General features: G+C 69.5%; 51 protein-coding genes, 1 tRNA gene and 1 pseudogene (2 of these 53 running past the window's edge). 31 read left to right on the top strand and 22 right to left on the bottom strand.

Annotated features, from left to right (window positions below; genetic code table 11):
• From ACN28I_RS13475 to ACN28I_RS13435, 9 genes are all read left to right on the top strand, one after another.
• Positions 1–485, top strand: partial view of a hypothetical protein gene (locus ACN28I_RS13475; protein WP_420942444.1) — the 3' portion only. It extends 142 nt beyond the left edge of the window; 485 of the gene's 627 nt are visible here — the last part of the coding sequence; the start codon falls outside the window, past its left edge; the stop codon is at positions 483–485.
• A 65-nt stretch (positions 486–550) separates the two neighbouring features.
• Positions 551–886 (top strand): hypothetical protein, encoded by a 336-nt coding sequence (locus tag ACN28I_RS13470; protein ID WP_420942443.1) that lies wholly within the window; start codon positions 551–553, stop codon positions 884–886.
• 255 nt (positions 887–1,141) lie between these two features.
• Positions 1,142–2,305, top strand: a complete 1,164-nt coding sequence (locus tag ACN28I_RS13465) for a matrixin family metalloprotease (RefSeq protein WP_420942442.1) — start codon at positions 1,142–1,144, stop codon at positions 2,303–2,305.
• 181 nt (positions 2,306–2,486) lie between these two features.
• Positions 2,487–2,864 carry a hypothetical protein gene (locus tag ACN28I_RS13460; RefSeq protein WP_420942441.1) on the top strand — a complete coding sequence of 126 codons (378 nt, stop codon included), beginning with the start codon at positions 2,487–2,489 and terminating at the stop codon, positions 2,862–2,864.
• Positions 2,865–3,010: 146 nt separating this feature from the next.
• A complete protein-coding gene (locus ACN28I_RS13455) occupies positions 3,011–3,535 on the top strand; it encodes a DUF421 domain-containing protein (RefSeq protein ID WP_420942440.1) in 525 nt (174 codons plus the stop codon).
• A 359-nt stretch (positions 3,536–3,894) separates the two neighbouring features.
• Positions 3,895–4,365: a CBS domain-containing protein gene (locus ACN28I_RS13450; RefSeq protein WP_420942439.1), complete on the top strand. Its 471-nt coding sequence runs from the start codon at positions 3,895–3,897 to the stop codon at positions 4,363–4,365.
• Positions 4,366–4,426: 61 nt separating this feature from the next.
• Positions 4,427–4,834: a nucleoside diphosphate kinase regulator gene (gene rnk / locus ACN28I_RS13445; protein WP_420942438.1), complete on the top strand. Its 408-nt coding sequence runs from the start codon at positions 4,427–4,429 to the stop codon at positions 4,832–4,834.
• Positions 4,835–4,965: 131 nt separating this feature from the next.
• The gene (locus tag ACN28I_RS13440; protein WP_420942437.1) at positions 4,966–7,644 is read left to right on the top strand and encodes a PQQ-dependent sugar dehydrogenase; all 2,679 of its coding nucleotides are present in this window, start codon (positions 4,966–4,968) and stop codon (positions 7,642–7,644) included.
• Positions 7,641–8,036 carry a GFA family protein gene (locus ACN28I_RS13435; RefSeq protein WP_420942436.1) on the top strand — a complete coding sequence of 132 codons (396 nt, stop codon included), beginning with the start codon at positions 7,641–7,643 and terminating at the stop codon, positions 8,034–8,036. The genes ACN28I_RS13440 and ACN28I_RS13435 overlap by 4 nt, the downstream gene beginning before the upstream one ends.
• A 167-nt stretch (positions 8,037–8,203) precedes the next feature.
• Here the strand turns inward: ACN28I_RS13435 and ACN28I_RS13430 are convergent, their stop codons facing one another.
• The gene (locus ACN28I_RS13430; protein WP_420942435.1) at positions 8,204–9,277 is read right to left on the bottom strand and encodes a hypothetical protein; all 1,074 of its coding nucleotides are present in this window, start codon (positions 9,275–9,277) and stop codon (positions 8,204–8,206) included.
• Positions 9,274–10,515 carry a zinc-dependent alcohol dehydrogenase gene (locus ACN28I_RS13425; RefSeq protein WP_420942434.1) on the bottom strand — a complete coding sequence of 414 codons (1,242 nt, stop codon included), beginning with the start codon at positions 10,513–10,515 and terminating at the stop codon, positions 9,274–9,276. The genes ACN28I_RS13430 and ACN28I_RS13425 overlap by 4 nt, the downstream gene beginning before the upstream one ends.
• Before the next feature lie 114 nt (positions 10,516–10,629).
• On the opposite strand from ACN28I_RS13425, the gene ruvB reads away from it, so the two are divergent.
• The 8 genes from ruvB to ACN28I_RS13385 all read left to right on the top strand — a co-directional run bounded on the left by ruvB (position 10,630) and on the right by ACN28I_RS13385 (position 18,369).
• Positions 10,630–11,670, top strand: coding sequence for a Holliday junction branch migration DNA helicase RuvB (gene ruvB, locus ACN28I_RS13420; RefSeq protein WP_047856636.1), 1,041 nt, complete (start codon positions 10,630–10,632; stop codon positions 11,668–11,670).
• Complete coding sequence (locus tag ACN28I_RS13415) at positions 11,667–12,086, top strand: hypothetical protein (RefSeq protein WP_420942433.1); 420 nt, start codon at positions 11,667–11,669, stop codon at positions 12,084–12,086. The genes ruvB and ACN28I_RS13415 overlap by 4 nt, the downstream gene beginning before the upstream one ends.
• Positions 11,998–13,158 carry a hypothetical protein gene (locus tag ACN28I_RS13410; RefSeq protein ID WP_420942432.1) on the top strand — a complete coding sequence of 387 codons (1,161 nt, stop codon included), beginning with the start codon at positions 11,998–12,000 and terminating at the stop codon, positions 13,156–13,158. Before ACN28I_RS13415 ends, ACN28I_RS13410 begins: the two co-directional genes overlap by 89 nt.
• Before the next feature lie 422 nt (positions 13,159–13,580).
• Positions 13,581–14,510 (top strand): UDP-3-O-acyl-N-acetylglucosamine deacetylase, encoded by a 930-nt coding sequence (gene lpxC, locus ACN28I_RS13405; RefSeq protein ID WP_420942431.1) that lies wholly within the window; start codon positions 13,581–13,583, stop codon positions 14,508–14,510.
• A 74-nt stretch (positions 14,511–14,584) separates the two neighbouring features.
• Positions 14,585–15,670 (top strand): thioredoxin domain-containing protein, encoded by a 1,086-nt coding sequence (locus ACN28I_RS13400; RefSeq protein ID WP_420942430.1) that lies wholly within the window; start codon positions 14,585–14,587, stop codon positions 15,668–15,670.
• A gap of 13 nt (positions 15,671–15,683) precedes the next feature.
• Complete coding sequence (locus ACN28I_RS13395) at positions 15,684–16,946, top strand: DUF4388 domain-containing protein (RefSeq protein ID WP_420942429.1); 1,263 nt, start codon at positions 15,684–15,686, stop codon at positions 16,944–16,946.
• The gene (gene pyrF / locus ACN28I_RS13390; RefSeq protein WP_420942428.1) at positions 16,943–17,668 is read left to right on the top strand and encodes an orotidine-5'-phosphate decarboxylase; all 726 of its coding nucleotides are present in this window, start codon (positions 16,943–16,945) and stop codon (positions 17,666–17,668) included. The genes ACN28I_RS13395 and pyrF overlap by 4 nt, the downstream gene beginning before the upstream one ends.
• 92 nt (positions 17,669–17,760) lie before the next feature.
• On the top strand, positions 17,761–18,369 hold the full coding sequence (locus ACN28I_RS13385; protein ID WP_420942427.1) for a hypothetical protein: 609 nt from the start codon (positions 17,761–17,763) through the stop codon (positions 18,367–18,369).
• 6 nt (positions 18,370–18,375) lie between these two features.
• Here ACN28I_RS13385 and ACN28I_RS13380 read toward each other — a convergent pair whose 3' ends face one another.
• On the bottom strand, positions 18,376–19,959 hold the full coding sequence (locus ACN28I_RS13380; RefSeq protein ID WP_420942426.1) for a leucyl aminopeptidase: 1,584 nt from the start codon (positions 19,957–19,959) through the stop codon (positions 18,376–18,378).
• Between the two features lie 120 nt (positions 19,960–20,079).
• Between ACN28I_RS13380 and ACN28I_RS13375 the strand changes: the two genes are divergently transcribed.
• The 3 genes from ACN28I_RS13375 (at position 20,080) to ACN28I_RS13365 (ending at position 22,301) form a co-directional block, all read left to right on the top strand.
• Positions 20,080–20,973, top strand: coding sequence for a zinc dependent phospholipase C family protein (locus tag ACN28I_RS13375; RefSeq protein WP_420948632.1), 894 nt, complete (start codon positions 20,080–20,082; stop codon positions 20,971–20,973).
• Between the two features lie 99 nt (positions 20,974–21,072).
• Positions 21,073–21,849: a sulfite exporter TauE/SafE family protein gene (locus ACN28I_RS13370; protein WP_420942425.1), complete on the top strand. Its 777-nt coding sequence runs from the start codon at positions 21,073–21,075 to the stop codon at positions 21,847–21,849.
• Positions 21,846–22,301 (top strand): hypothetical protein, encoded by a 456-nt coding sequence (locus tag ACN28I_RS13365; RefSeq protein WP_420942424.1) that lies wholly within the window; start codon positions 21,846–21,848, stop codon positions 22,299–22,301. Before ACN28I_RS13370 ends, ACN28I_RS13365 begins: the two co-directional genes overlap by 4 nt.
• 42 nt (positions 22,302–22,343) lie before the next feature.
• Here ACN28I_RS13365 and ACN28I_RS13360 read toward each other — a convergent pair whose 3' ends face one another.
• From ACN28I_RS13360 to ACN28I_RS13350, 3 genes are all read right to left on the bottom strand, one after another.
• A complete protein-coding gene (locus ACN28I_RS13360; protein WP_420942423.1) occupies positions 22,344–23,339 on the bottom strand; it encodes an alpha/beta hydrolase in 996 nt (331 codons plus the stop codon).
• Between the two features lie 121 nt (positions 23,340–23,460).
• Positions 23,461–24,330, bottom strand: a complete 870-nt coding sequence (locus tag ACN28I_RS13355) for a tetratricopeptide repeat protein (RefSeq protein WP_420942422.1) — start codon at positions 24,328–24,330, stop codon at positions 23,461–23,463.
• A 7-nt stretch (positions 24,331–24,337) separates the two neighbouring features.
• Entirely contained in the window at positions 24,338–25,888 is a 1,551-nt protein-coding gene (locus ACN28I_RS13350) for a helix-turn-helix domain-containing protein (RefSeq protein ID WP_420942421.1), read from the bottom strand.
• A gap of 352 nt (positions 25,889–26,240) precedes the next feature.
• Between ACN28I_RS13350 and ACN28I_RS13345 the strand changes: the two genes are divergently transcribed.
• The 4 genes from ACN28I_RS13345 to ACN28I_RS13330 all read left to right on the top strand — a co-directional run bounded on the left by ACN28I_RS13345 (position 26,241) and on the right by ACN28I_RS13330 (position 29,672).
• Positions 26,241–27,668: a hypothetical protein gene (locus tag ACN28I_RS13345; RefSeq protein WP_420942420.1), complete on the top strand. Its 1,428-nt coding sequence runs from the start codon at positions 26,241–26,243 to the stop codon at positions 27,666–27,668.
• A gap of 87 nt (positions 27,669–27,755) precedes the next feature.
• The gene (locus ACN28I_RS13340) at positions 27,756–28,013 is read left to right on the top strand and encodes a hypothetical protein (RefSeq protein WP_420942419.1); all 258 of its coding nucleotides are present in this window, start codon (positions 27,756–27,758) and stop codon (positions 28,011–28,013) included.
• Positions 28,014–28,110: 97 nt separating this feature from the next.
• On the top strand, positions 28,111–28,959 hold the full coding sequence (locus ACN28I_RS13335; protein ID WP_420942418.1) for a DUF692 domain-containing protein: 849 nt from the start codon (positions 28,111–28,113) through the stop codon (positions 28,957–28,959).
• On the top strand, positions 28,956–29,672 hold the full coding sequence (locus ACN28I_RS13330) for a DNA-binding domain-containing protein (protein ID WP_420942417.1): 717 nt from the start codon (positions 28,956–28,958) through the stop codon (positions 29,670–29,672). The genes ACN28I_RS13335 and ACN28I_RS13330 overlap by 4 nt, the downstream gene beginning before the upstream one ends.
• Before the next feature lie 69 nt (positions 29,673–29,741).
• Here ACN28I_RS13330 and ACN28I_RS13325 read toward each other — a convergent pair whose 3' ends face one another.
• The gene (locus tag ACN28I_RS13325) at positions 29,742–31,667 is read right to left on the bottom strand and encodes a hypothetical protein (RefSeq protein WP_420942416.1); all 1,926 of its coding nucleotides are present in this window, start codon (positions 31,665–31,667) and stop codon (positions 29,742–29,744) included.
• 23 nt (positions 31,668–31,690) lie between these two features.
• Between ACN28I_RS13325 and ACN28I_RS13320 the strand changes: the two genes are divergently transcribed.
• Positions 31,691–31,837, top strand: coding sequence for a hypothetical protein (locus tag ACN28I_RS13320; RefSeq protein WP_420942415.1), 147 nt, complete (start codon positions 31,691–31,693; stop codon positions 31,835–31,837).
• A 424-nt stretch (positions 31,838–32,261) separates the two neighbouring features.
• Here ACN28I_RS13320 and ACN28I_RS13315 read toward each other — a convergent pair whose 3' ends face one another.
• The 5 genes from ACN28I_RS13315 to ACN28I_RS13295 are packed head-to-tail and all read right to left on the bottom strand — an operon-like array spanning position 32,262 to position 36,019.
• Positions 32,262–32,972, bottom strand: coding sequence for a hypothetical protein (locus ACN28I_RS13315; RefSeq protein WP_420942414.1), 711 nt, complete (start codon positions 32,970–32,972; stop codon positions 32,262–32,264).
• The gene (locus ACN28I_RS13310) at positions 32,972–34,261 is read right to left on the bottom strand and encodes a caspase family protein (protein ID WP_420942413.1); all 1,290 of its coding nucleotides are present in this window, start codon (positions 34,259–34,261) and stop codon (positions 32,972–32,974) included. The genes ACN28I_RS13315 and ACN28I_RS13310 overlap by 1 nt, the downstream gene beginning before the upstream one ends.
• A gap of 1 nt (position 34,262) precedes the next feature.
• Positions 34,263–34,622: a hypothetical protein gene (locus ACN28I_RS13305; RefSeq protein ID WP_420942412.1), complete on the bottom strand. Its 360-nt coding sequence runs from the start codon at positions 34,620–34,622 to the stop codon at positions 34,263–34,265.
• Between the two features lie 20 nt (positions 34,623–34,642).
• Positions 34,643–35,431, bottom strand: a complete 789-nt coding sequence (locus tag ACN28I_RS13300) for a hypothetical protein (protein WP_420942411.1) — start codon at positions 35,429–35,431, stop codon at positions 34,643–34,645.
• A gap of 3 nt (positions 35,432–35,434) precedes the next feature.
• On the bottom strand, positions 35,435–36,019 hold the full coding sequence (locus ACN28I_RS13295) for an RNA polymerase sigma factor (protein ID WP_420942410.1): 585 nt from the start codon (positions 36,017–36,019) through the stop codon (positions 35,435–35,437).
• Between the two features lie 125 nt (positions 36,020–36,144).
• Here ACN28I_RS13295 and serC point away from each other — a divergent pair.
• The 3 genes and pseudogenes from serC to ACN28I_RS13280 all read left to right on the top strand — a co-directional run bounded on the left by serC (position 36,145) and on the right by ACN28I_RS13280 (position 40,167).
• Positions 36,145–37,234, top strand: a pseudogene (serC, locus tag ACN28I_RS13290) (3-phosphoserine/phosphohydroxythreonine transaminase).
• Between the two features lie 91 nt (positions 37,235–37,325).
• On the top strand, positions 37,326–37,883 hold the full coding sequence (locus ACN28I_RS13285; protein WP_420942409.1) for a chalcone isomerase family protein: 558 nt from the start codon (positions 37,326–37,328) through the stop codon (positions 37,881–37,883).
• Between the two features lie 190 nt (positions 37,884–38,073).
• On the top strand, positions 38,074–40,167 hold the full coding sequence (locus ACN28I_RS13280) for a M13 family metallopeptidase (RefSeq protein WP_420942408.1): 2,094 nt from the start codon (positions 38,074–38,076) through the stop codon (positions 40,165–40,167).
• A 3-nt stretch (positions 40,168–40,170) separates the two neighbouring features.
• Here the strand turns inward: ACN28I_RS13280 and ACN28I_RS13275 are convergent, their stop codons facing one another.
• On the bottom strand, positions 40,171–41,205 hold the full coding sequence (locus ACN28I_RS13275) for a PA0069 family radical SAM protein (protein WP_420942407.1): 1,035 nt from the start codon (positions 41,203–41,205) through the stop codon (positions 40,171–40,173).
• 135 nt (positions 41,206–41,340) lie between these two features.
• Between ACN28I_RS13275 and ACN28I_RS13270 the strand changes: the two genes are divergently transcribed.
• Entirely contained in the window at positions 41,341–43,098 is a 1,758-nt protein-coding gene (locus tag ACN28I_RS13270; RefSeq protein WP_420942406.1) for a L,D-transpeptidase family protein, read from the top strand.
• On the opposite strand, the gene ACN28I_RS13265 is transcribed toward ACN28I_RS13270, so the two are convergent.
• From ACN28I_RS13265 to prfA, 8 genes are all read right to left on the bottom strand, one after another.
• A complete protein-coding gene (locus ACN28I_RS13265; protein ID WP_420942405.1) occupies positions 43,095–44,081 on the bottom strand; it encodes a hypothetical protein in 987 nt (328 codons plus the stop codon). The genes ACN28I_RS13270 and ACN28I_RS13265 overlap by 4 nt on opposite strands.
• 171 nt (positions 44,082–44,252) lie before the next feature.
• Positions 44,253–46,163: a TolB family protein gene (locus ACN28I_RS13260; protein ID WP_420942404.1), complete on the bottom strand. Its 1,911-nt coding sequence runs from the start codon at positions 46,161–46,163 to the stop codon at positions 44,253–44,255.
• Between the two features lie 75 nt (positions 46,164–46,238).
• A tRNA-Gly gene (locus ACN28I_RS13255) sits at positions 46,239–46,311 on the bottom strand.
• Positions 46,312–46,373: 62 nt separating this feature from the next.
• The gene (locus ACN28I_RS13250; protein ID WP_420942403.1) at positions 46,374–48,305 is read right to left on the bottom strand and encodes an ABC transporter substrate-binding protein; all 1,932 of its coding nucleotides are present in this window, start codon (positions 48,303–48,305) and stop codon (positions 46,374–46,376) included.
• Between the two features lie 188 nt (positions 48,306–48,493).
• Positions 48,494–48,883 (bottom strand): zf-TFIIB domain-containing protein, encoded by a 390-nt coding sequence (locus ACN28I_RS13245; RefSeq protein WP_420942402.1) that lies wholly within the window; start codon positions 48,881–48,883, stop codon positions 48,494–48,496.
• 173 nt (positions 48,884–49,056) lie between these two features.
• Complete coding sequence (gene murA, locus ACN28I_RS13240; RefSeq protein ID WP_420942401.1) at positions 49,057–50,322, bottom strand: UDP-N-acetylglucosamine 1-carboxyvinyltransferase; 1,266 nt, start codon at positions 50,320–50,322, stop codon at positions 49,057–49,059.
• A gap of 10 nt (positions 50,323–50,332) precedes the next feature.
• Positions 50,333–51,214 carry a peptide chain release factor N(5)-glutamine methyltransferase gene (gene prmC, locus ACN28I_RS13235; RefSeq protein ID WP_420942400.1) on the bottom strand — a complete coding sequence of 294 codons (882 nt, stop codon included), beginning with the start codon at positions 51,212–51,214 and terminating at the stop codon, positions 50,333–50,335.
• On the bottom strand, positions 51,211–52,299 hold the full coding sequence (gene prfA, locus ACN28I_RS13230) for a peptide chain release factor 1 (RefSeq protein WP_420942399.1): 1,089 nt from the start codon (positions 52,297–52,299) through the stop codon (positions 51,211–51,213). The genes prmC and prfA overlap by 4 nt, the downstream gene beginning before the upstream one ends.
• Positions 52,300–52,704: 405 nt before the next feature.
• Here prfA and ACN28I_RS13225 point away from each other — a divergent pair, with 405 nt between their 5' ends.
• Entirely contained in the window at positions 52,705–53,520 is an 816-nt protein-coding gene (locus tag ACN28I_RS13225; protein ID WP_420942398.1) for a tetratricopeptide repeat protein, read from the top strand.
• 15 nt (positions 53,521–53,535) lie between these two features.
• Positions 53,536–54,879: a hemolysin family protein gene (locus ACN28I_RS13220; protein ID WP_420942397.1), complete on the top strand. Its 1,344-nt coding sequence runs from the start codon at positions 53,536–53,538 to the stop codon at positions 54,877–54,879.
• Positions 54,880–54,904: 25 nt separating this feature from the next.
• On the opposite strand, the gene ACN28I_RS13215 is transcribed toward ACN28I_RS13220, so the two are convergent.
• On the bottom strand, positions 54,905–55,791 hold the 3' portion of the coding sequence (locus ACN28I_RS13215) for a hypothetical protein (RefSeq protein WP_420942396.1). Its footprint extends 85 nt past the window's final position; only the last 887 of its 972 coding nucleotides appear in the window; its start codon lies beyond the right edge, outside the window; it ends in the stop codon at positions 54,905–54,907.

Below are 55,791 nucleotides of genomic sequence, written 5' to 3'. Positions count from 1 at the left end.
TGGTGCGGCACGCGCGCATCCCGCACACACTGGACATCGACTTCCAGTGGGATGCGACCTTCGCGCAGCACGTGGCGGGCGTGGCCTACGTGCACCTCTCACAGATCCGTCTGCCGATGTCGATGCTGGGACACAGCGAGCGCTGTGCATACGCGCTGGCCCATGAGGTGGCGCACCATGTGCTGGGGCTGCATGACAGGGCGGTGGGCGCGCGGATCCTCCCTCGGTATGGCGACACCCCGGCTGGGGTGAAGGCTCTGGAGCGCCTGACGGACCTCACCGTCTTCCAGCTCGGATTGGGGGCGCTCCTCATGTCGGGTGCGTACTGGCAGGAGGCGGAGGGTGGCATCACGCGTGCCGGCTATCTCAGTGACGACGAGCTGCGCCAGGCCCTGCTCGAGTACGCGCAACAGGAGCGGCTGACGGGCGCGGACCTCGAGTCCCAGCTCTCGCCCAACGGCCGCAGGGTGATGCTCGGCCGCTGAACCCTGGCGGGCGGGACGCGCTGGCATACTCCGAAAGACCCCACCAGGACCTGCCAGGGCCTGCCGTGGTGGTGGTGCCTACCTTCGGGCACACACCGGGCAGCGTGGCGACGTTCGTGAACGTGTCACCGGCCCAGCGCTTCGTCCATGTGGGGGACCTCATCAACCTGAGGGAATCCATCGAGCGCAACGTGGGGAAGTCGTGGCTGATGCGGCGGTTCACCGACGAAGACTCCGCGCGCACCCAGGCGGAGGTGGCGAAGTTGGTGCAACTCCACGCGGGGGATCCGGAGCTGATCATCCTGCCTGCGCACGACCGCCGGGCTTTCGTGGAGCTCTTCGGCGCCGACAACGGTGCGGTTCCGCCGTGCATTGGCACGCCGGATGGCTTGAAACCATAGTGATTTCAATGGTTTGGAAGGAGGCTCAAGACTTTCTTTGGTTTCGAGTGGGACGCGCGTCGCGTTTTCTCGTCCTTTAAGGGAACCCACGCTGGCGCTGGATTCCGGCGTTCACCCGCGGAGATGTACATGACGATGAAAATGACGCGTTCCTGGGTCGTTCCATTCGCTCTTCTGGGCCTGGCTGGATGCTCCAAGCCCGGTTCCAACGAAGCGCCTCCTGCCGCTGCCGAGGACACTCAGGCGACGGCGTGGGTGCCCGGGACGCCGGTGCCCGCCCAGGCGCACGCCGAGGGAACGGCGCACACGATGGAGATGGACTGGATCCGCCGGGACGGTTCGGTGGATGGCCTGACCGACCACTCGGCGTTGATCGTCAGCGGCCAGGTGGAGTCCACGCGCTACGACGTCATCCGCGCCTGGGCGCAGTCCAAGGTGGAGGGGCAGCCCACCGGACCGGAGAGCGGCATCTACTCCGACTTTCCGGTGACCATCGCGACCGTGCGGATCGGCGACATCGCGCGCTCCTCGCAGGAGCTCAAGACCGCCTCGGGCGGCACGGTGGCGCAGGGCTCCACCGTGGAGATCATGTTCCCCGGCGGTCTGCTCGCCGACGGATGCACGATGGCGCCGCAGGACAGCGCGCTGCCGGTGGTGGGCTCGCAGGCGGTCTTCTTCCTCGTCCCGCAGGGGGGCACCGCGCCCCTGGCCAAGCGCTCCGTGGAGGGCCTCTACTCCGTGGCCGGCGGCCCGCTGGGCCAGTTCCAGGTGAAGGACGGCCTCATCCAGGCCGCGGGCGCGGAGCGTCACGCCGCCGCGACCGAGGGATACGCCGGCAAGCCGGTCAGCGCGCTGCTCGAGCGGGCCGCGTCCCGCGCGAAGGCCGTCCAGTACATGGGCCCCGACCTGCCCAAGCTGGCCATGTTGGATGAGAGCCCCTCGCAGGGGCCGTCCGCCCAGAGCTGGTGCGGGGTTCCGTTCTTCGCCCACAAGTGGTGCCGCAAGCCCACGAACATCACCTTCACGGACTACTCCAGCACGAAGTGGCCCGTCGGCGACGGCATGAACGAGTGGATGTACAACAACTACAACAACAGCCTGTACCTCCACTGGCGCGGCAGCGGCACGTCCGACGTCATGGTGTACGAGGCCAACTACGGCGCCAATGGCTGGTACGGGTACGCGACCTACAACGCCGCCAGCGCTAGCTGCATCGCGAACGCCAAGATCCAGTTGAACACCTACTACTACTCGGGCGCGCACTACGGGAAGACGGTCGCGACCCACGAGATCGGGCACGTCCTCGGCCTCAACCACCACCGGGACTGCAACTCGATCATGTATTCCAACCCCACCGCGTGTGGAGCCAAGATCACGACCTGCGACATGCAGGCGGTGTCGGAGCGCTATCCGTACTGAGCGCGGTCTGAAGACAAGCTGAACCCAGCGCGCCTCCCGGCTCCTCGCCGCGGAGGCGCGCGCACGTTTGGGGGCCCGCCGTCCTCAGTGCCGGAACATCACATCGGTGCGCAGCACGTACTTGCACCCATGGAGCACCGTCCGCTCGGGGAGGGGCATTCCGTTCCACGCATCCCTTCCTGTGCGACCACTTCCAGTCGCTCCTGGACGTTGCCCCCGAGCGCATCCACGCGCCGGAGCGGGAGCGGCCCGCCGCGCGCTCTGGCAGGCGGAGCATGAGCTCGCCCTGGGCCGCCGCGAGCCCGCGCGCGAGGCGACGAGGCGCAACCTGGAGCAGTGCCAGCGGTTGGGCTGGCGGGGCCACGTCGCGCACTGCCACGCCGTGCTGGGGCTGCTCGCGGTGGACGAGCACCTGCTGGAGGAGGGGAGAGCGCACCTCGTGCACGCCCGTGCCTGGTCTCGCGCCTCGAACGAGAAGGCGCTGGAGACCACGGGGCAACAGGAGCGGGCTCGTGAGCTGCGGCGGGAGCTGCGCTCCCCGGTGCCCGCGGCAACGTGAGCGCTGAGATTCCCGCGGCGACGAGGTGAGCGTGTCCGTTGTTGAAAGCGAGACAGGGCCACGTGCCTGATTCGGGGGCCGCTTCACAGCAGCCGGAAGGGCCTCTACATCCGTCTGGCGCACTCGTCGAGAGCGGGGAGTGAGACATGGCGGCCTGGGCAGAGTTCTTCCGTTTCAGCGTGCCGGTAGGAGAGACCCTCCTGCGCGGCACGGTGATGTTCCTGGCGATCTACGCCATCTCGCGCGTGGCCGGGAAGCGGGAGGCCGGTGTGCACTCGCTCACCGACCTGCTCGTCGTCGTGCTCGTGGCAGAGGCCGCCGCACCCGGCCTCGTGGGGGAGTCGAAGGGGCTGCTCGATGGCCTGTTGCTGATCGCGACCATCTTCGCCTGGAGCGTGGCGATTGACGCGGTGGCCTACCGTTGGCCGGCTCTTGCGCCGTTGCTCAAGTCCCGGCCCGTGCCGCTGATCCGTGACGGGCAGATCAACCAGCGCGCGCTGCGTCGTGAGTTCATGAGCCGTGACGAGCTGATGGTGGAGCTGCGGATGCACGGGATCACGGACGTGAAGGACGTCGCCCGCGCCTACCTCGAGCCGAGCGGGATGGTCAGCATCCTCCGCGCGGATCGGGCGGAGCCCGACCAGCCAACGAAGCCGCCCGCGGTGGTCTGACGCTCAGGCCGTGGCCTCCGGGCGCGCCAGCAGCCGGGGTTGGGAACAACCCACTGCCTTCAGCGGTTGTAAGAAGAGGGGAAGTGGGACTACCCCATTCCCTGGGAGCCGCCGGCTCCCTCCTCACAGGAGCTTCGACGTGCGCACGTGTCCACCCCTCAGCCCGTTCAGCATTCGCTTGGACGGGCGGGGTCCGCGTGCGCCTCGCTCCGTGATGCACAGGGCAGCCGCCTGGCTTGGGGCCCTGGCTGTCGCTTCCCGCTAGCCGGGAGCTGCTGGCAGCCGGACCCCGCCTGATGACCCCAGTCCCGCGTGCGCGGTCCGCGCCACGCTTCCACACCATTCCATAGGAGATTCCCATGTCCACGTTCGTTCAAGAGATCATGCTCAACGGCATTGCCGTGCTCGCCCCCCGGACCACGCTGCGCGAGGCCGCGGCGCGAATGTCCCGCTCGGGCCAAGGTCTCCTCGTCATCGCGGACGCGGAGCGGGTCCACGGACTGGTGACGATGCGCCGGCTCATCCTGGGCGCGGAGGCCGCGGCCCAGGGGTACCCCATCCATGGCATTGGTGACCTGGCCAGCAGCCGCTTCGTCCTCGCACGTGAGGACGAGCACCTCACGCAACTCACCCCGCGCATGGTGCGCGCCGGCGTCCGCCGTGCCGTTGTCCTCGACGAGGACGGGCAGGTGTCGGGCGTCGTCACGACCCTGGAGCTCGCGCGCGCGGAGCGGCGCCGCTGGAAACGTCTGCATGCCGTGGAGCTCTCGTCCGAGGGCTCGTTCCCGGCCAGTGATCCCCCCTCGTGGACCGGCTCCGTGGCCGGTTGAACCACCCCTGACGCCTCCACCACTTCTTCCAGAAGCAAGACCTACGAAGAGAGGACGAACCATGACCCGGAACCCGCGAATCCTCATCAGCCGTTCGGACTTCGACAGCCTCCAGCGCCTCCTCGAGCACCAGGCGAATGGGCGGGACGTGCTCCTCATCGAGCGTCTCGACCAGGAGCTCGCCCGCGCGGAGGTGGTGGAGCAGGTGCCACCCGGCGTCGTGGCGATGAACAGCACCGTGGTCTTCGAGGAGGAGGAGACGGGCACGCGCCGCCAGATCAAGCTCTGCTACCCGCAGGAGGCGCGCGCCGAGGCGGGCTGCATTTCCGTCCTCGCGCCCATCGGCAGCGCGCTGATCGGACTCTCCGAGGGGCAGCGCATCGAATGGGAGGTCCCTGGTGGCCACCGGCGGCTGCGCATCGTCGCGGTGCTCGAGCAGCCCTGGGCCCTCGAACAGCCTGCCGCATGAGGACTCGACGGGAGGCGGGAGGTAGATCCTCTGCGGCCGTGCTGGAAAAAGCGGGCCTGGGTGCGGCCTGATGCCGCGGCGTGCAGATGAGGGACCGATGCCGCACTCCATGTGCGTTAGCGTCCCGAGTCATGCGTGCCCCCCTCCTGTTCTCCTTGTTCGTGCTGCTGTTGTGCTCACCTGCGTGGGCCTCGGTGCCCGCCGGCTTCTCCGAGACGAGCTACTCCTCCACCTCGCTGACTCCCGCCACGGGCATGGCCTGGGCGCCGGATGGCTCGGGCCGCCTGTTCATCACCCTCAAGAACGGTCGGGTGCAGGTGGTGACGATGAAGGACGGCGTCCTGGAGACGCAGCCAGGGTCCAGCACGCTGGTGACGCGCCTGTTCGCGACGGAGCCCCAGGTCCACACCAACAGCGAGTGTGGCGTCATCGGCATCGCGTTCGATCCGAACTACGTGGTCAACCGCTACGTCTACCTCTTCGTCACCGTCTCCGCCTCCGAGCAGCGCATCGTCCGCTACACCGACGCCAACGGGATGGGCACCGCGCGCACGGAGGTCATCACCCGGCTGCCCACCAGGGGCAACAACCATAACGGTGGAGGAATCGGCTTCGGTCCGGACGGGATGCTCTACTGGGCCATTGGCGACCTGGGCAACAGCACCGGCGTGGACGCGGATCTGACGTCGCTCGCGTCCAAGGTGGGCCGCGCCAACCTGGACGGCACGCCCCCCAGCGACAACCCGTTCAACGACGGCGTGGGCCCCAACAACGAGTACATCTGGGCGAGAGGCTTTCGCAACCCGTTCACCCTCACGTTCCAGCCGGCCACCGGGAAGCTGTGGATCAACAGCGTGGGCACCGGCTACGAGCAGGTCTTCGTCGTGAGCAAGCGCGACCATGCCGGCTACGACGACTACGAGAACAACCAGCCCGCGGGCTACCTCCCGCCCGTCATCAAGTACCTCACCAACGGCACCGATACGCGCAACCTCCTCACGGTGGACGGGGCGGTGCGCAGCGGCGGCGTCACCACCTTCAACACCAGCGGGCGGCATGGCTTCCGCAAGGGCGAGCGGCTCACCCTCGGAGGTGTGAGGGACGCGAGCTTCAACGGCGAGCACTTCGTCACCAGCGTTCCCAACGACCCCAACGCCGCCACCTTCACCGTGGCCCAGCCGGGGCTTCCCGATACGCGCAGCGGCGGGGGCACCGCGACGACGAAGGCCCTGGGAGGCTCCATCACCGGCGGCACCTTCTACGACGCCACGCTCTTCCCGCCCGAGTTCCGCGGCAACTACTTCTTCGGGGACTTCAACTCCGGCCAGGTGACCCGTGCCACGCTGGCCACGGACAACTCGGTGGAGACGGTGGCCGGGTGGGGCACCGGCTTCTCCTCGCAAGTCGACATGGCCGTGGGGCCTGACGGCGCGCTGTACACGCTGGGGTTCACCACGGGCACCCTGCGCCGCATCACCCCGTCGGAGCCCGGGCAGAAGCTGGTCGTGTCCGGACTCCACCTGCGCGTGGTGGAGGGCGGACGCACGGTCTTCACCGTGCGGCTGGCCGAGGCGCCCACCGCACCCGTCACGGTGCAGGTGACGCGGGCCCTGGGCGGCTCCGAGGAGCTGAGCATCGCCAGCGACGCCACGCTCACGTTCTCCCCGGAGGACTGGATCGTGCCCCGGGTGGTGACGATCGCGGCGGCGGAGGACGCGGACGTGGACGCGGACACCGCTACCTTCACGGTGACGTCCGCGGGCCTGGCGGACGAGGCGGTGGTGGTCACCACCATCGACAACAACGCCCCCCGGCTGGTGCTGTCCTCCACGCAGGTGGTCATTCCGGAGAACAGCACCGCGACCTTCGACGTGTCGCTGTCCAAGCGGCCCTCCGGGAATGTCACCGTCAACGTGGCGCGCACGCAGGGCGACGGCGACATCACCGTGCAGGGCGGGGCGACGCTCGCGTTCACTCCCTCCAACTGGAATCTCCCGAAGACCGTCACGCTGCGGGCCGACCCGGACCCGGACAACCTGGGGGGGGTCTCCACCATTACCGTGGCCGCGCCGGGCCTGGATGCGCGCTCGGTGGAGGCGCTCGAGCTGGATGACGAGTCGCTGGCTCTCATCATCACCTCCACGCCTGTCACCACCGCCGTGGTGGGCAGGCCCTACCGCTATGACGTGCAGGTGATGGCCCGGCCGGAGCCGGTGTACTCGCTGGTGGGCACGGTGCCGGAAGGGATGACCATCGACATGAGCTCCGGCCTCATTTCCTGGACGCCCACGACGGCGGGGGCCGTGGAGGTGACGGTGCGGGTGAGCAACGGCGTGGCTCCGGACACGGAGCAGTCCTTGACCATCACCGTGAAGGCGGATGAGGCGCCGCGCGCCATCCTCACGAGGCCCGTGGAGGGAGAGCGCGTGTCCGGCGGCATGGCGGAGTTCTTTGGTGACTGCGTGGACGACGTGGGCTGCACACACGCCGAGTTCTACGTGGACGGCGAGCTGCGCTTCACGGACACGCGCACGGACAACCCCTTCCACTTTGGCGGCGAACCCAACCGCTGGGACACCACGGGGCTGGCTCCAGGTGGGCACCTGGTGCGCTTCGTCGTGGTGGACACCGCGGGGATGCGGGGCCAGGCCGAGGTGAAGGTGTGCGTGGGTGACGGGAGTTGCACGCTGCCGGGCGAGCCTTCGCCCGAGGTCGAGGTGGGGGGCTGCGGCTGCGGTGCGGCGCCGGTGGCTCCGCTCGCCTGGCTGGCGCTGGGCGCGCTGGCGCTCCGGCGGAGGCGGGCGCCATGATGAAGACCGGCGGATGTGCATGTGGCGCAGTGCGGTACGGCATCACCCTCGAGCTCACGCCGGTGACGTTCTGCCACTGCTCGAAGTGCCGTCGATGGCACGGGCACGTCGGCGCCTACACCGCCGTCGACCGGCCCGGGTTCGAATTGACCGAACAGCGTGGGCTGAAGTGGTACGCGGCGTCTGCCACGGTGCGGAGGGGCTTCTGTGGTGAGTGCGGGTCGAGCTTGTTCTGGGACGAGGAGGGCGCGCAGAAGATGTCGATCTGCGCGGGGACATTCGACGCCCCGACCGGTCTGACGCCGAAGGCGCACATCTACCTGGGCAGTAAGGGTGACTATTACGAAGTGCCCGACGATGGGCTCATTCGGAGAGAGGAATTCACCCGCTGAAGCGACGAGACCCCGGAGCGCGTCCAGTTCCCCGGGGTCTTTCACGAATCTTCGTGGACCCTCCAGGATTCGAACCTGGGACTCGTGGCACCCTCACCCCGTCCCTCTCCCGGAGGGCGAGGGGTTGTGACGCGGACGGGAGAAGAGTGCCTCGGATGGTGAGGGACTCAGGCCGCGCGGCGGGCGGCGGCCGTCGGGCGGATGTCCCCGTGGTTCGGCGCGGGCAGGGTGATCGTCGGTGACAGGCCCGGTGCCACCAGCGAGCCCGTCAGCAGCGATGACGGGTGGAAGTTCACGAAGGCCCCCTCCACTCGCGACGGGCCCGCGAACAGCTTCTCCACGACCATCGACGAGTATTGCTCCAGGGAGCTTTCACGCGTGTTGCCGTTGAGCACCACCTCCCAGCCCATCTGCTCGGCGAAGGCGCGCACCCCCGGAATCCTCGACTGCAGCGGCGTGTAGCACTCCGAGGCCACGCCGTTCTCGCTCACCACGAACACCTCCTTGTCCGTGGCCACCGCCAGCGACATGTTCCCCATCGTGTGCCCCGGCGTCGACAGGATGGCCGCGCCCCGGCCCAGCCACGTGTCTCCGTCCAGCAGGACCACGCGCTCCTCCGGCACTCCGTCCGTCCCGCCCGGCACGTACCAGACCTTCTCCAGCGGGTGCAGGTTCTTCACCGACTCCCACTCGGCCCGCTGCACCAGCAGCTTCGCCCTCGGGAAATACGCCGGCTCTCCATCCCCGCCCAGCCACCGCCGCACGTCCTGCACGTGCAGGTGATCGAACGCGAGGTAGTCCACGTCCTCGGGCTTCAACCCCAGTGCCGTCAGGTGGCTCTGCACCGTGCCGTGCCGCCGCGTCATCACCTTGTCCGAGACGAAGTCCCCGTACTTCTCCTTCAGCGACTTGAAGAAGGGCGCCGCCTGGCCGCGCTCGTAGTCGCTCGGGTTGAAGAGCAGGGTGCGCGTCACCCCGTCCTCCAGGTACTGCACCACCTGCATCCGGTTCGTCATCATCACGTAGGGCGCCGGAGACAGCGCCGCCCCGCTGAAGGCGAACAGCGATGGGAAGGGGAAGGTGACCAGGTCGCACGTGGCCACCGCCGCCACCGGGCCACCGGCCGTGAAGGCCTCGCGGGCCTCCAGTGCCGCCCGGCGGAGCTTCTGCAGGCGCACTCCGGACACCGGCTCGGCACGGGCCTCGTTGAGGAAGGGGAGGGGACGGAAGGACGTGGTCATGGATTCACCGTGAGCTCGAAAACGGTCTTCACCGACTGGTAGCGGGCGCGGGCCAGGTTGGCCTCGATGGCCTCCTGGTAACGCGCGAGCGGAAAGGTATGTGTCACCAGCATGCTCGGGTCCGGGCCTTCCCGGCGGGCGAGCAGTTCCAGCACCAGATCGAAGGTGTGCTGGCGAACGCCCCGGAAGCTCTCCGGCCCGTACACGTAGGAGCCGAGCAGCGTCAGCTCGTTGCGCCACACCGTCGTCCAGTCCACACGCTCGAGAATCCCCGCCGCCCCCACCAGCACCACCTTTCCCAGCGAGCGCGTGTACCGCAGCGAGTCCTGCACCGAGGCCGCGCTGCCGATGCAGTCGAACGTCACCTCGTAGCCGCCCATGAGCGCCGGCGGGCCGATGATGGGGCGGTACACCTTCGCCCCCGTGCGCCGCGCCACCTCCTCGGCCTCGGCGGTGTCGTCCCGCATCACCCGGAAGGCCTCGTCCGCCCCCAATTGCTTCGCCAACTTCAGTTGGTAGTCCTCGGCCGCCAGCAGCGTCACGTGGCAGCGCGAGCCCACCGCCCGGAGGGCCCACAGGCACGCGAAGGCCACCGGCCCCCCGCCAATCACCAGCACCCGGTCCTCGTCCTTCAGCGGCACCTTCAGCACCGCGTGCAGGCTCACCGCCAGCGGCTCCGCCAGCACCCCCGCCTTGTCTCCCACCCCCTCCGGCAGCGGGTGGAGCTGCGAGGGGTGCGCCACCATCTCCGTCCCCATGCCCCCGGGCAGGTCCTTCTGGAAGCCCAGCATCTGCCCCGCGGCCAGGCAGCCCTCGGCCGTGTGCTCGCAGCCGTTCTCCTGGCCGGCCGCACACGGCTTGCACGGCGGTTGGATGCCCCGCAGGCGGCAGGGCAGCAGCGGATTCACCACCACCTTCTGGCCCACCTCCACGCCCCGCGCCTGGGGCCCCAGCTCCGTCACCTCGGCGAGCACCTCGTGGCCCAGCACCGCCGGAAAGCTGTTGAAGGGCTCCATCTGGGGGCTCATCTTGAAGAAGATGGTCCCCATGTCCGAGCCGCACAGCCCCGCCAGCAGGGGCCGCAGCCGCACCCACTCCGGCCCGGGCAGGGTGGGGGAGGCCAGGTCACGCAGGGAGAGGCAACTCCCGCGCCCATAGTGCAGCTTCGGGTACATCCCTCCGACCCCCTTGGCGAGGACGTACCGGGGGATGGAGAGTTCGAAAACGAGTCCCTTCACGGGGCAAGCTCCCTGGGCAGGCGGGCTGACGGCGGGGGCGCGAAGTCTAGCCCCGCGAGAGGAGCCGCGACACCGGGGCCGTTCTGGTAGGGTGACGGCAGAGGAACGAGGGGTATGGCGAAGGCGAAGCGGAAATCCGACGACACACTCTCCGAGGAGGCACTCAACGACGAGGTCCGCGTCGAGGCCTCCCTCCGTCCGCGCTCGTTCGACGAGTACGTGGGCCAGAGCGCCGTCGTCGAGAAGCTCAAGGTGTACGTCCAGGCGGCCAAGAGCCGCGGCGAGGCGCTCGACCACTGTCTCTTCTCCGGCCCCCCGGGTCTGGGCAAGACGTCGCTGGCCTACATCATGGCCAACGAGCTGGGCGTGGGCATCCACGTCACCAGCGGCCCCGCCCTCGAGCGCAAGGGCGACCTGGCCGGCCTCCTCACCAACCTCAACGAGCGCGACATCCTCTTCATCGACGAGGTCCACCGCCTCAACGCCGCCATCGAGGAGTACCTCTACCCGGCCATGGAGGACTTCCGGCTGGACATCACCATCGACACCGGCCCCGCCGCCCGGGCGATGAAGATCGATCTGCCGCCCTTCACCCTCATCGGCGCCACCACCCGCACCGGCCTCCTCACCTCGCCGCTGCGCGACCGCTTCCAGATTCAGGAGCGGCTCGAGTACTACGAGCCCAAGCACCTGGAGCTCATCCTCAACCGCTCGGCGCGCATCCTCGGGGTGAAGCTGGACCGGGACGGCTCCCGGGAGATCGCCACCCGCGCCCGCGGCACGCCCCGCATCGCCAACCGGCTGCTGCGCCGCCTGCGCGACTTCGCCCAGGTCGAGGGCGATGGCAGCATCACCCAGGAGCTGGCCTCCACGGCCCTCACCCGCCTGGGCGTGGACGCCTCCGGCCTGGACGCGATGGACCGCAAAATCCTCCTCACCATCCTCGAGAAGTTCGGTGGGGGCCCGGTGGGCGTGGAGACCATCGCCGCCGCCGTGGGCGAGCAGCGCGATACCATCGAGGACGTGTACGAGCCCTTCCTCCTCCAGGAAGGCTTCCTCCAGCGCACGCCGCGCGGCCGCACCGCCACGCACCACGCGTACAGCTATTTCAACAAGAAGGCGCCCACCTCGGGTGGGCAGGGGTCCCTCTGGTGAGCACCACCGCCACCGCCGTCCCGCCGCCTCCCATGTCCCGCGTTCCCCGTGACTTCTACGAGGATCTCGTCCGCGCCTCGCAAGGCAACCGCGCCGGTTTCCTCACCGAGCGCGAGCGCTGGCTGCGTGCCCTGCCCGTGGAGGCCCGCGAGGAGCTGCTCTTCGAGTTCGAGATGCTCCTGCGCGGCATGGAGCGCTACGTCCAGCTCCACGACAACGGTGTCATCGATCCCCAGGACAAGCCGCTCGTCTCCCGCGACTTCCGCGAGGAGGCTCAAGGACGTCCGCGCCACCCTCAGCCAGGCCATCCGCCTCGCCCGGCACCTGTTGGACCCGGACTCGGACCAGAAGCTCCAGTTCCGCCGCTACGTCGAGACGCAGCTCGCCGACGACAACACGCGCCGCTCGCGGATTGAAGGCGAGCTGGACCAGGAGACGCCCCAGGAGAGCCTCTTCGTCCTGCGCCAGTCCTTCGAGTCGCTGCGCAACCTCATCGATCACCTGCTGCAGCTTCCGGTGTGCGGGCTGAGCCTCTTCAACGACGTGGGCAACCTCGTCCTGCGGGAAATCGTCCTCAACCGCTACTTCCGGCCCTTCCGTCTCAATGAATTCCGCCTGGAGTATGACCGGCTGCGCTCGGTGCGCCTGCTGTCGCTGCTCTCCACGGTGCCGGCGGAGACGCGGCCCCTCTTCACCACCGCCTACCTGGGCCTGTTCCGCCTGCTGCACTGTCTGGCCTACGTGAGCCAGGACACGCAGGGCCCCATCCCCCGCCGGGTGCGCGTGCTGCTCGCCCTGGTGCGCAGCGAGGCGCTCAGCCTCGTGGGCTTCCTGAAGAACGAGCTGGCCCCCAAGGCCGGCCCCAAGCCCCTCCAGGCCGCGTGCCTGCGCGCCGCCCGTGACATCGCCCGCGAGACGGAGCGCATCGCCAAGGACGTGCTCGTGGAGCTGGACCGGGACCGCGCCGCCGCCGCCCGCGCCTCCTACTCCTTCACCCAGCTCTTCCAGACCCAGGTGGTGGCCCTCACCGAGGCCCTTTCTCCTGGCGCCGCCGCGGGCGAGGCCCCCTTCGAGCAGCTCGCCTCGCCCATGGAGGCCGCCGAGCGCCTGCGCAAGGACCTGTGGGTCTTCTCCCAGCTCTGCCGCGCCGCGGAGGGGCACCTGCGCAACGACGACGTCACCTCCGCCGAGGCCGTCATCTCCAGCATCGTGGCCTTCCTCGGCTACTTCCAGGACGGCAGCTACCAGTTGCTGCGCTACGTGGATTACGAGGCCTTCGACCGGTTCAGCGCGCTCCTCACCGAGCTGCCCTGGCCCCCCGAGGGCCCCGCCGTCCGCACCCGCCTCATCGAGGATCTCCGCGCCTTCTCCATGGTGCTGGAGAACACCTTCGCCGCCGTCAGCCGCCGCGCCCAGCTCCGGGGTTTCAACTTCGACCGGGCCGAGGCGGAGCTGCTGCGCGACCGCTTCCTCGCCGCCACCCGGTGACGCCGCTGTCGTGAATCCGTCACCGTAAGTACTCCTGGCGTCACGGATTCGTTCGTCAACCGTTTGATTCCAGGCATCCGCTTGCGTTATTGGGTCGCGTCAATGACGCGCCCTGACGGAGCGCGGCCTGTGGAAGTTCGGACACATTTGTCACGGTGACGGGGTAGGTGCACAGCGAGTCGAGGGGGGAAGGGTGGCTGGTGGTTTCGGTCCCCCTGGCGAACCAGCCAAAAACTCCAGTGGATTCCAACACTTGGGGCTCCCAGGGGACCCCGTCGGTCTTCCTCCCGGGTGTGGGTTCAGTGGCGTGTGGTTTGCATCGATACGCGGCGCGTCAGATGGGCAGTGAACATTGGACGGGCCCGTCCCCGAGAGGGGCGGGGCAGAGCAGCACCCGCATCGATTCAGAGGCGACACCGATCATGGCTTACACCTCGTACAACCAGCGCACCCTTTCGCACCCCGTCCGTTGCCAGGGCGTGGGGCTCCACTCCGGCGCGCCGGTGAACCTCTCGTTGCTGCCGGCGCCGGTGAACCACGGCATCATGTTCGTGCGGACGGACATGCCGCGCCCGGTCTCCATCCCCGCCCTCACCGAGTACGTGGTGGACACGTCGCTGGCCACCACCCTGGGCAAGGACGGCGTGAAGGTGAGCACGGTGGAGCACCTGATGTCGGCGCTGGCCGGCATGGGGCTGGACAACGTGCGCGTGGAGCTGGACGGGCCCGAGGTGCCCATCATGGACGGCAGCGCCGCGCCCTTCGCCGCCCTCATCGCCGAGGCCGGCGTGCGCGAGCAGGAGGAGCCCCGCCGCCTGCTCGTCATCAAGAAGACGGTCTCCGTGGTGGACGGTGACAAGGAGGCGAGCTTCTCGCCGTCCAACCGCTTCCGCATCTCCTGCACCGTCGACTTCAAGCACCCGCTCATCACCGAGCAGTCCTACGACATGGAGTTCTCCGACCGGTGCTTCCACCGGGAGATCTCCCGCGCGCGCACCTTCGGCTTCCTCCGGGACGTGGAGATGCTCAAGAAGATGGGCCTGGCCCGCGGCGGCTCGCTGGACAACGCCATCGTGGTGGACGAGTTCTCCATCCTCAACCCGGACGGCCTGCGCTTCCCGGACGAGTTCGTGCGCCACAAGATCCTGGACGCCGTGGGGGACATCTCCCTGTTCGGCCGCCCGGTGGTGGGCCACCTCAAGGCCTTCAAGACGGGCCATGCGCTCAACCAGAAGCTGGTGAAGGCCGTGCTGGCGGACCCCTCCAGCTACGAGATCGTCCCGGCGCGCAAGCACCTGGAACTGCCCGAGCTGCGCCTGCCGGAGCTCAGCCTCGAACCGCTGGTGGCCTGACAAGAAGCGGCCCCCGGAGGGCATGAGAAATTTCTTTGCGAGTCCGGGGTTTTCTCGATTAAGGACCCGTACCCATGCTCATGCGCTCCACTTCCACCCTTCTGGCCGCTCTCGTGGCGGCCACCCTCTTCTCCGGCTGCAACAAGGAGAAGGCTCCGGCCGCGGCCGCCACGGCGACCTCGCCCACCACCTCTGCCGAGCCCACGCCGGACACCGTGGTGGCCACCTTCGGTGACGGTCAGAAGATCACCTTCGGCGAGCTCAACGAACGCATCAAGGAGCCGCTGGCCAACCTCGAGAAGCAGAAGTTCCAGCTTCGCAAGCAGGGCATCGAAGGCTTCGTGGTGGAGCGGCTGGTTCAGGCCGAGGCCAAGAAGCGCAACCTGACCGAGGAGCAGCTCATCAAGGCGGAGGTCGACGACAAGATCCCGCAGCCGCCCGAGGCGGAGATCAAGAAGCTGTACGACGAGGCCAAGGATCGGCTGCCCCCGGGCACCCCCTATGAGCAGGTGAAGCCGCAGATCGTCGACTTCCTCACGGGCTCCAAGAAGCAGGAGCGCGCGCGCGAGTACTTCAACGAGCTGAAGAAGACGGCCAACGTGCAGATCACCCTGCCCGAGCCGCCCAAGCCGCCGGTGGAGCGCAAGACGGTGGCCGCCACGGGCGCCTCCAAGGGCCCCGAGGGCGCGCCCATCACCATCGTGGAGTTCAGCGACTTCCAGTGCCCGTTCTGCAGCCGCGCCAACGAGACGGTGGATCAGGTCATGAAGGCCTACCCCAACCAGGTCCGGCTGGTGTTCCGCCACTTCCCGCTGGATTTCCACCAGCAGGCGCCCAAGGCCTCCGAGGCCGCGCTGTGCGCCGGGGACCAGGGCAAGTTCTGGGAGATGCACGACACGCTCTTCGCCAACCAGAAGGCGCTCGAGGTGCCCGCGCTCAAGGGCTACGCGAAGCAGATCGGCCTGGACACCGGCAAGTTCGACAAGTGCCTGGACTCCGGTGAGAAGGCCTCCATCGTCCAGGCCGACCTGGCGGACGGCAAGAAGGTGGGCGTGAGCGGTACCCCGGCCTTCTTCATCAACGGCATCCTGCTCTCCGGCGCCCAGCCCTTCGAGGAGTTCAAGAGCGTCATCGACGCCGAACTCCAGCCGCAGAAGTAAGGGACCGTTCCGCGTGGCACCACGCCCCAAGGCCACGCCTCGCGTCGGGGTGAGCGGTGAGCCGGGGGCGCTCGAGCTGGAGCGCCCCCTCGCCGCCAACCTCTCCCCCGGCCGTCCCCTCGTGGCGCACTTCCATTCGCCCGAGGGGATGGTGCTGTTGCGGGAGCCCGCCGCGCTCACCGGCTTCTTCGCAGGCAGCCTCAGCTCGCTGTCCGTGGAGGATGTGCTCGGCCACGTGCTGTCGGGCATCCGCAGCGGCCAGCTCATCCTCCAGCACGGCCTGGTGCAGCGCACCGTCAGCTTCCGCGACGGGCAGCCCATCTTCGCCGTCTCCAGCGTGCACCATGAGCGGCTCGGCGCCGTGGTGGTGCAGCTCGGCCTCGTCACCCCGGAGCAGTTGCACCAGGCGCTCGGCAAGGTGACGCCCACCCTGCGCATCGGCGCGGTGCTCACCCGCGAGGGGTACCTCTCCGAGGCCAACCTCTACAGCGCCATGACGTACCTGGTGCGCGAGGTGATGCTCAACCTCTTCGAGATGTCCGAGGGCAGCTTCCTCTTCCTCGAGGGGCGTCCGCCCGAGGGCGACTCGGTGAAGTTGCAGGAGCGCACCCGGGATCTCGTCCTGCAGGGGATGAAGCGCGGCGAGGTGGTGGCCCGGCTGCGCAAGCACTTCCCGGACGACACGCACGTGGTGGCCGGCCCCGAATCGCCCCCTCCCGGCGAGGAGGCCCTCTTCGCCACCGCGGCGAATGGCACCACGCTGGGCGCGCTGCGCTCCGTCTGGGAGGGCAGCCTCTTCTCCTTCCTCACCTGGGTGGAGGAGCGCACGCGGGATGGAGCGCTCCTGCTCCAGCAGACGAGCACCTCGGCGCCCATGCCCCGGCGGGCCTCCGGCACCTTCCTGGCGGTGCCCCCGCCGCCCGTGGCGCCGCTCGGCCCCGAGGATCGCTTCAACACGCTGCTCGCGCAGATCCACACCGCGCTGCGGCTGGCGGGCGCCAACCCGGACCTGATGCGCGACTTCCTCGAGTCGCCCCAGCAGGGCCTGGAGTCCGCCTATGAGGGCGTGTCGCTCGCCCCGGACGGCCGGGTGGACGTGGCGCGCATCCGCCAGAACGTCGCCGGTGGCGGCGAGGCGCTGGCTCGCGCCATGACGCTCGAGGCGCTCGACGCCTTCGTCTCCTACGCGCTCTTCTCCGCGCGCAACGTGCTGCCGGGCGAGATGTCCGAGCGGCTCTACCGCAGCTACCGCGAGCTCCAGGAGGGACTCTCGTGACGGACGCTTCCCAGGCGCGGAACAAGCTCGCGCTCGCCGCGGATCTCCCGCTGGATGACGGCCTGCGCCTCTACCAGCAGGTGGCGCCCCACGTGGGCTACGCCAAGGTGGGCCTGTCCCTCTTCGTCGAGCACGGCCCTCCCGCCGTGGCCGCCTTCCAGAAGCTGGGCGCGAAGATCTTCCTCGACCTGAAGCTGCACGACATTCCCAACACCGTGGAGCTGGCGGCCGCGCGCGCCGGGGCCCTGGGCGTGTCCCTGCTCACCGTGCACGCCGCCGGGGGCGAGGCCATGCTGAAGGCCGCCGTGAAGGGCGCTCGCGAGGGCGCCCGGGCCAGGGGCCACGAGGCGCCCCGGGTGCTCGCGGTGACGGTGCTCACCTCCATGTCCGCCGAGGACGTGACGGCGGTGGGCCTCTCCGGCGCTCCGGACGCGGCGGCGCTGCGGCTGGCGAAGCTGGCCGTGGGCGCGGGCGTGGACGGGCTGGTGTGCTCGCCCCGGGAGGCCGAGGCCTTCCGCCGCGAGCTCGGCCCCGCGCCCTTCCTCTGCACCCCCGGCATCCGCCCCGCGGGCGCGGCCAGGGGGGACCAGAACCGCGCGGAGACGCCCGCCTTCGCGGTGCGTGCGGGCGCGGATCTGCTCGTGGTGGGACGTCCCATCCACACCGCGGCTGATCCGTTGAGCGCCGCGCGTTCCATCGCCGAGGAAGTTTCCACCGCCTGACATCGGCCGTTTCGGGTTTTGACTGCCCCCCTGGCCGCCCCTCGCCCCCGTCCCCAGGTTGCTCCCAAGGTCATCTGGTCGGGGGAGCACAAATGAACGCAAGGCGGTTGTTGGGGTGGGGCTTGCTCGCGCTGTGCACGGCGTGCAGCGGGGCGAAGCAGGCGGTGCGTGAGCCCTCCGAGCTGGGGACGGGTGGTTCCGGTGTGTCGGCCCGGGAGCAGTCCATGGCCTCCGAGGAGCTGGACTCCCGGCGCTACGTGCACCAGGCGATGGGCTTCGAGCTCATCCAGCCTGGGGGCGACTGGCAGTTGGATGAGACGGACGAGCAGACGCCCGAGGGGCTCGCCATTCCCGTCGTCCTGCGCCACCGCACCAGCGGCGCGCAGGTGGTGCTGCAGGTGGCGCCCGCGGTGGCCACGCCCGCCCAGTTCGCCGAGCGCCTGACGCTGGGCCTGCGCAGCCAGCCCGGCTTCGTCACCAGCGAGCCCGAGCCGCTGCCCATGTCCGACAGCGCCGTGGGCTTCCACTTCAGCGTGGGCGACAACGTGCGCGGCCGGGTGGTGGTGCGCGATGGCAGCGCCGGCCACGTCTTCATGATGCTCGCCACGTGGCCGGCCACCGCGCCGGACGAGGTGCCGCAGACGGTGAACGCCCTCTTCGAGAGCGTCCGCCCGCTGCCCATCGCGCCCGAGCAGGTCTGAGCCCGCTCAGGCCTTCGACTTACCGCCGCGCGCCGGCTTGGAGGCGGGGGCCTCGGTGGCCTCGCTCGCCTCCTGCTGGCTGGCGCGGCGCCGCACGTACTCCACCAGCGTGCGCACGCCCACGCCCGTGCCGCCCTTGCCCAGGTAGCCCCGCTCCTTGGGGCTCACCGACGGGCCGGCGATGTCCAGGTGCACCCACGGCGTGTCTCCGACGAACTCCTTGAGGAAGAGCGCGGCGTTGATGGCTCCGCCCCAGCGCTCGCCGGAGTTCTTCATGTCCGCCACCTCCGAGCGCAGCACGTCCTTCTGCAGCTCGGTCACCGGCAGGCGCCACATCTCCTCGCCCGCCGTGCGCGCCGCCTCCAGCACGTCGTTCACCGCGCCGTCGTGCTCGCCGAAGGCGCCCACGATGTAGTTGCCCAGGGCGATGACGCACGCGCCGGTGAGCGTGGCCAGGTCGATGAGCACCGCCGGCTTGTGCTCGGTGGCCCACGTCATCACGTCACCGAGCACCAGGCGGCCCTCGGCGTCCGTGTTGGTGATCTCCACCGTCTTGCCCAGGCGCGAGGTGAGGATGTCGCTGGGCCGGTACGAGGTGCCCGAGGGCATGTTCTCGCAGGCGCCGATGAAGGCGTGCACGGGGAAGGGCGGCTTGAGGGAGGCGATGACCTTCATGGCGCCCAGCACCGCGGCCGAGCCGGCCATGTCCGTCTTCATCTCCACCATGGAGTCGGTGGGCTTGAGCGACAGGCCTCCCGAGTCGAAGGTGATGGCCTTGCCCACCAGCGCCACCGGGGCGTTCTTCGCCTGCTTCGCGTTCTTCGGCGTGTACTCGATGTGGATGAGCTTGGGCTCGTTGATGCTGCCCTGCGCCACCCCGAGGAACATCCCCATCTTCAGCCGCTCGATCTCCTTGCGGCCGCCCACGGTGACCTTGATGCCCGCCTCGCGCGCCATGTCCTGCGCGGCCCGGGCGAGCGCCTCGGGGTTGACGACGTTGGGGGGCTCGTTGACCAGGTCGCGCGCCCAGTTGGTGGCCTCACCCACGCGCTGCGCGAGCGCCACCGCCTGCTCGTGCTCCTTCGTCTTGTCCACGCCGCCGGGCAGCGCCAGCCGCACCGTGGTCAGCCTGGGCGCGTTCTTCTCTTCCTTGGCCGAGGACTTGTAGCGCTCGAAGCGGTAGGCGCCCAGCTCCAGGCCCTCCACCACGGCGCGCAGGGCGGCGAGGGTGTCCTGCGTCTCGGGCACGGAGAAGACGAGCGTGCGCACCTTGAGGCGCTGGGCCGTCTTCGCGGCACGGCCCGCGGCCAGGCGCAGCACCTCGGGGTTGTACTTGTTGCGCGAGCCCAGGCCCAGCAGCAGCACGCGCTCGGCCTCGAGCTTGCCGTGCACGTGCATCACGAAGGTCTGCTCGGCCTTGCCCTTGAAGCCCTCCTGGGTGGCGGCGGTGAGCAGCCGGCCCCCCAGCGCGGTGTCGGCACCGGCCACCAGCGCGGCCGGCTTGTCCCCGGTCTCGCCTTCGAAGAGGGGAATCACGAGCAGCTCACCGCTCGCGCGGGCGGCCTCGCCGGAGATGAAACTGAAGTTCATGAGGGACACGGGCTCCTGAGAAATGAGGGGTCGCGACTGTAGCGCCGCGAATGTTTCAGGCAAGAACGCTCGACCGTTCCGTCATTGCATGGACGCCTCGAGATGACTACGTCCGTGGCCATGCCCTCGTTGCTGCTGCACCTCACGGCGATCGAACGATTGGCGGCCAACCCGGGAGACCTGCCCGAGGACTTCGTCCGCGCCCTGTCCGAGGATCTGGCCTATGCGCGCTTCGGCGCGGCGCTGCCGGATCTCCCCCTGTGTGAAGGCGTCCGGGGCGGGCTGAGCGCCTGCTACTCGGGGCAGGACTGGCCCCACTTCGCGCGGCTGTACCATGAGAAGGCGCCCGTGGGCATGGGCCTGAAGATGGCCGAGCTGGTGGCCGCCGGAGCCCTGGTGGGCACCGAGGCCGGGCTGGCGCTGCTGGCCGGCTACTTCACGCACCTGTCCCTGGACCGGACGCTCCATCCACGGGTGGACAACCTGGTGATCCGTCACCGGCGCCAGGGCGAGCACGCGCTCGCGGCGCACCGGCAGATTGAATGGACGCAGACGCTCTTCTACCTGCGCGAGCTGCACGGGGTGGATCTGGTGGGCAGCCCGCGTCTGCGCGCGAAGTTCGAGGTGACCAAGAGCGCCGGCTTCCCGGTGAAGGGCATCGGCCGCGGCATCTACGAGCTGGTGCGGCTGGCCTCGCAGGAGACGCTGCAGGAAGCGCCCACCAAACAACAGCTCGACGGGTGGGCGCGCGGCCTCTACCTGGCGGGGTTGTACCTCTCCAGTCCCCTGGGGCGGATGCGGGCGCTGCCTGCCTGGTCGCAGCTCAGTTTCCAGGAGCTGTACCGCAACGACGGATTCGACTTCGCCGCCGAGGTGGAGTCCTCGGTGGAACAGGCCCGCGCGGTGTTGCGGCGTCTGCTGGCGTACATGGCACGCGGCATCTTCACGCCGCGGGCCCGCGCGCGGTTCCTCGAGGAGTTCCCCGAGGGCACCATTGGTGCATGCGCCGCATAAGCGTTCCCTGCACGAAGAGCAACCGGCCGATCGAGCCTCGGCGGTCAAGGGGAATGCCGCTATCCGATCGGCAAGGCGGCCCCTATCCTCTTCGTGGGTATGACGCTTCTCCTCTTGATATCCGCCGGTGTCCTCGCGGGACTCACGGGCGCACTGCTGGGTGTAGGTGGAGGGGTCATCCTCGTCCCCACGCTGGTCCTGGGCTTCCACGTGCCGCTGGAGGATGCCGTCCCCGCGAGCCTCATGTGCGTGGTGGCCAGCTCCTGCGGGGCGGCGGCCAGCTACGTGGAGCGCCGGCTCAGTGACATCCGCCTGGGGCTGACGCTGGAGCTGGCCACGGTGATGGGGGCCATCGTCGGAGGGCTGGTGGCGGGCCTGCTGGCGCCGGCGTGGGTGGCCCTGGTCTTCGGGCTCTTCACCCTCTACGTGTCGGCGCAGATGCTGCTGGCGAGCCCGCCGCCGGAGCAGCACGTGGAGGACTACGTGCCCACCAACTTCCCGCTGGGCATCTCCGGCTCATTCGTGGCCGGGAGCCTGTCGGCGCTGCTGGGGGTGGGTGGCGGTCCGCTCAAGGTGCCCCTGATGAGCTACGGCATGGGGGTGCCCTTCAAGGTGGCCAGCGCCACCAGCAACCTCATGATCGGCGTGACGGGGGCGGCGAGCGTGGCCGCCTATGCCTGGCGCGGGCACGTGAAGCTCGACCTGGTGGCGCCGCTGGTGGTGGGAGTGCTGGCGGGCGCGTCCGTGGGGTGCCGGTTGATGCCGCGCGTCCCCACCTCGGTGCTGAGGCGGTTGTTCGCTCTGGTGTTGCTGGTGGTGGCAACGCAGATGCTGTGGAAGGGAGGGGAGGGACTGTGGCCGAGCATGCCGAAATGACGACGAGTGCATCCTCCGTGGTGACGGGGGCCATTCCCGTGAATCTGGAGAACGCCGTCCGGGCGAAGGTGCCGCCTCCACTGCCTCGAAGGGTCTCCGCGGCCTCCGCGGCCCCCGTGGTGCCAGGAGTGGAGCTCACCCCGGCCCACGTCAAGCGCGCGGAGGCGGGCGAGCAGTGGATCTCCCGGCTGCTCCGGGTCGGCGCCACGTGCAGCGGAGGGCTCTTCCTCGCCTCACTGGCGCTGGAGTTCCTGCCCCAATCCGAGACCGTGCACGTGGCCATCGACGTGCTGCGCAAGGGCGCGGCCTCGGCCCTGCTGGTGACCCCCGTGGTGCGCCTGGTGGTGGCGGGCACCACCCTGGGCATCCGCGGCGAGTGGAAGTACGCCCTCTACGCCGCGGGGGTGCTGGGACTGCTCGCGGTGGCGGTGGGCGCGGGACTCCACGCCTGAAGAAGGCGCTGGACAGGGATGACGGCGCCGCGCCGCGAACCCTCAGCCCGCGCGGCGCAGCCGCCCGAGCATCCCGTTGAGATCCTGGGTGAAGACATACTGCCGGAAGAAATGGCCGCCCGGCTCCTCGCGCCACTCGTGCGGGATGCCGGCCCCGGCCAGCGCCGCCCGGAACTCCCGCTGGCCGGCCAGCACCTGGGTTTCGTTGACGGTGTCGAACCAGTTGACCGGATCGGGCGACGTCCCCGCGACCAGGAAGATGCGCTTGTTCCGGTAGCTCTCGATGCGCTGCATCGGGTTGTCGGCGCTGACCCGCGCCTCGTCCCAGAGCGGGGCTCCGTAGACCGTACCGCCGCCCAGCTCCACGGCCGAGGAGCTGGCGTTGGCCCAGTGCACGACCAGGCCGAAATCACGGCGCAGGCTGGCCGGGCCGGAGTGGGCGCTCACCGAGCAGAAGTGACCGTAGTACTTGGCGGTGTACTTCAACGCGCCGAAGCCGCCCATGGAGAACCCGGCGACAGCGCGGCCGTTGTACTCGGGGAAGGTGCGGAAGTTCGCGTCGATCCAGGGAAGCAACTGGGCCATGTGGAAGGTCTCCCAGTTGCGCGCCCCGGCGTTGCTGCTGACCGGGTTCGAGTACCAGCCCGTGGCCGCGTCCGGCATGACCACGATGAGGTCCCGGCCGGCGGTCAGGCCGATGATGTTGTGGTGCATGTGGAACGTCCGGAAGTCCTCCGCCCCGCCGTGGAGCAGGTAGAGCACCGGGTAGCGCTTGCCGCTCGTGTGGTAGCCGTCTGGCAGCAGGACGTTGACGGCCGGATTCCAGCCGATGGCACTGGTGGCGAAGCGGTAGTACTGGAGCCGCCCGCCGTTCTCGTTCCGCTCGACGATCCGCAGCCCGTACCCATCCCACGCGGCGCTCGCCGTCGAGGGGGCGGTGAGCATGCCGCCGAACGCGCTGGCGGAGGCGGCTCCGGCGGTACCCGCGAGGAAATGGCGACGGCTCAGCTTCCGGCTTCCGGTCGATGTGGTGTCCATATGGAGGTCTCTTCCCCGTACGCCGCCCGTGGGCCATCCCTCGTGGATGGTGCGGCGTGACCCCTGGGAGGATACCTCAATGAACGCCAGATTTCCGCGTTTTGTTTGATTTCACGGGCTCTCACACCCCGCGCGAGTCGAAGTGGGCCAGGACCTTCCGGGCCTTGGCCACGTCGTCGGCGCGTCCCTGCTCCTCGAAGAGGGGAATCACCGCCTTGAGCGCGGCGCGCGCGGCCTTCCAGTCCTGCACGAAGGTGCACGCGATGCTCAGGTCCCACCGGGCCCGCGCCTCGTAGGCATGATCGTGGAGCTGCTCGTACAGCTCCGCGGCTTCCACGAGGTGGGGACGCGCGGCGTCATGGTTGCCCAGCAGGCCCTCGGCCTCGCCCAGCAGCAGCCGGCACAGCGCCAGGGGCTCCGGGTCGCCTTCCTTCTCCAGCAGGGGGAGCGCCTCGGAGAAGCGCTTGCGCGCCGCCTCGTACTCGCCCACCTCCATGCGGATGTCGCCGATGTCCAGCAGCAACTGGGCGATGCGCGGCCCGTTCTTCGCCTGCCGGTACAGCAGCAGCGCCTCCTGGTACTTCTCCTCGGCGCCCTTGGCCTGCCCCATCGAGCGCAGCGACTCGCCGATGGCCGCCCGGCACAGCGCCTCGTTCTCCTGATCCTTCAGCTCGTTGAAGAGCGCCGTGGCCCCGGCGATGTGCTCGATGGCGCGCCGGTGATCCTCGAAGTTGGCGCTCACCACGCCCAGGCCGAAGAGCACCTGCGCCTGGCCGTGCTTGTCCCCGGCCGTCTCGAAGTAGCCCAGCGCCTCCTCGTAGTGGCGGCGGCTCTCCGCATGATCCTCGAGCATGCCGTGCAGCTCGGCCAGGTGCACCAGCCCCTTGCCGATCTCCGCCGGGTCTCCGGTGATGCGCGTCACGGCGAGCGCGTTGCGCTGGTTCTGCAGGGCTTCCTGGATGTGGGCGCGTTCGGAATCGGTCAGGCTCATGGGGGGCTCAGTGCTCCTCGCCCTTGTTGCGTCGACGCGGCGGCTTGTCCAGCGAATCCGCACCATTGCGCCCGGCCTCGTGCACCAGCAGGGGCGAGAAGAAGCAATCCTTCTTGGTGTATTCGTCGAAGGAGAAGGCGAAGCGGTAGCTGGCGGCCGCGCGCTGGTTGCAGTCGGTGCGCTCGCAGAAGCGGCAGGAGATGCCGCTGGGCACCGCGTCCTTGCGCAGATCCGTGGTGGGCAGCCCGTACGCCAGGTACTTGGCGTTCTCCGCGTGCGTGCCCAGGCCGATGGAGTAGGCCGTGCCGCGCACGATGGAGCCCTCAATGGGCTGGAGCTGCACCTTGGCGAAGCAGAAGTACGAGGTGCCGTCCGGCATCATCGAGTACTGCCGGGTGATTTGAGACGGGTTGAGGAAGGCCAGGTGCACGGCCCACTTGCCGCACGAGCCGCCGCCCGTGGCGAACTTGATGCCGGTGCCGCTGTAGCGCTTGGAGATGTTGCCGGCGATGTCCGAGCGCAGGAAGTGGAAGGGCAGGCCCTTGCGCTTGGGGTCCGAGAGGTTGCACAGCCGGTGGGCCACCGTCTCGTACGTGGTGCCGAAGAGGTTGGAGAGCAGCTCCACGTCGTAGCGCGTGCGCTCCACCTCCTTGAAGAAGTCCCCGTAGGGCAGCATCAGCGCCCCGGCGAAGTAGTTGGCCAGGTTCACCTTGATGAGCCGCTGCGTCTCCGCGTGCCGCGTGCGCATCGCGCCGACAATGCGCTCCACCAGCTTCTCCTTGTCCAACACCATGAGGCCGATGGACGCGGCGAGCTGGAACTTGAGCGGCTGCTCGGTGAGATCCGGCGAGAGGATGAGCTCCTGGGTCTCCGGATCGAACCGGCGCACCACCGAGGAGCCGCTGGCCGCGGACTCGAAGCGCACGCGGTAGCCGAAGCGCTCCTCGATCAGCGGCACCAACTGCTGGCTGGTGAGCAGGCGGCCCATCTTGAAGTCGCGCCGCAGCGCCTCGGCCTGCTCCTCCAGCTCGGGGAAGTAGTTGTGGTGCGTCTGGAGGAAGTCGCTCACCTCGTCGAAGGGCGAGTAGTCGAAGCGCAGGCCCGGTCCGGACGCGCTGCCCGGAGCGGCCTGCGTGCGCGCCCGCTCCTCGGCGTTGAGCTGCGCCAGCACGTTCTCCAGTTGCGTGCGCGTGTTCTTGTAGAGGTTGAAGAGCGCCGCCACCGTGCCCGCCAGCTTCGGCTCGGCCGACAGGCTCTGCAGGGACTCCGGATCGATGTCGAGGCTCTTGAGGAGCGGCTCGTCCAGGAGCTTCGCGAGCGCCTCGTCCACCCGGCCCTCGCCGAGCGTGGACATGAACTGCTCGGGGTCCTGATCGAAGTAGCGCAGGGCCTTCCAGAGCAGCGGGAAGGGCATCACCCGTTTGCCCTTCTCGATGAGGTTCAGGTACGCCGGGGAGACCCCCAGGTCCTTGGCCGCGTCCGTCTGCTTGATGTTCCGCGCGAGCCTCAGACTGCGCAGCTTCAGGCCCACGTTCGCGTTGAGTGCGTTCTCGTTCATCTCTGCGTGTCCTGGAGGGGTGGTGTCACTCCCAGTACCCGGTCCCTCCGACACGGCCACTGTGCGGAGGCGTTTACCGATTTGCAATAAACGTTTTCGGGAGCAACCGGCCTTGTCTTCAAGGGAACCCTGGGGGGCCCCGGAGGACGTCCCGGCGTGTTCTGCACTGGGTAAAGCGTTGATTTTACAGGGTTTGGTAGGTCGATCTGCGACCTGTACTGTAGGACAACACGCTCATAGTCAAAATTTTACCCGCACGGTTTACTGACGCTGGGAATGGCCGGAGGGTTGGGTGTGGGGCAGGAGACCCGAGCGCTGGCCGGGCGCCCCCGTGGCATGGGAGACGTACGCCATGTCTCCGTCCCGGCCGGGTTTCCCCCTCGTGGCACTGGCCGCCCTGTGCTGGGCGCTGTGCTCCTGTGTCCCGTCAGCAGGCGTGCGCCCGCTGCCTTCCCGCGAGGAGCCGCGGGCCCTGCGCTACCACGTCACCTATGTCCGAGCGCCCCAGCATGCGCTGGAGGTGGGAGTCCTCCTGGGAGGGGAGGGGGCGCCGCGTGACTTCCTCTTCACCCAGCCCGGCGGAGTCGATCGGGTGCTCGCCTTCGGGGAGGATGGCTCGGAGCGGGAGCTGCCGGTGCGCTCCGATGGCGGCGTCCTCGTCCCGCCGCGGACGCGCTCGGTGCGCTACCGCTACCCGTTGGAGGCGAGTCCCCGCGGGAGGCACGCGGGCTTCTTCACCGGCATGGGCGAGGGCGACGCGTGGCATGTCGCGGGCCGGGCCTGGCTGGTGCGCCCGCGCACGGTGACGCCGGAGCTGCGCGCGGAGCTCGTGGTGGACGGGGTGGAGGCGCTGCTGCCCTGGGAGCCGGACGCGCGCGGGGTCTACCGGCTGCGGGGCGATGACCTGGTGAACTCGGGCTTCCACGGCTTCGGCGGACGGCGGTGCACGGTGCGCCTGCCGGGCGGGGAGGTGGAGGTGGCGGTGCTCGGCCGCATGTCCCTCATGGACGACGCGGCCCTCTGTGCGTGGCTGGAGCAGTCCGCCCGTGAGGTGCTGACGGTGCGGCGCTCCTTCCCGTACCCCCGCGTCACCGTGCGCCTCGTCGCGGTGCCGGGAAGCGAGGAGCCCGTGCCCTTCGGCATGGTGCTGTGGAGCTCTCCGCCGAGCATCTCGCTGCTGGTGGGCCAGGACGCCGCGCCGGCCTCCTTCACGCGCGACTGGGTGGCCGTGCACGAGCTGCTCCACCTGGCGCACCCGCCCATCCTCCCGCGCGTCGCGTGGCTGTCCGAGGGGCTCGCCACCTACTACACGGAGCTGGCGCGGGCGCGCTCGGGCAGGCAGACGCCGGAGCGCGCGTGGATGGAGTTGGTGGCCGGCTTCGCGCGGGCGCGCCGCGCCGTGGGCTCGCGGACGATGCATGACGTCGTCACCCGGGGCGATTCCTACCTGGGCACCTATTGGACGGGCGCGCTCGTCGCCCTGCACCTGGACGTGGCGCTGCGCCGCGCCACCGGCAACACGCGCTGCCTCGATGATGTGCTCGAGCGGCTCGCCGAGTCCGGCCCGGTTGCGACTTTCGACGACTTCGGAGCGGCGGTGGACGCCATCGCTGGCCGGCCCCTCTTCTGGAAAGTGCTGTGGCGCCACCTGGACCGGCCCGCTCTGGCCGCGCAGGCGCCTCTGTTGGAAGCGCTCGGTGTGGAGTCCTCGCCGGACGGAGTCAGGTTGGGCGACGGCCATGACAACCCGCTGCGGGATTCCCTGATGGCTCCGCGATGAGAGGTCTGTAACGGCTCCTTTCGTCGTGCGTATAACAGGGCGCGAGCTCCTCGCGGACGTTCAACCCACGCAGTGAAAGGACACACCATGAACATCAAGACCATGGCCGCCATCGTTGGAACCCTGTCCCTCGGCACGCTCGCCACCGGCTGTGCGACCGCGAAGCCCGCGGCCGCCGCCTCCGAGGAGAAGGGCGCCGAGGCGTCCTGCAAGGGCACCGCGGCCACCACCGAGGAGAAGGGCGCCGAGTCCCAGTGCAGTGGCCAGAAGGCCACCACCACCGAGGAGAAGGGTGGCGAGCACAAGTGCGGCGCCGGCGGCTGCGGTGGCGCCAAGCCCCAGTAACGAATAGCCCCCGGGGTACCGGGGGTTGTCTTCCGGGCGGCTGGGGAGCCTCTTCCCGCCGCCCGTGTCTTTTCCGGGCCGTGTTTCTTCTGGAGGGTTGCTGGTGAGCTACGCGCGCAGACATGGGCTGAAGCCGCTCGGGGCGGGCATCGGGTTGCGGCGCGAGTTCTATTCGCGGCTCCCGGAGACCTCCCGCGCCCTGGACTGGGTGGAGATCATCCCCGAGAACTTCCTCACCCTCGGAGGCCGTTCGCAGCGCGCGCTGGATGCGTGTGTGGATCGCTGGCCGGTGCTGCCGCACGGGGTGGCGCTGAACATCGGCGGGCCGGAGCCGCTCGACGAGGACTACCTCTCGCGGCTGAAGGCGCTGGTGGAGCGGGTGGACGCGCCCTTCTTCTCGGACCACCTCTGCTTCTCGCGGTTGGGCGGGGCGTACCTGCATGATCTGCTGCCGCTGCCCTTCTCGGAGGAGGCGGTGGAGCACGTGGTGCCGCGGGTGCGCGAGGTGAAGGAGCGGGTGGGCCGGCCCTTCCTGCTGGAGAACCCGAGCTACTACGCGCGCATGCCGGGGGGCACCCTGGACGAGGCGGCCTTCCTGCGGCACGTGGCCGAGGAGGCGGACTGCGGCCTGCTGCTGGACGTGAACAACGTGTACGTGAACGCGCGCAACCACGGCTATGACCCGAGGGCCTTCGTGGACGCGTTGCCCCTGGAGCGGGTGGTGCAGATCCACCTGGCGGGCCACGAGGAGCGGCCGGACGTGCTCATCGACACGCACGGGGCGCCGGTTTGCGACGAGGTGTGGTCGCTGTACCGCTACGTGCTCGAGCGCACGGGGCCGGTGTCGACGCTGCTGGAGTGGGACCAGGACATCCCCTCGCTGGAGGCGGTGCTGGACGAAGCGGACCGGGCACGCGCGGTGCTGGCGCAGGCGGTGGCGCGATGAAACCGGGGCTGCGCGGCTTCTTCGACTCGATGGAGCAGTACCTCACCCGGCCGGGCGAGGACGCGCTGGAGCGGCTGTACACGGCGCACCCGGGCTGGGACGCGCCACGCTCGCGGGTGGCGCTCTACGGGCAGATGGTGCGCCACCACGTGACGTCCACGTTGGAGAAGCTCTACCCGCTGACGCGCGCGGGCGTGGACGAGGCGGTGTGGGCGGAGCTGGTGCGGGCGTACGAGGCCTCGCGTCCCTCGCGGCCCTTCGAGATGAACGGGCTGGGCGAGGGCTTCCCCGGCTTCCTCGCGGACGAGGCGGCACGGCGCGGGCTGCCGGACTTCCTGCCGGCGCTGGCGCGCTTCGAGTGGACGGACTTCGCGGTGTACGCGTCGATGGAGCCGGTGCCGGAGCGGGTGGAGCGGCTGACGGTGAACCCGACGCTGGCGGTGCTGGAGCACCCCTTCCAGCTCTGCGCGTACGTGCGGCGGCAGGGGAGGGGAGTGCCGGAGCCGGGGCAGGAGATGGCGCTGCTGTGGCGTCACCCGGAGCGGCTGGTGACGATGTTCCTGGCCGCGAACGACCGCTCGCTGCTGGCGTTGAAGATGGCGGTGGAGGGACTGACGCCGCCGCGGGTCTCGGCGGCCACCGGCGTGGCCGAGGCCGACATCCGCGCCGCGGTGGACTCCTGCGTGGCGGACGGCCTCGTCCTGTCGCCGTGAAGCCCCACCGGGCGGCGGCTACCGCCCGGCGGGTTGAAGCGGCTCCGGCATTCACCGGAGCCGGTACGACTACCGGATGTCGACCTGGCAGGTGCTGCCGCTCGTACCGGTCACGCACTTCAGACCATCGCAGCAGGCGGAGGCGCCGCCGCAGGCCTGACCGATGCCGGAGCACGGCGGGGTGCAGGTGCAGCTTCCGCCCGAGCAGTCGGCGCCGGTGGCGTTGTCCAGGCAGCGCAGCCCTTCGCAGCAGGGCGCCGCGGCCGAGCACTCCTCGAAGGACGGCGCGCACTGGGGAATCGCCTGGCACACGCAGGCGCCCGCCACGTCACAGGGGATGGGCGGATCCTGGTTGAGCTGCACGCACTGCAGGCCGTTGCAGCAGGTGGCGCCGTTCGCACCGCACCCGCCCTCGCTCTCGGTGAGGCACCCGTTGCTCACGAAGTAGCTGGCCCACTGGGCGATGTGGTTGGAGGTGTTGATGTCCTGGAAGGGCAGCGCGAAGGCCGCGTAGGACGGATCTCCCGAGCCCACCTTGTCCGGGTCCACCGCCGCCATCCACAGCAGGGTGCCCCAGGGGTTCTCGCCCGTGGCCGTGACGGGCTGACGCAGGCCGTACTTGCGCGAGGAGGAGAACGTCACCCACATGAGCCGGCTGGTGTCGCCGGCGTTGCCGCGCGTCACGAAGGGGCTCCACTTCGGGTAGCTGTTGGTCAGCTTCGTCTCGCCCTTGTCCATCACGCCGCCCTTGTTGGCATTGGCCAGCTCCACCGGCGTCGCGTTGGCCTCCAGCTTCGCGGCCCACAGCTTCGCGGACGGGTCGGTGTCCCCGTTGCAGTCGATGTTCGTCTCGGTGGTGGGCGTGGGGCAGTTGGACTCGTTGTAGACGAGGAAGGTGCTGTCGGGCGCGATGGCCGGGTAGTAGCGGTTCACGCCCGTCTGCGACGGAACGATCGTCACCGGCTCGTTCCAGCCGCCCGTCTTCTCCGTCACCATCTTGATGGCGCCCTTGTAGCTGCGCTGGTTCGTCCCGGCGCGCCCCATGGACATGAAGGCGATCGTCTTGCCGTCCGCGCTCCAGTCAGGGTGGTTGGCCGGGTTGGTGTTGCTGCCGGTGTTGGGGATGTCCCCCTCGTAGGCCGCGTCCGTGCCGCTGAAGAGCTTCAGGTTGTAGGTGGTGGCGCCGCTGTCGGCGTAGGCGCCGACGAACTTCGTGCCGTCCGGGTTCCAGGACTCGAAGTTGCTCAGCTTCGTGCCACTCTGCGCCAGGTTCACCTTGTCCGTGGCGGAGTTGAAGCTGGCCAGGTCCACCAGGGCGAGCCGGCCGTCGTTCTGGCCGTTGACCTCGGCCACCAGCTTCTTGCCGTTGCGGCTCAGCGCATGGCAACCCACGCAGGCGACGCTGGTGTTGACGTTGCTGGCCCGGAGCACGGGCGTGGCGGTCGCGGCGCCGGTCCCGGCGAAGTCATAGCGCATCACGCCGGTGCCACCGGACGTCGTCCAGTAGTAGAGGGCGCCCTTGATCTCGGCGCGGGCGAACTGGAGGGAGATGGGATCGGAGACGCCCACCTTGCCCGAGCCCGAGTCGTCCGTGGCGCGCACGATGAGGCGCACCGGCTGGCCACCGCGGTTGCTCTCGGCCAGGAACTTCCACACCTTCTCCTCGGGCGTGTAGATGCAGCCACTCTGTCCCGCCGGCACCGCGCCCGTGGGCGGCGTGAAGCCGCTGGGCAGGTAGCAGCGCAGGTAGACGCGCACGTCGGTGATGGTGTTGGAGAACTGCAGCTCGAAGAGCGTGTTGGTGCTGGCCCCCGAGAGGAAGTGGATCTCCAACTGCCCCAGGTTGGGCGGCACCATGACGCCGTGGTTGGGGTAGACGATCTGCGGCTTGATGGTGGCATCCACCGCCCCGCCGAAGCGGCCGTCCGGGTTGGGGGGCACGGGGGAGCCGCCGCTGGGCACCGTGGGGTCCGACACCTTCTGATTCAGCTTCACCGTGCGGCTCGGTGGAGACGGACGTGGTGCCAATGCGGGCGCGCACGAAGCTGGTGCCGCCCACGGTGGCGCTCGAGGTGAAGTTCGCGCCGAGGAAGGTGCCCAGCCGCGTGTCGTCGATGCTGAAGGTGGCCCGGCTCGTCACGTCCTCCGTGTGTCCGTCGGAGTAGGTGCCGATGACGGTGAAGCCCTGCGACACCCCGGTGCTGCCCGTGACGGTGAGCAGCGGCTTGATGGGGGTGATGGCCAGCGCGCCAATCGTGGGGCTGCCATCGCCACCGTCGGTGTCGCCTCCATCCGCTCCGCCGCCTCCATCCCCTCCGCCACTGAGCCCGCCGTCCGCCGTGTTACCGGCGTCGGGTCCACCGGGGGTGGGGCCGCCGCAGGAGGAACAGCCGAACAGCGCGGTCGCTGCCATCAAGATGCCGAGGAGCCAGGTTTTCTTCCACATGGCCCGCTAGCGTAACTCCGTTTCTGACGTCTGGCGCGGGCTTCCTGGCGCGCTGCCCTGGAGGGCATCCATCCACAACACAAGCTTGAAACGCGGCCGCAACGGGGTTGCGGACGTCACGGGGTTTCCCAATTTTCGAGAAGTCAGGGCGCGCCGGGGGCCTGGCACCGCTCGTCCCGGCAGGAGAGGCCCGGGGCGCACTGGTTGCTCGAGACGCAATGGTTGCCGCGCCCACAGCCGGTGGAGACACAGCCGCGCATCAGGCGGTCCACGTCCTCGCCCGTCCCGGGGAGCTGGATCTTCACTTCCGTGGTCTCGTTCTCCACGACGCAGGCTTGCGTCTTCTTCACGGGGAAGCCGTTGACGGAGGTCTCCAGGGTGTAGCAGCCCTCGGGAAGGGGACCCACCCGCAGGCGTCCCTCCTCGTCGAGCCGCTGCTGCTGGAAGGGGGTGCCCGTCACGGACACCTGCCCGTTCTCCACCGGCTGGCGCGCGGGTCCCCGCACCCGCAGCTCCAGGAAGCCGGCCGCGCGGGGCACCACGTTCTGCACGCTCGCCGAGCCGCCTCCGGGCACCACCACCGGCAGGCGCACCGCCGTGTCCGCGGAGGCCACGATGAAGAGCTCCACGGGGCCGGCCGGCACCCCCTCCAGCACGAAGGTGCCGTTCGCGGCCACGGGGCTCCGCACGTCCGGGTCGCCCACCAGCGACACCAGGGCCACCGCGGGGTCGGCCTCGGTGAGGTGGCCCCGGACGGTGCCCGTCCGGAAGGGAGTGTTGTCGAATCCCCCGCATGCGCCCGCGATGAGGGCGAAAGCGAGGGCCATCATCACGTTGTAGGTGCTCTGGCGCATCAGAAGCGGTACCCCACTCCGGCCCATCCGCCGGAGAAACCCACGGCCTGTCCCTGCCCATCCACCACCACGTACGTCACCATGAGCTGCGTCTGCGCGGCCAACTCCAGCCGCTCGCCCAGCCGCCACACCACGCCACCCACCACGCCGGGGCTGAAGGTGAAGTAATGCTGCCCTCCGGTGAAGGCCTCCGTCTGGAAGGACCGCTGGAGGTACAGAGCGGCCACACGCGGGCCCGCGTAGAGCGAGAGCCGCTCCCACCGCCACGTGTAGGGCACCGCGGCCCCCAGTGACAGCGAGGTGTAGGTGAAGGGCACGGAGGCGCCGGGCGCCAGGCGGAGGCTCCGCCGGCCCCGGCCGCCACTCAGGTCGAAGACGAGGCTCAGGTCCGGCAGCGGGCGCTCCTCCAGCCGCAGCACCAGCGCCAGCTCCGGCGAGGCGGGCAGCAGCTCGTCGCGGCTGCGCGCATCGACGAAGGAGAACATGCCGCCCATCAGCGCCAGCGAGCGCCGGGGGACGGTCCCCGCCAGCAGACGCTCCAGCGGCAGCCGCTCGCCCGCGGCGATGTCCACCACCTCGCGGATCAGGACGTCGTGGCCCTTGGTGAGCTCCACGGTGCGCCGGCCCGGCGGCACCGCGGCGCCTCCGGGCAGCTCCGTGCGCGTCTCTCCATCCACCTTCAGCGTGAAGCCGTCCAACCGGGGGTGGTACGAGAGAAGCTCCGGGCGGCCCGTCCGGTTGATGTGGCCGGAGAGCACCACCGGATCCGCTCCCACCTCGAGGATCTCCGCCGAGGGCCGCTGCCGCCCCTCGGTGAAGGCGTAGGTGTGGCGGCGCGCATGGTCATGCGCCTCGGTGGCGGTGACGGCGCCGTCGAAGTTGCGGTCCGCCGCGCCATTGAGCCCGTCGATGAGGAAGTGCGTGTAGATGTCGTTGCGCAGCCCCTCGTCCTCGCGGGCCGTCTCGCCCCAGTCGCAGGCGGCGAACACCATGGAGGCGCGGCTCGACTCCTCGAGGGGGCGCGCGTAGAAGCCGGACTTGATGCCGGCCAGCTCGGCCTCCAGCTCCTTGGGCAGCAGGGACTTGCCGCTGCCGCTGTGGCAGGTGGCCAGCACCATGAGCCGGCGGCGCGAGGGCAGCAGATCGAACTCGGACTTCAGCTCGTCCATGGGCAGCGCCGTCTGGGGAATCGCCCGGAACGAGGCGTCCGTGGTGACGAGGTACCGCTTGAGCTCGCCCTTGCCGTCGCGGGCCAGCGTGCCGTGCGCGGAGAAGTACACCACCACCACGTCATCCGGCCGGGTGGCCTGCCGCCGGAGCTTCCCGGAGCGCGGCGAGGATGGTGGCCCGGGTCGTCTCCTCGGGCCGCGAGAGGACGCGCACCTGATCGAAATGGCCGCGGGTGGGATCCCTCAGCGCCGCCGCCAGGTCCTCCGCGTCCTTGGAGGCGTAGCGCAGGTCCCTCCATTGCTCGTCCCGGAACTGCGACACGCCCACCAGCAGGGCCAGCCTCCGGGGCGCATAGGCCTGGGACAGGGCGCGCTCGTCCACCTTCACGGACACGAGCCCGCCCTTCCCGCCCTTGTCGAGCGAGGCCGGACTCGCGCAGGCCGCGAGCACCGCCAGGAGCGTGAAGACGAGTCCTCTCACCGTGGGACGGGATTGTGCCCTCAATGGCCTCGCACGTGGAGATCGAACCGGTTGATGGCCAATACGGAGCGCTCTTCCATGTCGCCACGGGTGAGTGCTTCACGCACCTCTTCCGGAGGAGGCACCTGTCCCGAGGCGAAGCCGAGCAGCCAGAAGGTGAGGGGACCGGACTCGCCCTCGAGGCTGATGCCCACCATGCCCTGGGGGCCTTCCAGCTCATGGGTACCGGCGAGCAGGGGGAAGCGGCCGAGCAGCTCGGGCGCCGCGTCCGCGCGTTGCTGGAAGAGGAGGGCCTCGCCCGCCTCGGTGGCGTGGTAGCGCAGCATCAGCACGTCCTCGTCCGAGGCGGTGGCGCCCGGATCCATCCGGCGCAGCGCTCCGCCCGGCTCCCGGGCCACCATGGACGCCTCCAGGGCGAGGTGGCCCACGCCCTTCACCCCGTCCCAGGCGCCCTTCTCGCCCCCGGGCAGCCTCACCTGGGGACGGGTGAGGACGACGAGCCCCGCGACGCCCGCCGCCACGGCCAGGGCCGCGGCCACCTTGCGCCAGGGCTGGGGGGAGGGGCCGCGCAGGCCCCGGCGGACGCGGGCGAAACCCACCTCGTCCAGCGGGGGCTCTTCCTGGCGGGCGGGCGCCAGGTGGAGCAGCAGGGAGTCCACCCGTCCATCGAGCAGCCCGGGGCCGGGCGTCTTCGCCAGGTAGGCGATGCAGTCCTCGCAGGGGTGCGCCAGGTGTTCACGGAAGTACGCCACCGCTTCCGGCTCACCGGCGCTCAGGGCCCGCAAGGCTTCGGTATCCAGGTGTCTCATGCGCTACTCCCACCGTCCGGCGAGCACGCGCCGGAGCAGCTCCTGCTTGATTCGGGCCCGGAACCGCTCCAGGCGCATCGTCACGGCGCTCTTTCCCACCCCGAGCTTCTCGGCGATCTCCCGGGCGGACAGCTCGCCCTCGACATAGAAGAGGTAGACCGTCTTCTTCTCCTCGCCCTCGGGCAGCTCGTCGATGAGCTGGCGCACCACGGCCATGTCCCGCTCGAGCTGGAGGGCCTCGGGCACCACGGAGACGGTCTCCGGCTGGGGATCGGAGATCTCCTCGTCCATGCGGCGGTTCTGGCCCTTGCGCTCCAGGCGGGTGCGGGCGCGGTTGCGGGCGATGGACAGGAGCCAGGCCTCGAAGGCCGCCGGCTCCTTGAGCCGGGGGAGCGCCTTGAAGGCGCGCACATAGGTCTCCTGAATCACGTCTTCCACCTCATCCGCGTCCAAAGGGGCGAAGCTGGCCGTCAACCGGGCCACCAGGGGCCGGGTCCGCCGGTACAGCTCGCTGAAGGCAGGCATCTCCCCTCGTGCGGCCCGCACCACCCACTCCATCAGCTCCCGAGAGGAACCCACCCGGCTCATGGACCCCCCACTGCAGCCAGCGGCCACACGCTGGCCGGTGGACGGATGCCGCGCTTCCCGCTTCCCCTGGGGGGGGCGTGGGGCAGAATGGCCGCGCGGTTGTTCACTTTCATGAGGACACGACCATGCGCGTCATCAACTTCAACGCCGGCCCCGCCGGGTTGCCTCTGCCCGCCCTGGAGCGCGCGCGGGACGAGCTGCTCGATTTCCACGGTTCTGGGATGTCCATCATGGAGCACAGCCACCGGGGCAAGGAGTACGAGGCCGTGCACGGTGAGGCCATCTCCCTGCTCACCGGGCTGCTGGGCATCCCGGACACCCACCAGGTGCTCTTCCTCACGGGCGGGGCCTCGCAGCAGTTCGCCCAGGTGCCGATGAACTTCCTGCCCCCGGGCGCGAGCGCGGACTACCTGATGACGGGGGTGTGGAGCGAGAAGGCCTACGACGAGGCGAAGCTGGTGGGCCAGGCGCGCATCGCCGCCACCACGGTGCTGCCGGACAAGCGCTACGCGCGGGTTCCCCGGCAGGACGAGCTGCGGTTGGATTCGAAGGCGGCCTACGTCCACCTGACGAGCAACAACACCATCTACGGCACGCAGTGGCACCGCTGGCCCGAGGTGGGGGACGTCCCGCTGGTGGCGGACATGCAGCTCGGACTTCCTGTGGAAGCCGATGGACGTGAGCCGCTTCGCCTTCATCTACGCGGGGGCGCAGAAGAACCTGGGCCCCTCGGGCGTGCTGATCGCCGTGGCGCGCAAGGACTTCATCGCCCGCGGCCGCAAGGACATCCCGAAGATTTTCCGCTACTCGACACACGCGGAAAACAACTCGCTCTACAACACGCCGCCGACCTTGGCCATCTACCTGTGCCGCAACGTGCTGGCGTGGGTGAAGCAGGTGGGAGGGCTGGAGCAGTTGGAGAAGTGGAACCGCGAGAAGGGCGAGCTGCTCTACGGGGCGCTCGACAAGCACGCGGGCTTCTACCATGCACCGGTGGAGCGGGAGTCGCGCTCGTACATGAATGTGGTCTTCAAGCTGCCCACGCCGGAACTGGACGACCGGTTCGTGGCCGAGGCGAAGCAGGCGGGAATGGTGGGCCTCAAGGGCTACCGCACGATGGGCGGCATCCGGGCGTCCACCTACAACGCGGTGACGGTGGACCACGTGCGGACGCTGGTGTCCTTCATGGAGGAGTTCGTCCGGAAGAACGGATAGGGCGCGCCTGACGCGGGGCGCCATCGAGCCTGTTATCGACGGCGGGGCGTTCTGTGACTACACCTGGGGGCCGCAACCTTCAGGAGGGGTCATGAAGAACGCCACGCTGTTCGCTGTCGTGATGGCCGTTGTGCTCGCGCTGCCCGCCGCCGCCAAGGAGGTCGCGGGTGTGCAGTTCCCCGAGACGCTCAAGGCCGAGGGGAAGGAGCTGAAGCTGAACGGTGCGGGCCTGCGCAAGAAGCTCGTCTTCAACGTGTACGCGGCCGGCCTGTACGCGGAGAGCCCGTCGCAGAGCGCGCAGCAGGTCATCGAGACGGACCAGGTGAAGCGGGTGCGCCTGGCGATGCTGCGCGACCTGGACAAGAAGACGATCACCGAGGCGATCGTCGACGGCTTCAAGAAGAACGCGAAGGACAAGCTGCCGGCGCTGCAGCAGCGGCTGGACACGTTCACCGCGGCGATTCCGGACCTGAAGAAGGGGGACGAGCTGCTGCTGACGTACGTGCCGGGCAAGGGCACGACGATCGAGAGCAAGGGCGGGCAGAAGATCTCGGTGGAGGGCAAGGACTTCTCGGACGCGCTCTTCTCGGTGTGGCTGGGGAAGAGCCCGGTCGACGAGAGCCTCCGGGACGGGATGCTGGGCAAGTAGCAGTCCCGCAGCGGTAACCCCGAGGTCCCCCCTCACCACCGTGGCAAGAACCCCTCGCCCTCCGGGAGAGGGACGGGGTGAGGGTGCCGGACATCCCGGGTTGGAATGTCCATGTCATCCAGACGTTGCAGCGGGCCGCGCGCCGGGTAGGGTGCGGCCCGCTTCGACTTCCCACATGGAGAAACACTGGATGAGAAAGGCATTGCTCGCCGCCTGTTGTCTCGTGGTGTCCGCCTGCAAGACGGCGGAGCCCGCGCCCACGCCTCCGGCCCCGCGGCCCCCCCAGGAGCAGCCCGCGCCCGAGGCGAAGCCGCTGCCGCCCGGACTGGAGGGCGCGGCGATCAACGAGCAGGCGAACCCGTGCGAGGACTTCTACGAGTACGCGTGCGGCAACTGGGTGAAGAACACGGAGATCCCCGCGGATCGCCCGCGCTGGTCGCGGGGCTTCGACTCCATCGCGGCGCGCAACGAGGAGGTGCTCCGGGAGATCCTCGAGGCCGCGTCCACGGGCAAGTCCCCCGAGGGGACGCCCTACGCGCAGAAGCTCGGTGACTTCTACGGCGCCTGCATGGACGAGGCGCAGATGGAGGCCTCGCTGCCCGCGCTGAAGGCGGAGCTGGCGAAGCTGACGGCGGTGAAGAGCGCGAAGGACCTGGCCCAGGTGGTGGGCACGATGCACGCGCGCAGCGTGTTCCCGCTCTTCCGGTTCGGCTCCAACAACGATCTGAAGGACGCCAGCCAGGTGATTGGCGAGCTGGATCAGGGAGGGCTCGGGCTGCCGGACCGGGACTACTACCTGAAGGATGACGAGAAATCGAAGGGCCTGCGCGCCGCCTACGTGGAGCACATGAAGAACACCTTCGTGCTGCTGGGCGAGACGCCGGAGCAGGCGGCGAAGAGCGCGGCGGCGGTGATGGAGCTGGAGACGGCGCTGGCCAAGGCGTCCATGACGCGCGTGGAGCGCCGCGAGCCGAAGAACCTCTATCACCGGCTGGAGCGCAAGGGGCTGAAGACGGAGGCGGCGGGCATCCCGTGGGACGTGTACTTCACGGCCACGGGAGCGAAGGATGTGCAGGCGCTCAACGTCACCCACCCCCCGTTCTTCAAGGAGGTGGAGCGGCTGGTGAAGACGGTGAAGCCGGAGGCGTGGCGGCCGTACCTGACGTGGCACTACGTATCGAGCGTCGTGCCGGCGCTGCCCAAGAGCTTCCAGGAGGAGCGCTTCCGCTTCACCTCGCAGAACCTGACGGGCGCGAAGGAGGACGTGGCGCGCTGGAAGAAGTGCGTGCGCTTCGCCAACGGAGCGCTGGGCGAGGCGCTGGCGCAGCCCTTCATCACCAAGACGTTCGGCGTGGAGGGGAAGACGACCACGCAGCAGATGGTGGTGGAGATCGAGAAGGCCTTCGAGCGCAACCTGGACACGCTGGCGTGGATGGACGCGCCCACGCGCGAGCAGGCGCTGGTGAAGGCGCGGAAGATCGTCAACAAGATTGGCTACCCGGACCGGTGGCGCAACTACGATGGGCTGAAGGTGGATCGCGGCTCATTCCTGGGCTCGTGGGTGAGCGCGTCGGCGTTCGAGCAGGCGCGGCAGCTCGCGAAGATTGGCAAGCCGGTGGACAAGGACGAGTGGCTGATGTCGCCGCCCACGGTGAACGCCTACTACAACCCGCCCTTCAACGAGATCGTCTTCCCGGCGGGCATCCTGCAGCCTCCGTTCTTCAACCGCGAGGCGACGGCGGCGGTGAACTTCGGGGCGATGGGAATGGTGGTGGGGCATGAGATCACCCACGGCTTCGACGACGAGGGCCGCCAGTACGACGCCGAGGGCAACCTGCGCGACTGGTGGACGCCGGCCTCGGACAAGGCCTTCCGCGAGCGCGTGGCGTGCGTGAAGGAGCAGTACGACGGCTACACGGCGATCGACGAGCTGAAGGTGAACGGAGCGCTGACGCTCGGCGAGAACGTGGCGGACCTGGGCGGCCTGAAGCTGGCGCACGCGGCGATGGAGGCGTGGCTGGCGAAGGACGCCGAGGCGGCGAAGCGGGCGGATGGCTACCGCTACACGCCGAGCCAGCAGTTCTTCCTGGGCTACGCGCAGTCGTGGTGCTCGAAGTACCGGGATCCGTTCGCGCGGCAGATGGCGCAGGTGGATCCGCACTCGCCGCCGTACTGGCGGGTGAACGGGCCGGTGGTGAACCTGCCGGAGTTCCGCAAGGCCTTCCAGTGCCAGGAGGGCGCGAAGATGGTGCGCCCGGCCGCCCAGCGCTGCGAGGTCTGGTAGCCCTCAGAAGAAGCTGAGCTGCGTGCCCGGCTTCATGGGGCGGCGGAAGGGGCTCTCCTTCTCCGCCCCATCCGAGGGCCACGCGGTGTTCAGCCCCAGGCGGCGCGCGGTGGTGTCGAAGAGCTTGCGGATGGTGTCCGCATAGAGCCCTTCACCACTCATGCGCACGCGGAAGCGCGGATCATTCAGCGCTCCTCCGCGCGTCTCGCGGATGCGGTGCAGCACCCGCTCGGCGCGCAGGGGGAGCTTCTCGCGCAGGCGCTCCTCGAAGACGGACTGCACCGGGCCCGGCAGCCGCAGCAGCGTGTAGAAGGCGCGGGTGGCTCCGGCCTCCTTCGCCGCGGTGAGGACCCGCACCATGTCCTCGTCGTTGAGTCCGGGGATGACGGGCGCCACCGCCACGCCCACCGGAATGCCCGCCGCCGCCAGCCGCTCCATCGTCTGCAGGCGCCGCTTGGGCGTGGCCACGTACGGCTCCATGGCGCGAGCCACCTGCTCGTCGTGGAAGGGCAGGGTGATGCACACCGACACCCGGGCCTCCTGCGCGAGCGTCTTCAGCACGTCCAGGTCCCGCTCGATGAGCGGCCCCTTGGTGATGATGCCCACCGGGTTGCGGTACTCGGCGCACACCTCCAGGCAGGCGCGGGTGAGTCGCAGCGAGGCCTCGAGGGGCTGGTAGCAGTCGGTGACACCGCTGAAGGCGACCGTCTCTCCCTTCCAGCTCTTGCGCTCGAAGGCCGCGCGCAGCAGCTCCGCGGCCTGGGGCTTCACCACCAGCTTCGTCTCGAAATCCGTGCCGGCGCCGAAGCCGAGGTACTCGTGGTAGGGCCGGGCGTAGCAGTACGCGCACGCGTGGAGGCAGCCCCGGTACGGATTGACGCTCCACGTGAAGCCGACGTCCGGGCTGTCGTTGCGCCCGAGCACCTCGCGGCTGTGGTCCTCCAGCACCTCCAGCTTCGCGGGAGGTATCTCCTCCAGGTACTCCACCGCGGTGGTGTCCCAGGGGTTGGTCGGGTTGGAGATGGGACGAGGCTTCACACTCCCAGGGTGAAGCTGAAAGGACGTTCAGTCAAGGTTTGGTTGGCCGGGTGGCCGCCTACGTGGGCAGTCAGGAGAGCGGGCGGGCGAGCCTGCTCGCCTGCCTCGTACCGTGGGGGTGCCTACCGTCGTCCCATGCGTTTCTGGACTGCCCTCCTGTGCTGCCTGCTCCTCGGGACGCCCGCTCTGGCCTCGGAGGCTCCCGCGCCCTTCGAGTCCGCGGTGCGGGCCCAGGTGCCGCGGGAGCCGAGGGACGTCTCCAAGGCCCTGCTCCACTTCTACGAGACGCGGGGCTTCCAGCCCGCGTGGTTCTCCTATGACGGGACGGTGCGGCCCCAGGTGGGCCAGTACCTCGCGGCGCTCTGCGAGGCGGAGGCGGAGGGGCTGTGGCCGGAGCGCTACCGGCGCGCGGAGCTCGACGAGGCCCTGCGCCAGTTGACGCTGAACGGAGAGCCCGGGGACGCGTGGGTGGCGGTGGAGCTGGGGCTGACGTCGAGCTTCCTCACCTATGCCTCGCATCTGCTGACGGGGCAGGTGTCCTCGCGCGGCCTCAAGTGGAGCACGAAGCCGCCGGGGGCGGTGGTGCTCGCGGCGGTGCTGGAGGGCTCGCTCGCGAGTGGAGATCTGGCCACCACGCTGCGCAGCCTCTCCCCGAGCCACGAGGGCTACGTCCGGCTGCGGGAGGCACTCGCGCGCTACCGGGCCATCGCCTCCGCGGGGGGCTGGCCGCTGGTGCCGGATGGCAAACCGCTCGAGCGGGGCATGAAGGAGCCGCGGGTGGCGGTGCTGCGCGAGCGGCTGCGCGCCACGGGAGATCTGCCTTCGGCCGCGGAGGAGCGGCTGCTCTATCCGGGAGCGCCCGGGGTGGGCGTGGCGGCGCTGGTGGGGGAGCTCGTCCGGGCGGCGATGGAGGAGCCGGCCCCGGAGTCCCCCACGAAGCCCGTTCCCGAGGACCTCTACGACGCCGGGCTGGAGGAGGGGGTGAAGGCCTTCCAACGGCGGCACGGCCTGGCGGCGGACGGGAAGGTGGGCCGGGAGACGCTCGAGGCGCTGCGGGTACCGGTGGAGGAGCGCATCGCGCAGTTGCTGGTGAACCTGGAGCGCTGGCGCTGGGCGCCGAGGGACCTGGGGACGCGGCACCTGATGGTGAACCTGCCGGCCTTCGAGTTGGAGGCGGTGGAGCAGGGCGAGACGGTGCTGCGGATGCCGGTCATCATCGGGGAACCGGACTGGAGCACGCCCATCATCCAGGACGAGGTGGAGTACCTGGTGCTCCATCCGACGTGGTACGTGCCGAGCAAGATCACCGCGGAGGAGGTGCTGCCGAAGCTCCAGGAGGATCCGGGGGCGGCGGCGCGGATGGGGCTGACGACGTACGACCGGGCCACGGGGGCGCCGGTGGATCCGGGAACGGTGGACTGGAGCGGGCTGGAGGCGGGCTCGCTGCCCTACCGCTTCGCGCAGGATCCGGGGGACTCGAACCCGCTGGGGCAGGTGAAGTTCATGCTGCCCAACCGCTTCTCCATCTACCTGCACGACACGCCGAACCCGAAGCTCTTCGCGGAGGCGCACCGGGCCTTCAGCCACGGCTGCATCCGGGTGTCCGAGCCGGCGAAGCTCGCGGACTTCCTGCTGAGGGGCCACGAGGGCTGGACGGAGGAGTCCCTGGCGGCGGAGATGGAGCAGGCCAAGGGGAAGCAGCGGCGGGTGGACCTGCCGGCCCCGGTGCCGGTGTACCTGCTCTACTGGACGAGCTTCGTGGGGACGGACGGCCGGGTGCAGTTCCGGCCGGACGTGTACCGCCAGGATGCGGCGGTGCTGCGGGCGCTGGAGGTGAATCCAGTGCACGTGGCGGGCGAGTCTCCCGCCGCGTGCGGAGGGGCGCGCGGTTAGCGCTTGCTCCAGCGGGCCGGGGTGCCGCGCACGTCGATGTGCACGAAGGGCCCGTGGACGCGGTTGGCGCGGTAGACGCCGTAGCCGCCAATGAGCTCGGGCACGCGTTGCTCCACGCGGTCGACGGCGCTGGCGAGCACCTCGGCGTCCTTCACGTCGACGCGCCCGTTGCCATCGAGATCATCCATCTGCCCGTCGCCGTCGTCGTCGAGCCAGACGTCGGCCGCGTCCCCGTAGGTGTGGCGGCTGAACTTCGCGCGGCCCTTCTGGCCAGGCCCGTTGTACTGGGGCGTGCGGAAGCCGCTCATCACGTGGAGCCCCCTGGCCGGGTAGCCCATGGTGCGCAGCTCCTGGATGACGAGCTCCAGCTTGTCCACCAGCAGCAGGTCGAGCACGAGGTACTTGGGCCAGACGTTGGCCTGGTCCTTGGTGAGGAAGTTCCGCAGACGGAAGTGCTCGGAGACGGCGAAGTCCTGGTTCTCGCGCGTCACCTCGATGAGGAGCTCCGGAGGGGCGTAGCGGCCGGTGCGGCCAGCGCCGCGGGCGGGCCAGCGGCCGATGCGGTACCCGTTGAGCTGCGTCTTCGAACCATCGAAGTGGACGGGGGTGATGACGGCGTGCGGGCCGGCCTCCGCGCCCGGGGTGGAGGGAGCGAGCTGCCAGACGCCGGGCTGGGCCGGGGCCGTCCATCCCTCGTTGGTGACGGAGGCGGGGGCCTGGGTGTCCGAGCCCAGCGCCAACCAGCGGGCCTCCTTCACATCCTGACGGACGGAGAAGTGCGGTTGGAGGGACTCGCCCGGAGGCACGACGACGGCGCGCAGGGCGCCACTGTGGCCGCGGGAGACCAGCTCCACGGGGGTGGACGGCGTTGCTCCCTGCTCGGGGGGGGCGGCCATGGCGTACTGAGCCACGAGGAGCAGGGCGGCGACGAGGAAGAGGATGGCTGAACGGCTGAGGGGCAGGCGGCTACGGGATGAATTCACGCGGATTCTGCACAATCGGCCGCGCGGGAAAATTCCTCCGCATTCCCCGGCGGGACTCCAGGGCCAGGCAGGTACTCGAAAGGACACGGGACACGACATGGCCGGCAACCCCTCCTCTGGAGAGAGAGGGGCCGCCGGCCGGCTGTGACGGGTTCCCGGGAGCCGCGGTCCTCAGCGGATGACGGGGACGATCACCTTCGTCCACTGGGCGATGTGGTTGGACGTGGTGATGTCCTGGATGGGCAGCACGAGCGCGGGGTAGCTCGGGTCCTGGCCGAGCGCCACCTTGTCCGGGTCGACGGCGGAGATCCACAGCAGGGTGCCGTTGGGGTTCTCACCGCTCCCGGGGAGCGGGTTGCGCAGCCCGTACCGGCGGCTGGAGGAGAAGGTGAACCACTGCAGCTTCGAGCCCGGCTCCCGGGTGCGCTGGTAGAGGAAGGGCGCCCACTTGGGGAAGGAGCTGGTGAGGTTCACTCCGGTGTCGCGCTTGCCGGGCGCGTTGGCGCGGGCGAGCTCGATGAGCGTGGCGCCCGCCTCCGCCTTCACGGCGAAGAGCCGCGCCGAGGGATCGCTGTCCGCGTTGCAGTCCATTCCGGAGGTGGTGCCGCTCGGGCAGGTGGACTCGTTGAAGAGGAGGAACGTGTTGTCGGGCGAGAAGGCAGGGTAGTAGCGGTTCTTGCCGTCCACGGCGGGCGCGAGCGTCACCGGCGCGCTCCAGCCGGAGTCGGTGCGGCTGACCATCTGGATGGCGCCCTTGCCGAAGCGCTGGTTGGTGCCCTTCACGCCCATCTTCACGAAGGCGATCTTCTGCCCATCCGCGGACCAGTCGGGGTGGCTGGTGGGGTTGGTGCTGGTGCCGGTGCCCGCGAGGCTCTGCGTCTTCTTTCCGGTGTTGCCATCGAAGAGCATCAGGTTGAAGTCGGTGGCGCCCATGTCGCCGTAGACGCCCACGTACTGCGAGCCGTCCGGGTTCCACGACTCGAAGATGCTCTTGTCCGGAGAGCTGGCGCCCGCGTTGTAGGGCGCGAGGAGCGTCTTGCTGGCCACGTCCATCAGCACGATGCGCCCGGAATTCTGGCCGCTGGCCTCGGCGACCATCTTCTTTCCGTCGCGCGACAGGGCGTGGCAGCCGATGCACTCGCCCGCGGCCACCTCCGGGCCGGCGAACTTCTCGCCCGTGAGCTGCGAGGCGCTCGAGAAGTCGAAGCGCATGATGGCGGAGCCGTTGGAGGTGGTCCAATAGTAGAGGCCGCCGGTGAGGTCATCGCGCGCGAAGGAGACGGAGAGCGGCGTGGACGTGCCCACCGCCGCGCCCGCGTCATTGGTGCCGCGCAGGGTGACGGAGACGGGCTCGCCGCCGCGGTTGGTCTGGGTGAGCCACAGCCAGGTGGTGTCGTCCGGGCGGTAGATGCAGCCGCCATTCGTCGGCTGGGTGCAGCGCAGGTAGACCTTGAGGTCGGTGACGGCGTTCTGGAGTGACAGTTCGAAGAGGGTGTTGCCCGTGCCCGGCAGGAAGTGGAGCTCCGCTCCGCGCATGTTGGGAGGCATGAGCACGCCGTCGTTGGGGTAGACGAGGTCCGGCTTGCGCGTGTCGCTGGGCGGGCCCGCGAAGGGGGCCGCCGCGTCCTCGGGCAGGGAGGTGGAGCCCGGATCCTTCACGCTCGCCTGGAGCTTCACGGACACCTGCGTCGTCCCGCGCACGCCGCCCGCCAGCGCCGAGACCGTCGTTACACCGCCCTGGTTCTTGTAGGTGGTGAAGGTGCTGCCCGAGAAGCCACCGATGAAGCCGTTGTCCACCGAGAAGCGGACCTGCGCGGTGATGTCGCGCGGCGGGCTGTTGTCGAAGACGCCCATGGCCCGGTAGGTGAGCGAGGCGGGCGTCTTCCCGGCCTCGAGCAGCAACACCTGGTCCGCGGGCTCGACGGTGATGGATTGCAGCCCGGGGAGCGGCACGTCGCCACCGCTGTTCCCGCCACCGTTCTGCGGGCCACCCGGACCGTTGCCTTCTCCGTCCTCGCATCCGGTGGAGGCCAGGAGGAGCACCGCGAACATCGTGGAAAAGAGAAGAGCGGGAATGCGCATGCGGCGCATTCTCGCGCAGAAAAACAAGAGGCCGGCAATCCCTCGGACGTCCGAGAAATTGCCGGCCTCACAGAGAGCGGCGGACCGGGTTCGAACCGGCGACCCCGAGCTTGGGAAGCTCGTGCTCTACCAGCTGAGCTACCACCGCGTCGCAAGCAGTCTCAAAGTAGGGGCCAGGACGCGGCTTGTCAACGAGAAGTAGCGAGGGGGTTATTCGCCCTCCTCAATGGTGAGCTGGTAGGCATCCTGGAAGTTGGACTCGCGGTTGCGCGCGTCGCGGACCTCCAAAATGTAGACGCCGGGCTCGGCGCTGTAGCGGATGACCTCGGGCTGGTCTCCCCGGGCGCGATCGGACGTCTGCACGAGGGACAGCTTTCCGTCCTCGCCCACGCGGTGCAGGTAGAGCCCCACGTCCACCTTGAGGATGCCCAGCAGCGTCACCTTCATGGGCGTGCGCACCGGCCGGTCCGACAAGTCCAACCGGTAGTAATCCACGTCCTTCAGTGGATAGACGGTGCCGCGCACGGCCCGGCCCGGCGTGAGCTCCATGGCGCGGTCCTGGGTGTTGTTGGGCTCGCGCTCCTGGCTGCCATCGTCCGGCACGGTGGTGACGGAGATGCGGTAGGGCTGGTCCGCGTTCTCGTAGTCGCGCACCCATTTGTTGTCCACCTTGCGCGAGGCGCTCTGCACCCGGAAGTAGCAGGTGCCGTGGCACGCCACGTTGTTGAGGCGCTCGGGCTCCTTGATGGCGCCGTCGTTGGCGCGCTGGAGCACCGTCTCCTTCTGGCCCTCGCCCTCGGGAGGCGCCACCGCGGACAGCTCCAGGTCCATGCGCTCCACACCGGACAGCTCCACCTTGGCGAGCACCGGCTCGGCCGTCTTCAGGACGAAGTTGTCCACGTCGCCCTTGGGCGAGAGGAAGCCCTCCTTGTAGCCGTACACCGGCAGGGTGGTGGCCTTGTACAGCTCGTCGTTGGGCTCCAGCTCCGCGTTCGCCCCGGCCTCCTCCTGCGTCACCGTGAGCGTGTAGGCCTTCTCCGAGTTGAAGCCCCGCTTCGCTTCCTTCCCCGTCCCCACCCAGCCGCTCTTCACCACCACGTACACGACGCGATCGCTCGCCCTCACGCCGATGTTGCGCAACGAGAAGCCCTCGCCCTCCTTGCCCCTGGGCGTGACGAAGAGGGGCGCTTCCGCCGCCGAGAGCACCGACAGCTCCGCGCGGACACCCTCGATGGCGGTGAGCTCGATCTTCAGCGCCACCGCGGGAGCCTCCTCCTGCACGGGCTGCAGGCCTCCCTGGCCGGGGACGGGCACGGGCACCTGGAAGCCTCCGGGCCGCGGCGCCGGCGTACCGGTCGCGGCCGGGTCCCCCTCGGCCGTGGGCGCGTTGGCCTCCCCTTCGGGAGGGGCGGCCGTCTCCGGAGACAGGGGCTGGCCCTCGGCGGGAGGCGGCTGGGCGCCGGTGGGGTCTCCCGGGTTCGGCGTGGGCTCGGGAGCGGGGGCGGGCGCCGGAGGCGGCGTGGCGCCGGCGGGCGGCTCGGGCAGCTCCAGCCGGTACCAGTCCTCGTCGGCCGCGTGCCCGATGAAGCCCGCCACCGTCTGGCCGAGCGGCATCGGCGTGGCGTCCACGGCGCGGTCATTGGGCTCGCGCTCCACGCCATCCTCGGGCGTGTGGTAGCGCAGCTCGAGCGTATAGGCGCCGCCCGTGCCCTTGCGGGCCGAGACCACGCGCACCCAGCGCTCGCGCTCCACGTAGAGGTTGGGGAAGCGCTCCGGCTTGCCGTCGCCTCCGCTGTTGATGATGGCGCTGCGGACCCCGGGGGCGTCGTACACCTCCAGCAGCACGTCCCCGCCGGGGAGGCCGGAGACGCTGACGTCCGCCACGCGCGGGCTGTCCGGGGCGAGCCGGTACCAGTCCTCGTCGGGCTTGGACGGATCCGCGCCCAGACTGGCGCTCACCGTCGCGTCCCGGCCGAGGTTCAGGGCCTGCTCCGGCCGCTCGTTCGGTTCCTTCTCGTTCAACAGCTCGGGCCCGGTGACGACCGGTCCGGCGTCGGCTTCTTCGGCGCCCTTGTTGGAGCAACCGTTCGGGCAGCCGGCGAGCAACAGTGCGCACGGCCACACCCACCCCAGACGTCGCATTCCGTTCCCTCTTGGCATTCGAGCGCCTACTCAATCCCCTGGCGCCCGGGTGTCAAGGTTCGCCAACAGACAAGCTGGCGCTTTCATCCCGGGATGGGAATGGAGTGCGGACGGAACTGGGGTGATCCCGGCCCGGAGGTACAACGGGCCCGGAGGGGGGCTGATGGAGGGAGGCCCTCGAGAGGGCGTCAGCCGATGGCGGTCTTCTTCTTCGCGCTGAAGTGGCGGAAGAAGTCGATGATCTCCCGTTCGGCGACCTTGGCGTCCGTGGCGTCGGCGAACTCCGACTCGAGGAACATGCCGCCACAAGACTCACAGGTGTCGTAGTGCAGCGGGTGTTGACGGTCACCGCCGTCCACCCGGATGAGGTCTACCTGGCACTCGGGGCAATGGCCGGTGAGAGCCTCCGCGTCGACCTTCCCGCCCTGGCTCTCCAGCCCGGGGAGGTTGTTGTGGAGGAGGATCCGGTTCAGATCCGCGACGTCGATCCACAGCCCGCCGCAATCTCCACACTTCCGCAACGTCTCATGGTCCCCTTCGAGCTCGGCCATCTCGACGCTGCAACCGGGGCAATTCATGGGGCGGGTTATTCTCCTGTAGGGGGGAGCAGCGCTCCCGTTGGGTACGTCCGGGGAGCCAGCCTGCCCCCCCGGGCGTTCAGAGAATGATAGGTCGCATGATTTTTCAGATGCAACCCAAGCGCTGCGATGTGTTCACACACGCAACCCTGGGCGCCCCCCAGGCCCCGGGTTCAGGCCTTGACCCGGCGGATGTCCGCCCCCAACTTCCGCAGTTTGCGCTCCAGGCGCTCGTAGCCCCGGTCCAGGTGGTAGATGCGGGCCACCTCGGTCTTGCCCTCGGCGCGCAGGCCCGCCAGGACGAGTGAGGCGCTGGCTCGCAGGTCCGTGGCCATCACGGGGGCGCCGGAGAGCTTCTTGACCCCCTTCACGACGGCCGTGTGGCCCTGGATGGTGATGTCCGCCCCCATCCGGTGCAGCTCCGGCACGTGCATGAAGCGGTTCTCGAAGATGCTCTCCGAGATGACCGAGGTGCCGCTGGCCACCGTCATCAACCCCATGAGCTGGGCTTGCATGTCCGTGGGGAAGCCCGGGTGCTCGGTCGTCTTCACGTCCACCGAGTTGACGACCTTGGGCGCCTTCACCCGCAGGCCCTTCTCCTCGGCGGTGATGGTGCAGCCCGTCTCGCGCAGCTTGAGGATGACGGCCTCGAGGTTCTCGGGCTGGGCGTGCTTGATCAGCACGTTACCGCCGGTGATGGCCGCCGCGACCATGAGTGTGCCCGCCTCGATGCGGTCCGGGAGGATGGCGTGATCCACCGGCTTGAGGGAGTCCACCCCCTCGATGGTCATGACGGAGGTGCCCGCGCCCTGGATGCGGGCGCCCATCTTGTTGAGCACCCGGGCGAGCTCCTCCACCTCGGGCTCGCGCGCGCAGTTCTCCAGCACGGTGCGGCCCTTGGCCAGCACGGCCGCCATCATCACGTTCTCCGTGCCCGTCACGGTGATGACGTCGAAGTTGACGGTGGCGCCCTTGAGCTGTTTGGCCCGGGCCTCGACATAGCCCTCGGTGAGGGTGATCTCCGCGCCCAGGGCCTTGAGGCCCTTGAGGTGCTGGTCGATGGGGCGGGCCCCGATGGCGCAGCCGCCCGGCATGGACACGCGGGCGCGGCCGAAGCGGGCCACCAGCGGGCCGAGCACCAGCACCGAGGCGCGCATCGTCTTCACCAGGTCATAGGGGGCCTCGGGGGTGATGGGCCCCTCGATGGCCACCTCGCATATGTCCTTCTGGCGGCCGGTGAGCCGCGCGGTGCCACAGCCCATGGTCTCCAGCACCTTGAGCATGGTGACCACGTCGGCCAGGTCCGGCACGTTGCGGTAGACGCTCTTGCCATCGGCCAGCAGCGCCGAGGCGAGAATGGGAAGCGCTGCGTTCTTCGCGCCCGACACGACCACCTCGCCCTGCAGCGGGTGGCCACCCTTCACGATGATCTTGTCCATCTGCTCCGTCTCACCCCTGTGGCTGGCTGGCCACGGGCTGTGTCCCAAATGCGAGGCGATCCCGCCGCTCCAAGTCCTTCTCCACCCGCGCGTCGTCGAAACCCGCGGCCTGGAGGAGGGCTTTCACGGCGTCGCCCTGCGTCTCGCCAATCTCCATTGCAAGCAGCCCGCCAGGTTTGAGGACGCGCCGGGCGCCCGCGATGACCTTGCGGATGAGCACCAGCCCGTCCGGTCCGCCGTCCAGCGCCATGTGGGGCTCGCGGCGGACCTCGGCCGACAGCGTCGGAATCTCCGCCGTGGCGATGTAGGGCGGGTTGGACGCCACCACGTCGAAGCGGGCGTCCAGGGGCAGGGGAGCGTAGAGGCTGCCTTGCAGCACCGTCACCCGCTCGGCCACACCCAGGGCCTGGGCATTCTCCCGCGCCAGCGCGCAGGCGTCCTCGGACAGATCCGTGGCCATCACCGTGGCCTGGGGGCGCTCAGCGGCCAGACTGATGGCGATGCACCCCGAGCCGGTGCACACATCCAGCGCCAGGCCGGGGCCGTCCTTGGGCAGCTTGTGCAGGGCGGCCTCCACCAGCAGCTCCGTCTCCGGCCGGGGGATGAGCACCCGCGCGTCCACCTTGAAGGGGCGGTTGTAGAACTCCCGCACGCCGGTGAGGTACTGGGTGGGCTCGCCCGCCATGCGCCGCTCGATGAGGGCGCGGAAGGCGGCCAGCTCCGTCTTCTCCAGCGGCCGATCCAGGTCCACGTACAGTCGCACCCGGGTCGTCTTCAGCGTGTGGGCGAGCAGCACCTCGGTGGTCAGCCGGGGCGCGTCCACCCCGCGCTTCTCGAAGTGCTGGGTCGTCCAGGTGAGGATCTTTCGGACGGTCCAGTTCTCGCTGCTCATGCGCTCGCGCCGGGGCCGCTGCCCATCTGCTGCTTGAGGGCCTCGGCCTGGTAGTGGGTGCGGCAGGCGGTGATGACGTCCTCGACCCCGCCGCCCATGATGGCCGGCAGGTTGTGCACCGTGAGGCCGATGCGGTGGTCCGTCAGCCGGTCCTGCGGGAAGTTGTAGGTGCGGATCTTCTCCGAGCGGTCGCCGGTGCCCACCTGGCCACGGCGCATCGAGTCACGCTCGTTGCGGATGCGCTCCTGTTCGATCTCATAGAGCTTGGCGCGCAGCATGCGCTCGGCCATGGCCCGGTTCTTCGTCTGGCTCTTCTCCTGCTGGCACTTCACCACGATGCCGGAGGGCTTGTGGATGAGGCGCACCGCGGAGTCGGTGGTGTTCACGCTCTGGCCGCCGGAGCCCGTCGAGCGCATCACCTGCATTTCGACGTCCGCCGGGTTGATCTTGATGTCCACGTCCTCCGCCTCGGGCATCACCGACACGGTGATGGTGGAGGTGTGGATGCGGCCCTGGGCCTCGGTGGCCGGCACGCGCTGCACCCGGTGCACGCCCGACTCGTACTTCAGGTGGCTGTAGACGCCGTCCCCCGAGAGCATGATGGAGACGTCCTTGACGCCGCCCGCGCCGCCCGCGCTCATGTCCATGATCTCCGCCTTCCAGCCCTTGCGGTCGGCGTAGCGGAGGTACATCTGCATGACCTCCTCGGCGAACAGGCCCGCCTCGTCTCCGCCCGCGCCGGCGCGGATCTCCAGGATGACGTTCTTGTCGTCATTGGGATCCTTGGGCAGCAGGAGGATCTTCAGCTCCGCCTCCATCTCGTCGCGCTGGGCCTTCAGGCCGGGCAGGGACTCGCGGGCGTAGGCCTTCTCGTCGGGGTCCGAGCTGCCGAGCCAGGCCTCGACCTCTTTCAGATCGGCGAGCACCTTGCGGTAGGCCCGGAAGGCCTCCACCAGCTTCTCCAGGCCCGCGCGCTCCTTGGAGACCCGCTGCAGCTTGGTCGTGTCGGAGATGATGTCCGGGTTGGAAAGGTCGGCGGTGAGTCGCTCGAACTTGCGCTCCACCTCTTCGAGTTTGTCAATCATCGGTCTGGTGGGGGGTTGTGCCCCGTTGTCCGGCCACTGGCAAGGCCGGACGGGGTCAAGAAATTCCGTGGACTTCCAGGGGGGGAGCGTGAAAAAAGGGGGGTTCGCTGCCGCCATTGCGGCCCACTTCCGCCCATACGGAGTACCAGAAGATGCCTGCCCAGAAGGGAAACCGTAGCAAGAAGAAGCTGTCCAATCGCGCTTCCTCCAAGAAGGCGTCGCTCAAGCGCCGCCGCGCTCGCGAGCGCCGCAAGTAGTTCGCTGTCCGCCTCCTCCCCTGCTCGCCGGGGGAGGGGGCAAGCACCCCATTCCTGCTCCGGACTCCCTTGGGGCGGACCCTTTCGGGGCAGCCTGACTCTTCCTTGCGCTCCCAAAGTGGCGGCGCGTAGATTGCCCCGCGAATTCATGGCCAGGGAAAAGGACAACATCGCGCTCTCCGACGAGCACAACTCGCGCGGCATCGAACTGGCCGACCGCGGGTGGCTGGACGAGGCGATCAAGGAGTTCAAGAAGGCGATCGATCTCGATCCCGACTCCGCCCACGCGCACGACAACCTCGCCACCGTCTACGCGGAGAAGAAGCTCTTCCGCGAGGCCCTCGGCGAGTACCTCACCGCGCTCAAACTCGAGCCGGAGAGCCCCACCGCCCATTACAACCTCGCCTGCTTCCTGTCCTCGCATGCGGCCGAGATGGCCGTCACCGAGTACCGCGAGGCCATCGAGCTCGATCCCGAGTACCCGGACGCGCACCTCAACCTGGGCCTCACCTACGCGGACCAGGGCCGCATCGAGGAGGCCATGCGCGAGCTGCAGACGGCCATCGAGCTGGAGCCCCAGGACGCCTTCCCCCGGCACGAGCTCGCCGCACTGCTCATGGACGAGGGGGACTACCGCTCGGCCATCACCCAGCTCAAGGAAGTGGTGCGGCTGGAGGCGGAGAACTTCGAGGCGCACCTGGACCTGGGCATCTGCTACGCCCAGAAGGGCTTCTACGCCGAGGCCGAGCGCTCCTATGAGAAGGCGCGCGCCCTCAACGCGGATGATCTGCTGCTCAACTACAACCTGGCCGCCCTCTACGCGCTCTGGGGCCGGCGGGCCGAAGCGTTGACCTACCTGCAGAAGTCCGTGGCGGCGGATCGCCAGAAAGTGCAGGGCTGGCTGGCCACGGATACGATGTTCGACGCTCTGAAGGGCGACCCCGAGTTCGAGGCGCTCTTCTGAGCGTCTGAGCTCTTTATGGAATGGGTCTTCCTCGGACTGGCGATCCTGCTGGTCTTCGCGAATGGGTTCTTCGTGGCGACGGAGTTCGCCATCGTGAAGGTCCGCCAGACGCGCCTTCAGGCGCTGGCGGATGAGGGCAAGCCGGGTGCCGGCGGCGCCTTGAAGATGGTGGAGAAGCTGGACGCCTACCTCTCCGCCACGCAGTTCGGCATCACCCTCGCGTCGCTGGGGCTGGGCTGGCTGGGTGAGCCGGCGTTCGCCCACCTGCTGGAGCCGGTGCTGACGCGGCTGGTGCCCGAGGCGGCGGGGCCCGTGCTGGCGCACACCCTGGCGGTGGCCTTCGCCTTCGCCATCATCACCTTCCTGCACATCGTGGTGGGAGAGCTGGCGCCCAAGAGCCTCGCCATCCAGCGCGCCGAGGACACGACGCTGGCGGTGGCCCTGCCCATGCGCCTCTTCTACTTCATCTTCTACCCGGCCATCTGGCTGCTCAATGGCGTGGCGGGGTGGTTGCTGAGGGTCGCCGGGCTGCACGGCGCCCACGAGTCGCAGGAGGCGCACAGCGAGGAGGAGCTGCGCGTCATCCTCCACAGCTCGGCGCAGGCGGGCGCCATCACCACCGCGCGCGCGGAGCTGCTGGAGCGCTCGCTGGAGATGGCGCAGAAGACGGCCCGCCAGGTGATGGTGCCGCGCAACCAGGTGAAGTTCCTGGACGTGGAGGAGCCGCTGGACAAGTGCATCGCGGATGCGCGCGCGGCCGGCCATACGTGGCTGCCGGTGGCCCGGGGGAACATGGACGAGGTGGAGGGGGTGGTGAACGTGAAGGACCTCTTCTTCCTCCTCTCCAGGGGCGAGCTGCGCAGCCTGGCCCAGGTGCAGCGGCCGGTGGTCTACATCCCCGAGCACGTCACGCTGGAGCAGTTGCTCAACGAGTTCCGCCGCCGCCGCCGGCAGATCGCCCTGGTGGTGGACGAGCACGGCGGTACCTCGGGGCTGGTCACCCTCGCGGACGTGGTGGCCGAGGTGGTGGGCGACGTGGCCGAGCTGGGCCGGCGGGTGGACGAGGTGCGCTCGCTCCCGGGCGGCCGCTTCGAGCTGCCGGGCACCGCCCAGCTCGATGACCTCGAGGACCGCCTGGACGTCTCGTTCGAGATCGACGACGAGGACGTCGAGGTGACGACGATCGCCGGCTACATCATGGCCCGGCTGGGACGCATCCCCGAGAAGGGCGACTCGCTCAAGCTGGACATGTGGCGCATCCAGGTGGAGGAGGTGGAGGGGCCGCGCGTGGTGCGGGTGACGGTCGAGCCCCAGACGGGCCCCAAGCCTCCGGTGGTGGTGGCGCCGGAGGCCTCCTGAGCCGGCCTCCCGAGCCGTTCCGGGCTCACCCGAAGTTGTAGGCGAAGTCGAGCCAGGGGATGGGGATGGGCAGGCCCGGCACGCGGATCCCGCCGAGGTCCACGGCCCAGCTCTCCCCGAAGAGGCGCACCGCCAGGGAGTTGAGCATCGGGAGCTGCCCGTAGATGCCCATGTCCGGGGACGCCATCAGCCAGTTCTCCGTGACGAGCGCGACGCGCCGGCTCACCCGGATGTTGCCGCTGAGCGTGGCGATGACGCTGCTGTCGAGGCTTCCCCCCCCGTTGAGGGTCAGCGTGAAGGGTTTGCCCAGGCCCAGCGACAGGTGCGCGTCCGCCGTGCCGTAGGTGGCCGTTCCGAAGACGAAGCCCACGGCGCCGCTGTAGCCACCCAACCCGGGCATGACGAGGCCCTGCGCACCGGCGGCCAGGTGCAGCCTGTCTCCGATCGAGCCGCCCACCTTGATGCCGCCGATGAAGTTGAAGCCCGGCGCGCCCAGCAGCCAGGCCGGGAGCACCGCACCGGCCTGCACGGTGATGTTGTCCGTCAGGCCAATGCTCAGCGAGGAGAAGAAGAGCTCCTTCTGGGAGAAGTAGCCCTCGCCCTGGCGCAGCATCATCCCGCTGGGGGCGTAGAGGTAGCGGGTGCGGTTGGGATCCTGGAACCAGATCTCCCCATCGTCCCGGACCTGGGCGTTGCGCTCGACGGCGATGTCCTTCACCTGCCGGGCCGGCAGCTCCATGCGATCGCCATCCGCCAGCTCCACCACCACGACCCGCTGATCCTGGTGCACCACCACGCCGTGCAGCTCCTGCCCATCCTTCAGGGTGATGCGGGACAGCTCCCGCTTGCCGGACTCCGACGGAGGGGGCTGGGTGAAGGTCTCGGAGGCCGCGGGGGCCTCCGCTTCGGCGG

Origin of the sequence: Archangium gephyra (assembly GCF_049060025.1) — a bacterium.
In the GTDB taxonomy this organism is placed as follows: domain Bacteria; phylum Myxococcota; class Myxococcia; order Myxococcales; family Myxococcaceae; genus Archangium; species Archangium gephyra_A.
This window is presented reverse-complemented; position numbering and strand designations above follow the sequence as displayed.

What these genes read in the sequence shown, in the direction of transcription:
- ACN28I_RS13455 (WP_420942440.1), top strand. Translation starts at nt 3,011, where the DNA reads ATGGCGGCCTGGGCAGAGTTCTTCCGTTTCAGCGTGCCGGTAGGAGAG.
- ACN28I_RS13450 (WP_420942439.1), top strand. Translation starts at nt 3,895, where the DNA reads ATGTCCACGTTCGTTCAAGAGATCATGCTCAACGGCATTGCCGTGCTC.
- rnk (WP_420942438.1), top strand. Translation starts at nt 4,427, where the DNA reads ATGACCCGGAACCCGCGAATCCTCATCAGCCGTTCGGACTTCGACAGC.
- ACN28I_RS13440 (WP_420942437.1), top strand. Translation starts at nt 4,966, where the DNA reads ATGCGTGCCCCCCTCCTGTTCTCCTTGTTCGTGCTGCTGTTGTGCTCA.
- ACN28I_RS13435 (WP_420942436.1), top strand. Translation starts at nt 7,641, where the DNA reads ATGATGAAGACCGGCGGATGTGCATGTGGCGCAGTGCGGTACGGCATC.
- ACN28I_RS13430 (WP_420942435.1), bottom strand. Translation starts at nt 9,277, where the DNA reads ATGACCACGTCCTTCCGTCCCCTCCCCTTCCTCAACGAGGCCCGTGCC.
- ruvB (WP_047856636.1), top strand. Translation starts at nt 10,630, where the DNA reads ATGGCGAAGGCGAAGCGGAAATCCGACGACACACTCTCCGAGGAGGCA.
- lpxC (WP_420942431.1), top strand. Translation starts at nt 13,581, where the DNA reads ATGGCTTACACCTCGTACAACCAGCGCACCCTTTCGCACCCCGTCCGT.
- ACN28I_RS13400 (WP_420942430.1), top strand. Translation starts at nt 14,585, where the DNA reads ATGCTCATGCGCTCCACTTCCACCCTTCTGGCCGCTCTCGTGGCGGCC.
- ACN28I_RS13385 (WP_420942427.1), top strand. Translation starts at nt 17,761, where the DNA reads ATGAACGCAAGGCGGTTGTTGGGGTGGGGCTTGCTCGCGCTGTGCACG.
- ACN28I_RS13380 (WP_420942426.1), bottom strand. Translation starts at nt 19,959, where the DNA reads ATGAACTTCAGTTTCATCTCCGGCGAGGCCGCCCGCGCGAGCGGTGAG.
- ACN28I_RS13375 (WP_420948632.1), top strand. Translation starts at nt 20,080, where the DNA reads ATGCCCTCGTTGCTGCTGCACCTCACGGCGATCGAACGATTGGCGGCC.
- ACN28I_RS13370 (WP_420942425.1), top strand. Translation starts at nt 21,073, where the DNA reads ATGACGCTTCTCCTCTTGATATCCGCCGGTGTCCTCGCGGGACTCACG.
- ACN28I_RS13365 (WP_420942424.1), top strand. Translation starts at nt 21,846, where the DNA reads ATGACGACGAGTGCATCCTCCGTGGTGACGGGGGCCATTCCCGTGAAT.
- ACN28I_RS13360 (WP_420942423.1), bottom strand. Translation starts at nt 23,339, where the DNA reads ATGGACACCACATCGACCGGAAGCCGGAAGCTGAGCCGTCGCCATTTC.
- ACN28I_RS13355 (WP_420942422.1), bottom strand. Translation starts at nt 24,330, where the DNA reads ATGAGCCTGACCGATTCCGAACGCGCCCACATCCAGGAAGCCCTGCAG.
- ACN28I_RS13350 (WP_420942421.1), bottom strand. Translation starts at nt 25,888, where the DNA reads ATGAACGAGAACGCACTCAACGCGAACGTGGGCCTGAAGCTGCGCAGT.
- ACN28I_RS13345 (WP_420942420.1), top strand. Translation starts at nt 26,241, where the DNA reads ATGTCTCCGTCCCGGCCGGGTTTCCCCCTCGTGGCACTGGCCGCCCTG.
- ACN28I_RS13340 (WP_420942419.1), top strand. Translation starts at nt 27,756, where the DNA reads ATGAACATCAAGACCATGGCCGCCATCGTTGGAACCCTGTCCCTCGGC.
- ACN28I_RS13330 (WP_420942417.1), top strand. Translation starts at nt 28,956, where the DNA reads ATGAAACCGGGGCTGCGCGGCTTCTTCGACTCGATGGAGCAGTACCTC.
- ACN28I_RS13315 (WP_420942414.1), bottom strand. Translation starts at nt 32,972, where the DNA reads ATGCGCCAGAGCACCTACAACGTGATGATGGCCCTCGCTTTCGCCCTC.
- ACN28I_RS13300 (WP_420942411.1), bottom strand. Translation starts at nt 35,431, where the DNA reads ATGAGACACCTGGATACCGAAGCCTTGCGGGCCCTGAGCGCCGGTGAG.
- ACN28I_RS13295 (WP_420942410.1), bottom strand. Translation starts at nt 36,019, where the DNA reads ATGAGCCGGGTGGGTTCCTCTCGGGAGCTGATGGAGTGGGTGGTGCGG.
- ACN28I_RS13285 (WP_420942409.1), top strand. Translation starts at nt 37,326, where the DNA reads ATGAAGAACGCCACGCTGTTCGCTGTCGTGATGGCCGTTGTGCTCGCG.
- ACN28I_RS13280 (WP_420942408.1), top strand. Translation starts at nt 38,074, where the DNA reads ATGAGAAAGGCATTGCTCGCCGCCTGTTGTCTCGTGGTGTCCGCCTGC.
- ACN28I_RS13270 (WP_420942406.1), top strand. Translation starts at nt 41,341, where the DNA reads ATGCGTTTCTGGACTGCCCTCCTGTGCTGCCTGCTCCTCGGGACGCCC.
- ACN28I_RS13260 (WP_420942404.1), bottom strand. Translation starts at nt 46,163, where the DNA reads ATGCGCATTCCCGCTCTTCTCTTTTCCACGATGTTCGCGGTGCTCCTC.
- ACN28I_RS13250 (WP_420942403.1), bottom strand. Translation starts at nt 48,305, where the DNA reads ATGCGACGTCTGGGGTGGGTGTGGCCGTGCGCACTGTTGCTCGCCGGC.
- ACN28I_RS13245 (WP_420942402.1), bottom strand. Translation starts at nt 48,883, where the DNA reads ATGAATTGCCCCGGTTGCAGCGTCGAGATGGCCGAGCTCGAAGGGGAC.
- murA (WP_420942401.1), bottom strand. Translation starts at nt 50,322, where the DNA reads ATGGACAAGATCATCGTGAAGGGTGGCCACCCGCTGCAGGGCGAGGTG.
- prmC (WP_420942400.1), bottom strand. Translation starts at nt 51,214, where the DNA reads ATGAGCAGCGAGAACTGGACCGTCCGAAAGATCCTCACCTGGACGACC.
- prfA (WP_420942399.1), bottom strand. Translation starts at nt 52,299, where the DNA reads ATGATTGACAAACTCGAAGAGGTGGAGCGCAAGTTCGAGCGACTCACC.
- ACN28I_RS13225 (WP_420942398.1), top strand. Translation starts at nt 52,705, where the DNA reads ATGGCCAGGGAAAAGGACAACATCGCGCTCTCCGACGAGCACAACTCG.
- ACN28I_RS13220 (WP_420942397.1), top strand. Translation starts at nt 53,536, where the DNA reads ATGGAATGGGTCTTCCTCGGACTGGCGATCCTGCTGGTCTTCGCGAAT.